This window comes from Barnesiella sp. An22, from assembly GCF_963931395.1.
Taxonomy (GTDB): Bacteria; Bacteroidota; Bacteroidia; order Bacteroidales; family Barnesiellaceae; genus Barnesiella; species Barnesiella merdigallinarum.
This window is the reverse complement of record NZ_OZ007014.1, coordinates 3,069,109-3,126,779: the sequence shown is the minus strand read 5'-3', so window position 1 is coordinate 3,126,779 and position 57,671 is coordinate 3,069,109. Positions and strand designations below refer to the sequence as shown.

Annotated in this window: 51 protein-coding genes (2 of these 51 only partly in view); 27 read left to right on the top strand and 24 right to left on the bottom strand. The window is 53.5% G+C overall.

The window, feature by feature from the left end:
- The 3 genes in view from ABGT88_RS13005 to ABGT88_RS12995 are tightly spaced (at most 15 nt apart) and all read right to left on the bottom strand, a layout consistent with a single transcriptional unit that may run on beyond the window.
- Nucleotides 1-1,962: the 5' portion of a glycoside hydrolase family 3 N-terminal domain-containing protein gene (locus tag ABGT88_RS13005; RefSeq protein WP_346702527.1), read on the bottom strand. The gene continues 1,017 nt to the left of window position 1, outside the view; only the first 1,962 of its 2,979 coding nucleotides appear in the window; the start codon lies at nt 1,960-1,962; its stop codon lies beyond the left edge, outside the window.
- A 6-nt stretch (nt 1,963-1,968) separates the two neighbouring features.
- Entirely contained in the window at nt 1,969-2,739 is a 771-nt protein-coding gene (locus ABGT88_RS13000) for a 5'-nucleotidase (protein WP_346702525.1), read from the bottom strand.
- 15 nt (nt 2,740-2,754) lie between these two features.
- On the bottom strand, nt 2,755-3,633 hold the full coding sequence (locus ABGT88_RS12995; RefSeq protein ID WP_346702523.1) for a bifunctional UDP-sugar hydrolase/5'-nucleotidase: 879 nt from the start codon (nt 3,631-3,633) through the stop codon (nt 2,755-2,757).
- Nucleotides 3,634-3,901: 268 nt separating this feature from the next.
- On the opposite strand from ABGT88_RS12995, the gene rplS reads away from it, so the two are divergent.
- From rplS to ABGT88_RS12965, 6 genes are all read left to right on the top strand, one after another.
- Nucleotides 3,902-4,249, top strand: coding sequence for a 50S ribosomal protein L19 (rplS, locus tag ABGT88_RS12990; RefSeq protein WP_025278994.1), 348 nt, complete (start codon nt 3,902-3,904; stop codon nt 4,247-4,249).
- Between the two features lie 187 nt (nt 4,250-4,436).
- Entirely contained in the window at nt 4,437-6,635 is a 2,199-nt protein-coding gene (locus tag ABGT88_RS12985) for a leucine-rich repeat protein (RefSeq protein WP_346702521.1), read from the top strand.
- 416 nt (nt 6,636-7,051) lie between these two features.
- Entirely contained in the window at nt 7,052-8,566 is a 1,515-nt protein-coding gene (gene gpmI, locus ABGT88_RS12980) for a 2,3-bisphosphoglycerate-independent phosphoglycerate mutase (protein ID WP_087408920.1), read from the top strand.
- 97 nt (nt 8,567-8,663) lie between these two features.
- The gene (locus ABGT88_RS12975; protein ID WP_346702887.1) at nt 8,664-9,245 is read left to right on the top strand and encodes a DUF3109 family protein; all 582 of its coding nucleotides are present in this window, start codon (nt 8,664-8,666) and stop codon (nt 9,243-9,245) included.
- A complete protein-coding gene (locus ABGT88_RS12970) occupies nt 9,235-10,575 on the top strand; it encodes an MATE family efflux transporter (protein ID WP_346702518.1) in 1,341 nt (446 codons plus the stop codon). Before ABGT88_RS12975 ends, ABGT88_RS12970 begins: the two co-directional genes overlap by 11 nt.
- 178 nt (nt 10,576-10,753) lie before the next feature.
- Entirely contained in the window at nt 10,754-11,653 is a 900-nt protein-coding gene (locus ABGT88_RS12965; protein WP_300133496.1) for a DUF5106 domain-containing protein, read from the top strand.
- Between the two features lie 24 nt (nt 11,654-11,677).
- Here ABGT88_RS12965 and ABGT88_RS12960 read toward each other — a convergent pair whose 3' ends face one another.
- Nucleotides 11,678-12,019, bottom strand: coding sequence for a hypothetical protein (locus ABGT88_RS12960; RefSeq protein WP_346702516.1), 342 nt, complete (start codon nt 12,017-12,019; stop codon nt 11,678-11,680).
- 122 nt (nt 12,020-12,141) lie between these two features.
- Here ABGT88_RS12960 and ABGT88_RS12955 point away from each other — a divergent pair, with 122 nt between their 5' ends.
- The 6 genes from ABGT88_RS12955 to ABGT88_RS12930 all read left to right on the top strand — a co-directional run bounded on the left by ABGT88_RS12955 (nt 12,142) and on the right by ABGT88_RS12930 (nt 18,399).
- Nucleotides 12,142-12,744 (top strand): bifunctional nuclease family protein, encoded by a 603-nt coding sequence (locus ABGT88_RS12955; RefSeq protein ID WP_087408915.1) that lies wholly within the window; start codon nt 12,142-12,144, stop codon nt 12,742-12,744.
- An 85-nt stretch (nt 12,745-12,829) separates the two neighbouring features.
- Complete coding sequence (locus ABGT88_RS12950) at nt 12,830-14,086, top strand: nucleoside permease (RefSeq protein WP_298663199.1); 1,257 nt, start codon at nt 12,830-12,832, stop codon at nt 14,084-14,086.
- A gap of 15 nt (nt 14,087-14,101) precedes the next feature.
- Nucleotides 14,102-14,815, top strand: coding sequence for a 16S rRNA (uracil(1498)-N(3))-methyltransferase (locus tag ABGT88_RS12945; protein ID WP_087408913.1), 714 nt, complete (start codon nt 14,102-14,104; stop codon nt 14,813-14,815).
- Nucleotides 14,815-15,636 (top strand): 3-deoxy-8-phosphooctulonate synthase, encoded by an 822-nt coding sequence (kdsA, locus tag ABGT88_RS12940; RefSeq protein WP_300131297.1) that lies wholly within the window; start codon nt 14,815-14,817, stop codon nt 15,634-15,636. Before ABGT88_RS12945 ends, kdsA begins: the two co-directional genes overlap by 1 nt.
- 121 nt (nt 15,637-15,757) lie before the next feature.
- Nucleotides 15,758-16,570, top strand: a complete 813-nt coding sequence (locus ABGT88_RS12935) for an MBL fold metallo-hydrolase (protein WP_346702512.1) — start codon at nt 15,758-15,760, stop codon at nt 16,568-16,570.
- 233 nt (nt 16,571-16,803) lie between these two features.
- Nucleotides 16,804-18,399: a tetratricopeptide repeat protein gene (locus tag ABGT88_RS12930; protein WP_346702510.1), complete on the top strand. Its 1,596-nt coding sequence runs from the start codon at nt 16,804-16,806 to the stop codon at nt 18,397-18,399.
- A 358-nt stretch (nt 18,400-18,757) separates the two neighbouring features.
- On the opposite strand, the gene ABGT88_RS12925 is transcribed toward ABGT88_RS12930, so the two are convergent.
- From ABGT88_RS12925 to ABGT88_RS12900, 6 genes are all read right to left on the bottom strand, one after another.
- Entirely contained in the window at nt 18,758-19,702 is a 945-nt protein-coding gene (locus ABGT88_RS12925; RefSeq protein WP_087408909.1) for a M23 family metallopeptidase, read from the bottom strand.
- A gap of 259 nt (nt 19,703-19,961) precedes the next feature.
- Nucleotides 19,962-22,058, bottom strand: a complete 2,097-nt coding sequence (gene recG, locus ABGT88_RS12920; RefSeq protein WP_346702508.1) for an ATP-dependent DNA helicase RecG — start codon at nt 22,056-22,058, stop codon at nt 19,962-19,964.
- Nucleotides 22,055-22,723 carry a 2-C-methyl-D-erythritol 4-phosphate cytidylyltransferase gene (locus ABGT88_RS12915; RefSeq protein WP_346702885.1) on the bottom strand — a complete coding sequence of 223 codons (669 nt, stop codon included), beginning with the start codon at nt 22,721-22,723 and terminating at the stop codon, nt 22,055-22,057. Before ABGT88_RS12915 ends, recG begins: the two co-directional genes overlap by 4 nt.
- A 117-nt stretch (nt 22,724-22,840) precedes the next feature.
- Entirely contained in the window at nt 22,841-26,812 is a 3,972-nt protein-coding gene (locus tag ABGT88_RS12910) for a carboxypeptidase regulatory-like domain-containing protein (protein WP_346702506.1), read from the bottom strand.
- Between the two features lie 678 nt (nt 26,813-27,490).
- Nucleotides 27,491-28,240, bottom strand: a complete 750-nt coding sequence (locus tag ABGT88_RS12905) for a UDP-2,3-diacylglucosamine diphosphatase (protein WP_346702504.1) — start codon at nt 28,238-28,240, stop codon at nt 27,491-27,493.
- Nucleotides 28,241-28,252: 12 nt separating this feature from the next.
- Nucleotides 28,253-28,573, bottom strand: a complete 321-nt coding sequence (locus tag ABGT88_RS12900; RefSeq protein WP_087408904.1) for a metal-sulfur cluster assembly factor — start codon at nt 28,571-28,573, stop codon at nt 28,253-28,255.
- Nucleotides 28,574-28,785: 212 nt separating this feature from the next.
- Here ABGT88_RS12900 and ABGT88_RS12895 point away from each other — a divergent pair, with 212 nt between their 5' ends.
- From ABGT88_RS12895 to ABGT88_RS12885, 3 genes are all read left to right on the top strand, one after another.
- Nucleotides 28,786-29,397: a porin family protein gene (locus ABGT88_RS12895; RefSeq protein ID WP_346702501.1), complete on the top strand. Its 612-nt coding sequence runs from the start codon at nt 28,786-28,788 to the stop codon at nt 29,395-29,397.
- Nucleotides 29,398-29,632: 235 nt separating this feature from the next.
- The gene (gene priA / locus ABGT88_RS12890; protein WP_346702499.1) at nt 29,633-32,098 is read left to right on the top strand and encodes a primosomal protein N'; all 2,466 of its coding nucleotides are present in this window, start codon (nt 29,633-29,635) and stop codon (nt 32,096-32,098) included.
- Nucleotides 32,099-32,133: 35 nt separating this feature from the next.
- Nucleotides 32,134-33,222 (top strand): SGNH/GDSL hydrolase family protein, encoded by a 1,089-nt coding sequence (locus ABGT88_RS12885; protein WP_346702497.1) that lies wholly within the window; start codon nt 32,134-32,136, stop codon nt 33,220-33,222.
- An 81-nt stretch (nt 33,223-33,303) separates the two neighbouring features.
- Here ABGT88_RS12885 and ABGT88_RS12880 read toward each other — a convergent pair whose 3' ends face one another.
- The 7 genes from ABGT88_RS12880 to pyrB all read right to left on the bottom strand — a co-directional run bounded on the left by ABGT88_RS12880 (nt 33,304) and on the right by pyrB (nt 38,866).
- Nucleotides 33,304-34,017: an SGNH/GDSL hydrolase family protein gene (locus ABGT88_RS12880; protein ID WP_346702495.1), complete on the bottom strand. Its 714-nt coding sequence runs from the start codon at nt 34,015-34,017 to the stop codon at nt 33,304-33,306.
- A 77-nt stretch (nt 34,018-34,094) separates the two neighbouring features.
- Entirely contained in the window at nt 34,095-34,805 is a 711-nt protein-coding gene (locus ABGT88_RS12875; protein ID WP_346702493.1) for an SGNH/GDSL hydrolase family protein, read from the bottom strand.
- Between the two features lie 72 nt (nt 34,806-34,877).
- Nucleotides 34,878-36,158 carry a serine hydroxymethyltransferase gene (glyA, locus tag ABGT88_RS12870; RefSeq protein ID WP_087408898.1) on the bottom strand — a complete coding sequence of 427 codons (1,281 nt, stop codon included), beginning with the start codon at nt 36,156-36,158 and terminating at the stop codon, nt 34,878-34,880.
- 23 nt (nt 36,159-36,181) lie between these two features.
- Nucleotides 36,182-36,871 carry a porin family protein gene (locus ABGT88_RS12865; RefSeq protein WP_087408897.1) on the bottom strand — a complete coding sequence of 230 codons (690 nt, stop codon included), beginning with the start codon at nt 36,869-36,871 and terminating at the stop codon, nt 36,182-36,184.
- Nucleotides 36,872-36,885: 14 nt separating this feature from the next.
- Complete coding sequence (locus ABGT88_RS12860; RefSeq protein WP_087408896.1) at nt 36,886-37,455, bottom strand: flavin reductase family protein; 570 nt, start codon at nt 37,453-37,455, stop codon at nt 36,886-36,888.
- Between the two features lie 13 nt (nt 37,456-37,468).
- The gene (gene pyrI / locus ABGT88_RS12855; RefSeq protein ID WP_087408895.1) at nt 37,469-37,930 is read right to left on the bottom strand and encodes an aspartate carbamoyltransferase regulatory subunit; all 462 of its coding nucleotides are present in this window, start codon (nt 37,928-37,930) and stop codon (nt 37,469-37,471) included.
- A gap of 21 nt (nt 37,931-37,951) precedes the next feature.
- Nucleotides 37,952-38,866, bottom strand: coding sequence for an aspartate carbamoyltransferase (gene pyrB, locus ABGT88_RS12850; protein ID WP_346702490.1), 915 nt, complete (start codon nt 38,864-38,866; stop codon nt 37,952-37,954).
- A gap of 418 nt (nt 38,867-39,284) precedes the next feature.
- Here pyrB and ABGT88_RS12845 point away from each other — a divergent pair, with 418 nt between their 5' ends.
- Nucleotides 39,285-41,594: a transglycosylase domain-containing protein gene (locus ABGT88_RS12845; RefSeq protein WP_346702488.1), complete on the top strand. Its 2,310-nt coding sequence runs from the start codon at nt 39,285-39,287 to the stop codon at nt 41,592-41,594.
- Between the two features lie 73 nt (nt 41,595-41,667).
- Here ABGT88_RS12845 and ABGT88_RS12840 read toward each other — a convergent pair whose 3' ends face one another.
- A complete protein-coding gene (locus tag ABGT88_RS12840) occupies nt 41,668-42,399 on the bottom strand; it encodes a CpsB/CapC family capsule biosynthesis tyrosine phosphatase (protein WP_346702486.1) in 732 nt (243 codons plus the stop codon).
- 135 nt (nt 42,400-42,534) lie between these two features.
- Here ABGT88_RS12840 and ABGT88_RS12835 point away from each other — a divergent pair, with 135 nt between their 5' ends.
- From ABGT88_RS12835 to ABGT88_RS12820, 4 genes are all read left to right on the top strand, one after another.
- Complete coding sequence (locus ABGT88_RS12835; RefSeq protein WP_087408891.1) at nt 42,535-44,391, top strand: biotin/lipoyl-containing protein; 1,857 nt, start codon at nt 42,535-42,537, stop codon at nt 44,389-44,391.
- Nucleotides 44,392-44,565: 174 nt separating this feature from the next.
- On the top strand, nt 44,566-44,817 hold the full coding sequence (locus ABGT88_RS12830) for a type B 50S ribosomal protein L31 (protein WP_087408890.1): 252 nt from the start codon (nt 44,566-44,568) through the stop codon (nt 44,815-44,817).
- 206 nt (nt 44,818-45,023) lie between these two features.
- Nucleotides 45,024-45,404 carry a diacylglycerol kinase family protein gene (locus ABGT88_RS12825; RefSeq protein ID WP_298663190.1) on the top strand — a complete coding sequence of 127 codons (381 nt, stop codon included), beginning with the start codon at nt 45,024-45,026 and terminating at the stop codon, nt 45,402-45,404.
- Nucleotides 45,404-45,961, top strand: a complete 558-nt coding sequence (locus ABGT88_RS12820; protein WP_087408888.1) for a phosphatase PAP2 family protein — start codon at nt 45,404-45,406, stop codon at nt 45,959-45,961. The genes ABGT88_RS12825 and ABGT88_RS12820 overlap by 1 nt, the downstream gene beginning before the upstream one ends.
- A 147-nt stretch (nt 45,962-46,108) precedes the next feature.
- Here the strand turns inward: ABGT88_RS12820 and nqrF are convergent, their stop codons facing one another.
- Genes nqrF through ABGT88_RS12790 form a run of 6 tightly spaced genes read right to left on the bottom strand, consistent with a single transcriptional unit; the run spans nt 46,109 to nt 52,000 of the window.
- Nucleotides 46,109-47,377, bottom strand: coding sequence for an NADH:ubiquinone reductase (Na(+)-transporting) subunit F (gene nqrF / locus ABGT88_RS12815; protein WP_258327515.1), 1,269 nt, complete (start codon nt 47,375-47,377; stop codon nt 46,109-46,111).
- Between the two features lie 34 nt (nt 47,378-47,411).
- Nucleotides 47,412-48,026, bottom strand: coding sequence for an NADH:ubiquinone reductase (Na(+)-transporting) subunit E (nqrE, locus tag ABGT88_RS12810; protein ID WP_087408886.1), 615 nt, complete (start codon nt 48,024-48,026; stop codon nt 47,412-47,414).
- 25 nt (nt 48,027-48,051) lie between these two features.
- A complete protein-coding gene (locus tag ABGT88_RS12805) occupies nt 48,052-48,672 on the bottom strand; it encodes an NADH:ubiquinone reductase (Na(+)-transporting) subunit D (protein ID WP_025279031.1) in 621 nt (206 codons plus the stop codon).
- A 3-nt stretch (nt 48,673-48,675) separates the two neighbouring features.
- The gene (nqrC, locus tag ABGT88_RS12800; RefSeq protein ID WP_346702481.1) at nt 48,676-49,386 is read right to left on the bottom strand and encodes an NADH:ubiquinone reductase (Na(+)-transporting) subunit C; all 711 of its coding nucleotides are present in this window, start codon (nt 49,384-49,386) and stop codon (nt 48,676-48,678) included.
- A gap of 10 nt (nt 49,387-49,396) precedes the next feature.
- Nucleotides 49,397-50,617, bottom strand: coding sequence for an NADH:ubiquinone reductase (Na(+)-transporting) subunit B (locus tag ABGT88_RS12795; RefSeq protein WP_087408884.1), 1,221 nt, complete (start codon nt 50,615-50,617; stop codon nt 49,397-49,399).
- Between the two features lie 33 nt (nt 50,618-50,650).
- On the bottom strand, nt 50,651-52,000 hold the full coding sequence (locus ABGT88_RS12790; RefSeq protein ID WP_346702883.1) for a Na(+)-translocating NADH-quinone reductase subunit A: 1,350 nt from the start codon (nt 51,998-52,000) through the stop codon (nt 50,651-50,653).
- A 607-nt stretch (nt 52,001-52,607) separates the two neighbouring features.
- Here ABGT88_RS12790 and ABGT88_RS12785 point away from each other — a divergent pair.
- The 7 genes from ABGT88_RS12785 to ABGT88_RS12755 all read left to right on the top strand — a co-directional run.
- Entirely contained in the window at nt 52,608-53,417 is an 810-nt protein-coding gene (locus ABGT88_RS12785; protein WP_087408882.1) for a MotA/TolQ/ExbB proton channel family protein, read from the top strand.
- A gap of 27 nt (nt 53,418-53,444) precedes the next feature.
- The gene (locus ABGT88_RS12780; RefSeq protein ID WP_289539838.1) at nt 53,445-54,062 is read left to right on the top strand and encodes a biopolymer transporter ExbD; all 618 of its coding nucleotides are present in this window, start codon (nt 53,445-53,447) and stop codon (nt 54,060-54,062) included.
- A 21-nt stretch (nt 54,063-54,083) separates the two neighbouring features.
- Nucleotides 54,084-54,770 (top strand): biopolymer transporter ExbD, encoded by a 687-nt coding sequence (locus ABGT88_RS12775; RefSeq protein WP_346702478.1) that lies wholly within the window; start codon nt 54,084-54,086, stop codon nt 54,768-54,770.
- A gap of 25 nt (nt 54,771-54,795) precedes the next feature.
- Nucleotides 54,796-55,614, top strand: coding sequence for an energy transducer TonB (locus ABGT88_RS12770; protein ID WP_087408879.1), 819 nt, complete (start codon nt 54,796-54,798; stop codon nt 55,612-55,614).
- Between the two features lie 97 nt (nt 55,615-55,711).
- Entirely contained in the window at nt 55,712-55,951 is a 240-nt protein-coding gene (locus ABGT88_RS12765; protein ID WP_346702476.1) for a hypothetical protein, read from the top strand.
- Between the two features lie 12 nt (nt 55,952-55,963).
- Nucleotides 55,964-56,932: a PstS family phosphate ABC transporter substrate-binding protein gene (locus ABGT88_RS12760; protein WP_087408877.1), complete on the top strand. Its 969-nt coding sequence runs from the start codon at nt 55,964-55,966 to the stop codon at nt 56,930-56,932.
- A gap of 34 nt (nt 56,933-56,966) precedes the next feature.
- Nucleotides 56,967-57,671: the 5' portion of a tetratricopeptide repeat protein gene (locus tag ABGT88_RS12755; RefSeq protein ID WP_300131258.1), read on the top strand. 966 nt of this gene lie beyond the right edge of the window; 705 of the gene's 1,671 nt are visible here — the first part of the coding sequence; it begins with the start codon at nt 56,967-56,969; the stop codon falls past the right edge of the window.

The following is a 57,671-nucleotide window of genomic DNA, read 5'->3' as shown; positions in this document are numbered from 1 at the left end:
CACGATGTCGCCGTCGTCACAGGCTTTCATCACGGCAGGCAGGGTGCCGGTGGCTTTCGATACCGAGGCCAGGTCGTAGAGGTCGTCGGTGGCGACGGGGTGGGCGTGAGTCTCGTAGTCGAAATAGCCGTAGGCCTTGTTCCAGACCACCTCGCCTTGACGGGCTACGACCAGTTGGCAGCCGGGGAAGGCCTCGTGAGCGATGCCCTCGGCAATAATCGAATCGACCTTCGACAGCACCCGGCTGTCCATGCCTACCGACTCGGGCAGGGTGTAGCCCAGGCGGCACTTCTCGGTGCGCAGGCCATCGCCTTCGTCGAACGAGCCCTCGAGCTTGACGGGCAGTTTGCCCCGGATAGCACAGCCGCCGAAGAGGGCCTGTGCGGCATACTCCTGAGCCAGCGGCGTATCTTCATAGGCCAGCAGCAGGGCCCGGTTGTGGGCCAGCTCGTGGCTCAACCGGTTCATCTGGTAGGGCGAGAGGAAGCAGACGGCAATGGCTTTGCCGGTCTGGCAGAGGCGACCGATGCGGGCCCGGTATTGCGTCTTGTCGCTGTGGATGGCCACAATCACCCGGTCGTAGTGGCGCAGGGTGTCGAGCAGGACGGTCAGGTCGGTAGAGTCGTCGAACTGTCCCGGCTGTGGTGCATACAGTTTCGTGGTGGTTTGGAATACCGATTTTGTATCGCTACCCACCGATACGACCGCAATTCTCGATTTGTCCAGATGTGTGATGGGGAGGGTGTGGTGCCGGTTGTGCAGCAGGGTGAGCGCTTCGGCATTGAGCCGGCGGTTCAGCGCCTCGTATCGGGGAGCGTTCAAGTCGGCCATCAGCCCCTCCAGGTCGACCGACTTTTGCCGGGCCAGCCCCAACGCATATTTGTATCGCAGTACCTTTTTGCATTTCTCGTCGATGAGGCTTTGCGAGATTTTCCCCTGGTCGATGGCTTCGCGTATGGCCTTGAGCTGAGCCTCGGGCCGTAGCGGATTGAGCACGATGTCGTTGCCGGCCTGGATGGCCAGCAAGGCGGTGTTGCCGAAGGTCGATGCCCCTTTCATCTTGAGGGCATCGGTGAAGACAAGCCCCTCGAATTGCAGCGAATCGCCCAGCAGGTCGTGGGTGATGGCCCGCGAGAGCGAGGCCGGTCGACCCGAATCGTCGAGTGCGGGAATATTCAGATGACCCACCATCAGCCCCGACAGTCCGCTGTCGATATACCGCTTGAAGGGGGCAATCTCGACCTGCATCAGCCGCTCGCGGCTGTGCGGTACGAGGGGCAGGGTCTTGTGCGAATCTTCCGAGGTGTCGCCGTGACCCGGGAAGTGTTTGGCTACGGCCATCACCCCCTCGGCCTCGAGTCCGCGGGCATAGGCGATGGCTTTGGTCGAGACGTTGTCGAGCCCTTGCCCGAACGACCGTTTGCCGATGACCGGGTTGCGGGGGTTGCTGTTGACGTCGAGCACCGGGGCAAAGTTGACCTGAATGCCCATGCGGCGGCACTGGCGGCCCACGGCGCGTCCATATTCATAGAGCAGGGAGTCGTTCTGGATAGCCCCCAGCATCATGTTCACCGGGAATCGGGGCGTGTCGGAGAGGCGCATGGCCAACCCCCACTCACCGTCGAGAGTGATGAGCAGCGGCACCCGGGCCAGCGATTGGCAGTAGTTGGTGAGTGTGGCCTGGTCGGTGGCGGTGCCGGCATCGAAGAGGAGGCCGCCAATTTTCAACTCCTGCACGAGCCGTTTCAACGACTGGCGGTTTTGCGGCGTATCGCTGTTGCGCACGGTGATGACGAACAGTTGGGCGATGCGCTCGTCGGGGGTGAGGGTGTTGAATACCGAGTCGGTCCATTGCTCCATTTTTTGCGGGTCGGCCTTTTGCAACAGATGAGGTTCGACCGCTTGGACAGGCAGGAGCCAGAGAACCAGGAGTATCGCCGTGCAGACAACAGAGTGTTTCATATCGCGTTATTGAGGTTTAGCCGGGGTGATGCGCACTTCGTCCAGCGCCGAAATGGCGCGTTTGGCCTGAGTCGCTTTTTCGATGTAGTTGATGACCACGTCGCGCAGGAAGGCGGCGCTGTTTTTCCGCTCGGTAGCCTTCAGACACGGGGTCATGTGGTCGCCGCCGTTGGCCACGTAGTCGATGGTGGCTATCGAGTAGATGCGGTTGTCGTCGAGGGGGGCGCCGTCGATGGTGAGGTTGGCGGCTTTGTCGTCGGCTATGGTCATGCGCACCTCGTGGCTTACGGCCTCGCCGCCTCGCGAGGCGATGATGTCGAAGAGGTCGCGCAGGTCGCTCCCCTTCAGTTTAATGAGGCACAGCGTGTTGTCGAAGGGGAATATCGAGTAGATTTCGCCGAGGGTGATTTCGCCCTGCATCAATGGGTTGCGGATACCGCCGATGTTGGTGATGGCCAGGTCGACCGGTTGCCCGAATACCGACGGAGCCTCGCTCTTGATGATGTCGGCCGAGAGGTTGGTCAGCAGCGAGCCGGGCCGTTTGGGCTCCATGTATTGGCTCGAGGTGCCTATGACGATGCGCATCACGCTGTCGACGCTCGTTTTGTATTTGCTCACGATAGCCTCCATTTGGGGCTCGGGAGTCTGGTTCCAGTGGGCATCGACGGGAATCAGTCGGGAGGTGATGTCAAATTCGGGTCGCGAAGCCGTGCAGGCCGAGAGAAGCCACAAGGCGGCCGCGAGTATGCAGCAGGTATGTTTGTAAGTCGTTTTCATGAGTGTGCAGCTTGATTATTTGTTTTTGGGATCAATGGTAATGCAGCCCAGGTAGGCTCCGCTCATGCCGGTTTGGGCAATGACCACGTCGCGCCCTTGGCTGTTCTTCACACGGTAGCGCAGTGTGGAGTCGGGGGTGGCGTCGATTTTCTCGGGGTTAATCTCGGTATGCGAGTGGCCGCCGATGATGATGTCGATGTCGGTGCTGGCCGCAGCCACCTGCGGGTCGGTCGTGTCGCTCTTCTCTTGAGCCGTATATCCCAGGTGCGAGAGCACCACCACGAGGTCGGCCCCCTTCTCACGGAGCAATCGGGCCGTGCGGTTGGCCGCTTCGATGGGGTCGTGGAATACCACCCCTTGGCACGACTCGGCCGGGATGAGGTTCTCGGGGTTGACGTTCAGCGCCAGGAATCCCACCTTGTAGCCGCCTATTTCACGGATGACCCACGGCTTCACCAGACCGGCCAGCGGGGTAGCCGACAGGTCGTAGTTGGTCGAGATGAAATCGGCCGTCGAGCCCTTGATCAGTTGGGCCAGTTTCTCCATGCCGGCGTCGAACTCATGGTTGCCCAGCGTGCGCACGTCGTAGCCCATGGCATTCATCGCCTCAAACTCGGCATCGCCTTTGAACAAATTGAAGTAGGGAGTACCCTGAATGGCGTCGCCCGCATCGACCAGCAGCACGTTGGGCTCGGCGTTGCGGATGCTGTCGATGACCGCCATGCGACGCACCACGCCGCCCAAGTCGCCATACGTCTTGTGTGAAGGGGCAAAAGGTTCTATTTGGCTGTGGGTATCGTTGGTGTGTAGAATGACGATACGCCCTTGCTGAGCCTCTGCACAGAAGGCCACCGAGAGGCAAACAGCCGCGATTCCAATGATTTTCTTTACCATAAATTGCGTGTATATTCTTGAATAATTTGTTGTTTCGATTGGACGAAATTACAAATTTAGAGAGGATATATCAAACGGGGAGTATGAAATTTATCGGTCTCGATTGTTTTTATCTTCAGCAGAAGCCTGTTGTCGAGTAAAAAAAGCGGGTATCTCTTGGCTATGTGCCGAAAAAGTTGTTACTTTGCACCGCTTTTCGTAATCTCTGGCAGGAAAAGTGGCCTGTTATATTACGTTTCAGTATGAACATTTTAAATAGCTATTAAAAATGGATTTAGTTAAGATTGCAGAAGAAGCATTCGCATGCGGTAAAGAGCACCCCGATTTTCGCAGTGGTGACACGATTACCGTATCGTACCGTATCAAAGAGGGAAATAAGGAGCGTATCCAGCAATTCCGCGGCGACGTTATCCGCATCTCGGGTCACGGTAACAAAAAGCGTTTCACGGTTCGTAAGATGTCGGGCAACGTGGGTGTAGAGAGAATCTTCCCCATCGAATCGCCGTTCATCGAAGAGATCGTAATCAACCGTCGTGGTAAAGTGCGTCGCGCCAAATTGTATTATCTGCGTGCACTCACCGGTAAAAAAGCCCGTATCAAAGAGAAGAGAGTTTAATCTCTTTTTGGAGGCATATAAAAACCGCATCGAGCAATCGGTGCGGTTTTTATGTTTTAAAGTTACGAGGTGGGGAGGATGGCATAATGATAATATTACGAAATCCCCATAAATAGGGGCTTGTAGAGTTGTTAATTAAAGAAAAACAATTATCTTTGTATATAAATCATTAACTGGAGGAATAGCTATGAAAAAAGTAGTAGGGTTGCTTGTAGCCGTAGCGCTGGCTTTGTTGCCGTCGTATGCTCAGTATCGGGCGACGTTTGGTTCGAACGGTGTCTTGTATGGCCTCAATACAGACGATGAGGTGTGGGTTATCTCGCAATATCTGGATGGACGGGAAACGGTGCATCATACGTATAGCGGTGATGTGGTTGTGGCCGACAGTGTAGTGAATCCGTATGAGTTTTATGGAAAGAAGAGACCCGTAATCGGGGTGAAGGTTTCGAAATATGATTTTAGCGGAGTGACCAGTCTCACGTTGCCCAATACCGTACGGACGGTAGAGGGGATAGAGGGTTGTGCCATCGAAACCATAGATTTGCCGGCTTCGTTGACCGAGGTCCCCAATTTGAGCGGATGCCCCAATCTGAAAGAGTTGATACTTCCTCCTACCATCAGGAAGGTGGGTGTATGTTTGAACAACTGCCCCAGCTTGGCCCATGTGCATTTAGGGGCCGGCGTATATCAGGTCGATAGGCATGCGTTCGACGGTTCCGATGCGTTGGAGTCTGTAACGGTCGATGAGGCGAATGCAGCTTTGGCTATTGTGGACAATGTATTGTATAACAAGAGCATGACCCATCTTGATTTCTGCTTTCCGTGGAATAAGGAAAAGGTAATCGATATTCCCCAAACGGTAACTTTTATCGACTCGGAGGCCTTCAGAGGATGTGAAGGTATAGAGGAAGTTACGGTACCTGAGGGGATTGAAACTTTATGGATGGGGGTGTTTAGAGATTGTGTCAATTTGCGCAAGGTTTCGTTGCCGGAGTCTTTAAAGGAAATATCTCATTATGTTTTCTTGGGATGCCGTAGTTTGGAAGAGGTGAATATACCCTCGTCGGTCGAGTCGATAGGTATCGATGCGTTTGAGAACTGTACGAGTTTGACCCGACTGGAGCTTCCCGATCGGTTGAGCGAAATTATGATAAGGGCCTTTTTGGGATGTGAGAATCTGGACTTGGATATTCCGCAGTCGGTGCAGTCGATAGGGTGGGCGGCTTTTGCCAATTGCAAGAAATTGTCGAAGGTGGTATTGCCCGAATCGATAGAGGAGATAGGCGATTCGACATTCTATAATTGTTCGGGCTTGTCGGAGCTAACCGTTAAAGGCAAGATTTCGAGTGTGGGAGAGTTTGCTTTTGCCTACTGCTCGAGCATGAAAGAGTTGAATCTCGACAATTTCGTGGGCGATATCGAGCGATATGCGTTTGCCGGTTGGGGGCTGGATTCGCTGGAAATCCCCGAATCGATTTCTCGGTACCAATCTTCGGCTCTGTCGTTATACGACTCGTTGAAGGTAGCCAGGATTGCGGATACGAATAAAACGCTTGATGCCGACAACGGGCCGCTGTTTTGGGGGTGTGACCATCTTCGAAGCCTGTATGTGGGACGACCTACCTCGAGCGGACTCTTTCTCGAGCTGCCGGCATTGACCGATCTTACGTTTGGCAGTTTTGTTTATGATGCCTCAGATATGATTTGGTCGGAGTGTGGCAATATTAAAACCGTTACGTGTATGAGCACTACGCCTCCGGAAGCCGGGATGTCTACCTTTTCGGCGGTTACCCTGTTGCGTGGTGTGCTGAGGGTTCCGGCATCGGCCGAAGAGGTTTATCGCAACACGTTGCCGTGGAGCGCATTCGAGGTTATAGAAACATTCCCCGATGTGGTGCCTGCGGAGTTGACGTTCAATGGGGCGGACAGCGTGGCGATGACCCCGTCATCGTATCTTTCGCTGTCGGTTACCGTCTATCCCGAGCAGGCTAATTTTGACCGATTGACGTGGAAGAGCAGCAACGAAGAGGTAGCTACGGTAAATAAGGATGGTGTGGTCCATTCGAATAAAGAGGGCGAAACCGATATTACCGTATCGACGAGCGACGGGTTGTCGGCTACCTGCCATGTGTCGGTGCGCTATGTCAGTGGTGTAGAAGAGGTGGCAGCCGAGCCCGTACTTCTCTATCCCAACCCGGTGAACGATCTGCTGCATATCGAGGGCGCTACCCCGGAGGCAACCGTGGCTTTGTACGATATGACCGGCCGTCTGGTTCTCTCGACCCAGGCTTGCGAGGGTGTGACCGTGCTCGATATGGCCGGCTTCAAACCGGGTGTATATCTGTGCCGCATCCAGAACAAGAGTTACAAGATTGTGAAACGGTAGCGACTCGGGTCAATTCGTTTCAATCCGATATGGGGGCTCTGCCGATGGTGTGCAGGGCCCCTGCTTTTTGTGCGATTGGCTCGAGGCTGAGTCTGTTCAAGGGTGTGGGTTTGAGGTCGGGAGCGCAATGCCGTTTCGGGTGAAGGGCAGAAAACAGGCTCTGTCCCTTAACGAATTGAAATAAATTTTGCGATGCCCGCGGTTTGCACTATCTTTGCACCGTCTATGCAAGGGGCCGGGTTGGCAGCATGGCCGGTGAGGCTGTGGCGGTGTAAACCGGTGAGGTGCAGGACAATTTGACAGCCCCGGGTCGACAGCCTCGGGCCGAGCGGCGGGTGTGAGCCTGCCGGAGCTGTTTCGGCACTGTTTTTGCCGATGAGAGAATAGAAGATAAATAACTCTAAATAATAGAAGAGATGAGCAAAAAAGCACTTTTGATGATTCTCGATGGTTGGGGCATCGGCAATCATTCACACGCAGATGTAATCTACAATACCCCCACTCCTTATTGGGACTATCTGTTGAAAACCTATCCTCACTCGCAACTGCAGGCCAGTGGCGAAAATGTGGGTTTGCCCGACGGTCAGATGGGTAACTCGGAGGTAGGTCACCTCAATATCGGCGCCGGCCGCATCGTTTACCAAGACCTGGTAAAGATTAACAAGGCTTGTGCCGACAACTCTATCCTGCAGAACAAAGAGATTATCTCGGCCTTCTCGTATGCTCGCGACAACGGCAAGAACATGCACTTCATGGGCTTGACTTCGAACGGTGGCGTACACAGTTCGCTCGACCACTTGTTCAAACTGTGCGACATCGCCAAAGAGTATGGCTTGGAGAATACCTTCATCCACTGCTTCATGGACGGTCGTGATACCGACCCCCACAGCGGCAAGGGCTTCATCCAGGAACTGGAGGCTCACTGCGCCACGTCGGCCGGTAAGGTGGCTTCGATCGTGGGCCGCTACTACGCCATGGACCGTGACAAACGCTGGGAGCGTATCAAAGAGGCTTATGACCTGTTGGTAAACGGTATCGGCCGCAAGTCGGACAACATGGTACAGGCCATGCAGGAGTCGTACGACGCCGACGTGACCGACGAATTTATCAAACCTATCGTCAACTCGACCTGCGACGGTCGCATCAAAGAGGGCGATGTGGTTATCTTCTTCAACTATCGTAACGACCGTGCCAAAGAGCTCACCATCGTGCTCACGCAGCAAGACATGCCCGAGGCCGGCATGCACACCATTCCCGGTTTGCAATACTACTGCATGACTCCCTACGATGCTTCGTTCAAGGGCGTGCACATCCTCTTCGACAAGGAAAACGTGCACAACACGCTGGGCGAATATCTGTCGAAACAGCACAAGAGCCAGCTGCACATTGCCGAGACCGAGAAGTATGCCCACGTAACCTTCTTCTTCAACGGTGGTCGCGAGGCTCCGTTCGAGGGTGAGGACCGTATTCTGGTTCCGTCGCCCAAGGTAGCTACCTACGACCTGAAGCCCGAGATGAGCGCCTACGAAGTGAAGGATAAGCTGGTAGCCGCCATCAACGAAAACAAATACGACTTTATCGTTGTGAACTACGCCAACGGCGATATGGTAGGCCACACGGGCATCTACTCGGCTATCGAGAAAGCCGTGGTTGCTATCGACGCTTGCGTGCGCGATACGGTCGAGGCTGCCAAGGCCAACGGCTACGAGGTAATCATCATTGCCGACCATGGTAATGCCGACAATGCCGAGAACCCCGATGGTACGCCCAACACGGCACACTCGCTCAATCCCGTGCCGTTTGTCTATGTGACCGAGAACAAAGAGGCTCGTGTCGAGAACGGTATTCTGGCCGATGTGGCTCCCTCGATTTGCCACATCATGGGCTTGCCACAGCCGGCCGAGATGACGGGTCACGACCTGTTGAAATAATAGAAATCAATGTTTGGAATATGCCGGAGTGCCAGTTGTGCACCCCGGCTTTTCTGCCTTATACTAACCGATGAAAACAACCGTAACCGAGGAGATTATGCTACAAGTAGGCCAAGCTCTGGTGAGCCTCGACGTCATAGAACGATTTTTTATTTGTAACCTCGAGAAGTGTCTGGGTGCCTGTTGCGTCGAAGGCGATGCCGGTGCCCCCATCACCGAGGAGGAGCGTTGTAAACTCAAGGAGATTCTCGATGTCGTGTGGGACGATTTGCTGCCCGAGGCCCGGCGGGTCATCGAGCTGCAGGGGGTAGCCTATGTCGATGAGGAGGGCGACCTGGTCACCTCGATTGTCAACGGCAAGGATTGTGTCTTTACCTGTTACGACAAGAACGGCATGTGCCAGTGTGCCATCGAGAAGGCCTATCGGGCCGGGAAAATCGATTTCTACAAACCCATCTCGTGCCACCTCTATCCCATACGGTTGAAGGAGTACCCCGACTTCTCGGCCGTGAATTACCACCGCTGGAAAATCTGCAAGGCCGGCGAGGTGCTGGGCCGCAGCGAGAAGGTGCGGGTATATGAATTTCTGAAAGAGCCGCTGATTCGTCGGTTTGGCGAGGCGTGGTATAATGAACTGTGTGAGGCTGCCGAAGCCTATTTGCAGCAGTATGGCGAGTAATCCGGTAAAATACAGCTATAAACAGATATGGCACATTGCCTATCCTATCCTCATCAGCCTGGTGATGGAGCAGCTTATTGGCATGACCGATACCGCTTTCATGGGGCGGGTAGGCGAGGTGGAGCTGGGTGCGTCGGCCATTGCCGGGGTCTACTACATGACCTTCTTCATGATAGCCTTCGGCTTTAGCCTGGGGGCCCAGATTATCATGGGGCGGCGCAACGGCGAGGGCAACTACTCCCGCATAGGTCCCATTTTTTACAAGGGGACCCTCTTCCTGCTGGGGGTAGCGCTGGTGCTGTTTGTCTGTTCCTATTTCGTTTCGCCCATTCTGCTGGCCCGGTTCATCAAGTCGCCACACGTCTACGAGGCGGCCATGAGCTATATCCACTGGAGGGTCTACGGCTTCTTCTTTGCCTTTGTGGCCGTGATGTTCCGAGCCTTCTTTGTGGGGACTACACAGACCAAGACCTTGACCCTCAACTCGGTGGTGATGGTGCTGTCGAATGTGGTCTTCAACTATATCCTCGTGTTCGGCAAGCTGGGATTCCCGGCTATGGGCATTGCGGGTGCCGCCATCGGGTCGTCGCTGGCCGAGCTGGTTTCGCTCATCTTCTTTATCGTCTATACCCGCATGCGGGTCGATGTCCGCAAGTATGGCTTGGATGGTTTCAGTCTGCGTCGAGGCGACTCGTTGCGTCACATCCTGAATACCTCGGTATGGACCATGATTCAGAATTTCGTGTCGATGTCGACCTGGTTTCTCTTCTTCATTGCGGTCGAGCATCTGGGCGAACGGTCGTTGGCGATTACCAACATCATCCGCAACGTGTCGGCGCTGCCCTTTATGATAGTCATCACCTTTGCCTCGACCTGCAGCACGCTCATCAGCAACCTGATAGGGGCGGGCGATGCCCGGTATGTGCGGGGTACGATGGGGCAGTGCATACGCATGGCCTATCTCTTTGAGTTGCCGCTCATCCTGTTTTTCGTCTTTTTCCCCACCCTTATCCTGCGTATCTATACCGATATGCCCGACCTTATATCGGCCTCGGTTCCCTCTCTTTTCGTACTCTGCTCGGCCTATCTGTTTATTGTTCCGGGCAATGTCTGTTTTCAGGCCGTCTCGGGCACGGGCAATACCCGCATGGCCTTTCTGCTGGAACTGGTCACGCTGCTCATCTATATCGTCTATGTGGTGGTGATGATTTTTTACCTGCGGGTCGATGTAGCCGTATGCTGGACCACCGAGCACGTGTATGCCATCGGCATTCTGCTGTTTTCGGCCGCCTACATGAAGTGGGGTAAGTGGATTGATAAAAAGATATGAGAATAAGGCTGTTCCCTCTCCAAGACAATCCTTTTGTGCGCAGTCGCCTTTTTTTTCTTACGGAAATAAAAATGATAGAATGGTTGGAGGTTTAGATAATTTTAGTATCTTTGTTGCATAGATGTAATGTAAGGGGATGTGGTTGATGGAGTTTAAAATTGATAATTGAGATTTTTTTATGGTAAGAAAAGTGCTGATAGTGTGTGCGTTTGTTTGCACCTTCTTTTTGTCGAAGGCGCAGGATTCGGCTGTGGCACCTTACCAGTTGCCCGATATTCCCGACAGTCTCACTACTCCCGATGTAAGGAGTGAATATCTGATAGAACATTATTGGGATAATTTTGCAGTAGAGGATAGGGCCTATTTAGAGGCACCGTTGGTGGTCGAGCAGGCATTTGTCGATTTTACTTCAATCATGCGCATCACTTCGCGAGAAAGTACGATGAAAGCGATTGCAATTTTGCTGAAGCGGGCTTCGAGCGATGGTGACATCTTGTTGATGTATGCCGACATAGCTGACAAGTATCTGTACAGCGGTGGGGGAACCTTTGTGAGTGACGAGGCCTATTTGCCTTTTGCCGAGGCTGTGGCCGAGTCGAAGAAGGTCGACGAGTTGCGAAAGTTGCGTTATATCTATCAATACGATGTGCTGACGAAAAATCAGGTAGGTATGACGGTTACCGACTTTGAGTACAAGTTGCCCGGTAAAGATAAGAAGTACCGCATCAAAAAGTTGAAGTCGCCTTATATTCTGCTATACATCAACGACCCCGAGTGTGAAGATTGCTCGTTGGCTACTTTGCGGCTGAGTGTGTCGCAGGCCTTGCTGCAAGAGATACGCGAGGGGCGGCTTACGATATTGTCGCTTTATCCCGATGGCGAGACCGAAGAGTGGCTGGCCGGTGTGGCCGACTATCCCAAAGAGTGGGTGGTCGCTTCGATGGAGAATGGCGAACGCTGTTTCGATTTGCGAGTTATGCCGGCACTCTATTTGCTGGATAAAGATAAAAAAATAATTTTGCGCAATACTTCGCTCGAAGAGGTGGAACAGACCCTGAAAGCGACGAAAGAGAAATAAAGAAATAGACTTTGTGGTTTTGATTCATTTTATTGTAGGACGATGTGAATCGTCATATTTTGAGATCCCCTCTGTGCGTGAGCATAGTTTTTGACCCAATAACACCTGAAAAGGAAGAATCGGCCACAAAGTCTTTTTTTTATTTTTCTGTTCGAGGGTGCATATTTCTTGCCTCGTAAAATCCAATGGTACGATATTTTCTTTATCTTTGAATGAGATAGGAGTCGGTTCGAGGTAAAAAGTATCTGAAACCAGTTTCAATATTTTATTCTCCCCCTCACCTTTCACTATCTTTTCAGAAGATAGGAGTCGGTTCGGCAGAGCCAAATATTGAAAACTACGTTTCCTGTTTGTCTCTGCTCTCACCTTTCGCTATCTTTTCAGAAGATAGGGGTCGGTTCGGCAAAGTCAAATATTGAAAACTACGTTTCCTGTTTGTCTCTGCTCTCACCTTTCACTATCTTTGTTTCTTATAAAACCAGTGAGCTGTGGAAAATCGTATCAAGTTAAAGGTATTGGGATTGACATATAGTCAAGTGAAGAAGGGAGCATACGCTCTGGTCCTTGCCGAGGAGGAGGGACCCCGTCGCATTCCCGTAGTAATAGGTGTATCCGAGGCCCAGTCGATAGCCATTTCACTCGAGGGCATCATTCCGCCTCGACCCATCACCCACGATCTGTTTGTAAGTTTTGCCCATGGTTTCGGCATACGGTTGAAAGAAGTTTGCATTTATAAATTGGAGAACGGAGTCTTCTACTCCGAGATGGTTTTCGACGATGGTACCCGCGAGATGCGGGTCGACGCTCGTACGTCCGACGCTATAGCCATTGCCTTGCGTACACGCTCCGATATTTTTGTCATGCCCGAGATTATCGAGGAGGCCGGTTTCGTTTATGAAGAGGAGGAGGCCGATGAGCATTCTCCCGAGCGTAGTCGCGAAAAGGAGGTCGTAAAAAAAGAGGAGCGGGACTTGTCGGCCTGTTCGCGTAAGGAGTTGAAGGAACGGCTCGAAAAGGCTATTGCCTCGGAGGCTTACGAAGAGGCAGCCCGTATACAGGAGGAACTGAATAAAAGAGACAATCGCTTGTAAAAACAGCGATATTTTGGTAGCTTTGCCTGCTAATCTAAGCCATGCAAGGGTATAGGATAAGGATCGTAATACAAAACACAATTATATGAAAAGTATCAAACTGCGACTCATAGTAATGAACTTTCTCCAATTTTTTATTTGGGGATCTTGGCTCTGTACATTGGGGCTCTATATGACTACGCCTACCGAAGAGGGGGGGCTTGCTTTCGACGGTGCTCTTGTAGGCAGCGTGTTTGCCTTGTCGGGTATCGCTTCGCTCATCATGCCGGCTCTTATCGGTATCGTCTCCGACAAGTGGATCAATGCCGAGCGCTTGATGGGCGGCTTGCACTTTGTGGGAGCCATCGCCCTTTTCAGTGCGGCATTCATTTCGGACTATGACTTTTTCAAGATAGCGATGCTGGTCAACATGCTTGCCTATATGCCTACGCTGTCGCTCTCCTATACGGTGGCCTACAACGCCATCGACAAGGCCGGACTGGACCGTGTCAAAGACTATCCGCCGGTGCGGGTGTGGGGTACGGTCGGCTTTATCGTAGCCATGTGGATCGACAACTTCACCGGCTTCAGCGCCAACAACGGACAGTTGCTCATGGCCGGGGTTGCTTCGGTGGTGATGGGTTTCTACTGCTTTACTCTGCCCGCCTGTCCGCCGGCCAAGGCGATGAAGAACAACGGCCTCCTGTCGATGCTGGGGTTGGATGCTCTGGTGCTTTTCAAGAACTACCGCACGGCTGTGTTCCTGCTCTTCTCGTTCCTGCTGGGTGCCGCCTTGCAGGTGACCAACATGTACGGTGTGCCTTTCCTCGATAGCTTCAAAGCCACTTCGCCCGACTCTTGGGCCGTGAAATATTCGGTTATCCTTTCGTCGCTTTCGCAGGTATCCGAGACGCTGTTTATCTTGGCCATTCCCTTCTTCATGAGCCGATACGGTATCAAGCGGGTGATGATTATCAGCTTCACCGCCTGGATGCTTCGGTTCGGGTTCTTCGCCATTGGCGGTCCCGAAGGCTTCTCGGTACTCTTCCTTATCTTGTCGATGATTGTCTACGGTATGGCTTTCGACTTCTTCAATGTGTCGGGCTCGCTCTTTATTGCCGATGAGGCTCCCGCTTCGATCAAGGCCAGTGCACAGGGTATCTTTATGATGATGACCAACGGCTTGGGTTCTATCGTGGGCGGTTACGGTGCCGGATGGGTAATCAAGGCCCACACCACGGCTGGTGTGACCGACTGGACGGCCTGCTGGACCATCTTTGCCGCTTATGCTTTTGTAATCGGTGTGCTGTTTGCGCTCACCTTCCACTACAAACATCAACGCACGGCTCAGGCCAACGCTTAATCGACAGTTGATGCCATGCAGATATTCTATGCTCCCGATATAGAGACCGTGCACGAGTTGCCCGAAGGCGAGAGCCAGCATTGTGTGCGGGTGTTGCGCATGAAGGAGGGCGACGAGATTGGCATTATCGACGGGCGGGGTACCCGCTATCGGGCCGAGATTGTGTTGGCTCACCCCAAGCGATGCGGCGTGCGGCTGCTCGAGAGGGAGGCTGCTCCCAACCCTTGGACCGCCCGGGTGCATGTGGCCATTGCCCCCACCAAGAACCTCGACCGCATCGAATGGTTTGCCGAGAAAACCACCGAGATAGGCATCGATGCCATCACGTTGTTGCGTTGCCGTTTCTCGGAGCGGAAGGAGTTGAAGACCGAGCGCCTGAACAAGATTCTGGTTTCGGCCATGAAACAGTCGCTCAAGGCGGTGCTGCCGCAACTCTCCGAGATGACTCCCTTTGCCGAGTTTGTGGCCCGGCCGTTCGACGGCCAGAAGTTCATAGCCCACTGTTACGACGAGGGCGACCGCAAGGAGCTGACCGAGCTCTATCGGCCCGGTGAGAATGCCCTGATACTGATTGGCCCCGAAGGCGATTTCAGCCCCGAGGAGGTGGAGCAGGCCATCGCCTGCGGCTTCCGCCCCGTGATGCTGGGCCCGAGCCGCCTGCGCACCGAAACAGCCGGTCTGGTGGCTTGTCACACGATACAACTGATGAACCAATTAAACCCGAAATAATGAAACTCGAAAAACTGAAACATACCGACAGCGGCAACTTCTTCCTGCTGGCCGGCCCCTGTGTAATCGAGGGCGAGGCCATGGCTATGGAGATTGCCGAAAAGATTGTGCAGATAACCGATGCGTTGCAGATTCCCTATGTATTCAAGGGTTCGTATCGCAAGGCCAACCGCTCGCGTCTCGACTCCTTTACCGGTATCGGCGACGAGAAGGCCCTGAAGATTTTGCGCCGGGTGGGCGAAACCTACCAGATACCGGTGGTGACCGATATACACACGGCCGACGAGGCGCGCATGGCGGCTCAGTATGTCGATGTGTTGCAGATTCCCGCCTTCCTGTGCCGGCAGACCGACCTGCTGGTGGCCGCTGCTCAGACGGGTCGCGTGGTGAATATCAAGAAGGGGCAGTTCCTCTCGCCCGAGGCGATGAAGTTTGCCGCTCAAAAGGTGGTCGATGCCGGTAACGACCGGGTGATGATTACCGAGCGGGGTACCACCTTCGGCTATCAAGACCTGATTGTCGACTATCGCGGTATCCCGGTGATGCAGAAGTTCGGTTTCCCTGTGGTGCTCGACGCCACTCACTCGCTGCAAAAGCCCAATCAGGATTCGGGTGTGACCGGCGGCGTGCCCGAACTCATCGAGACGATAGCCCGTGCCGGGGTGGCCGTAGGGGTCGATGGCCTCTTCATGGAGACACACCCCAATCCCCGCGAGGCCAAGTCGGACGGCGCCAACATGTTGCCGCTCGACCGGCTCGAAGGACTGCTCACCCGGTTGGTGCGCATCAGACAGACCATTAATGCGTTTGACAAAAAATAGAGAAAAATAAAATCCGATTTCGGGAGGGGAGCGACGGTAACCGTCGACCTCTCCCTTTTTTCAAATATGCCGTATGAAACCGTCGTATACGGACGGTATCGTCGGTCCTGAAAATAGTGTTATGAGTCACAATACCCTTACCATGCTGGGCACGGGCAATGCCATCGTTACCCGTTGCTACAATACTTGTTTTGTGTTGAGTACCGAAACCTCGCGATGTCTGGTCGATGCCGGGGGAGGAAACGGGGTGCTTTCGCAGCTCGAGAAGGCGGGCATCGACCTGAGTCCCCTGCACGATATGTTTGTCACCCACGCCCACACCGACCACATATTGGGTGCCGTGTGGGTAGTGCGCATGATTATCAACCGCATGAAGAGCGGCCGGTACGAAGGAGCCTTCACCGTGTATGGCCACGACAAGGTGCTGACGGTACTCGACTGGATATGCCGCATGACCCTCTCGGCCAAAGACCGGGCCTATCTGGGTAATGGGGTACTCTTCCACGAGGTGAAGGACAAGGAGCGTTTCGAGGTGGGCGACATGCAGTTTCAGTGTTTCGACATCCTGTCGACCAAGGAGAAACAGTTTGGTTTCCAGGTAGCGCTGCCCGGCGGGCAGCGGCTGGTATGCCTGGGCGACGAGCCCTACAACGAGGCCAACCGGTCGTATGTCGAGGGGGCCGACTGGATGCTGTGCGAGGCCTTCTGCCTCTATCGCGACCGCGACATCTTCAAGCCCTATGAGAAGCACCACAGCACGGCGCTCGAGGCAGGGAGCCTGGCCGAGCAGCTGCGGGTAAAGAACCTGTTGCTCTACCATACCGAAGACCGCAACCTGGCCACCCGCAAGGAGCTCTACCGGGCCGAGGCGTTGCAGCACTTCACCGGGCGGGTTTTCGTGCCCGACGATTTGGAGACGGTCGAGCTGTCGTAGCCACCGTACACAACCGCGTGTAAATGGCTATGCGACCGTTTGTTCATTCGGAGAAATGTTTGTATTTTTGCCCTGAAAAAGAGTTGCCGACAATGGGGTTGGCCGTTCGTCCCCGAAGGGTGAAACGAGGCCGGTGCCTGTCGAATATAGGCGGGCCGATTCTCCCGATGTGGAATTTGCCGGCAGGGCAGCTCGGAATAGTATAAATGCAAAAACAGAAAAGGGGGTTCACGATGGGTGTACGACGTAACTGTATATGGGGAGTTGTTTTATTGGGTCTGTCGGTCGTTTCGGCTCCGGCTTCGGCTGCCGACGACGATCTGGTGAAAGCCATGATGGAGGTTTATGCCGAAGAGCTGGCCGCCAATCCTCAAGACTACCGGACCTATTACAGCCGCTCCATGGCCTATTTCGGACAGGGCGAAATGGAGAAGGCTTTGTCGGATATAAACAATGCCATCAAATATTTTCCCCGCCGGGAGAAAGACGACTTGGCCCAGGCCTATCTGCTGCGGGCCAAGATTCTGACGGTGAAGGGGGAGAACAAGCCGGCCCTGACCGACCTGAACAGTGCCTTGCGTCTGGTTCCCAACCATCGGCTGGCCTTGAAAGACCGGGGCGACCTGCTTTGCAAGATGGGCCAATACGACTTGGCCAAAATCGATTACAGCCAGTTGTTGCGGATGGATACCCGCAGCCAGAGTGCCTACATGGGGCTGGCCCGGGTCGAAGCACACGTCGGGCAACCGGTGCGGGCCAAAGACCTTCTGGCTCAGGCGGTGAATCTTTCGCCCAAAGATCCCATGGTCTACCTGGAGCGTAGCGAAATCTACAAAGAGATGGGGCTGTTGCCCGAGGCGGTCGACGATCTGGTCTACGCTGTATCGCTCGACGACGGACGTTCGGGTGCCGTGCAGCAGTTGGTGGCTTACAGCAACGAGGCTTACAGCGAGGTGATTGCCGGACTGAACCGGAACATCGAGCGATTCCCCCGTCAGGGCATGCTCTATTATGTGCGAGGTTCTATCTATAAAGACCATTACGACTTCAACTTGTCGCTGCGCGACTGGAATACGATTCTCTCCGAGAACTTCTTCAACTTCCACAGCATCTACTACAACCGGGCCTATTGCTTGTCGCGTCTGGGACGCTTCGACGATGCCCGCAACGATATTAAGCGGGCCCTCGAGAAAGATGGCCAGAATGCCGAATACTATCGGCTGCAGGCCGAAATCGAACGCGGTGCCGGCGATTTGGTGGCTGCCGACCAGGCTATCCGGCAGGCTGCCGTATACGATCCGTCGAATGTGCAGGTGTGTATCGAGCGGGGTATGATTGCTTACGACGAGGGGAATTACATCGATGCTATCGGTTACTACAACGAGGCTATCGCCGTAGCTCCTACGATGCCCTATCTCTATCTGCTGCGGGCCTACGTGCAGGAGTATGGATTTGAAAACCGGGCCGAAGCCGAGGCCGACTATCGCAAGGTGCTGAGCCTCGACGACCAGTCGACCTACTATGGCGACAACCTCAAGGGTATTGCCTTTGCCCGCCTGCATCAACCCCAGGAGATGGCTCGCTGGGAGAGTCGGCTGCTGCAGTCGGGTACGGTGCGTAATATCGACTATTTCTATTTGGCCTGCATGTATGCCATGACCGATGCCGACAAGGCAATCGGCTATCTCGAGAAGGCCTTGCAAAGCGGTTTCGGCGATTACAACCGGATAGCCATAGACCGCTATTCGTCGGTTTCGCTGTTGCCTGTCCGGCATCTGACCCCGTATAGCGAACTGCTGCAACGCTATCACACTCTGTTTGGAAAATAGGTATAGCCTCTTTTCCCTTCCCCAATCACATCCTGAGGCTGTTTGTCCCTGAGGCTGTTTGCTCCATGGCCGGGACCTTCTGTCTTCTGTGTCGCCGGGTTCCGAATCGAGCCGTTCGGTCACACTCCTGTGTGCCGAGGTAGGTAGCCCCCTTCTTCTCCCGGGGAAGGGGCGACTCGTTCTCTGCCGGGGGGATGCCGTCTGCTTTTTGTCGGCAGGCAGCTCTTTGGGATGGGCTGTACAGAGTGGAGAGGAATAAAAAAAAGCACCAACGCACGTTGATGCTTTTTATAGAATGAAGCAGTTTGTTTTAATGGAAATGATTCAATTTTTTGTTGTTGTTCTAATTTTGGGGTTATTATCTTATTCTCAGAACCTTCCCTTCACGCAGGATAGCGTTTCGTTTGATTCCGTTCAGTTTGCATAATTGGTTGATGGAGACACCGTATTTGCTGGCTATTCTCGACAGCGAGTCGCCTTTGCGTACGCGGTACGACACATATTTGGCACCGTTGTTGGTCCCTTTGTTTCTGCTGTTTTTGTATTTCCCGTATCCCAGACTGCTGGCCAACTCTTTGGGGTTGAAGGTGTAGGTATCGGTGTGGGGTACCTGGTTTACAAAGTCGAATATCTTGTTGGGGTTGATGTCCATACCCAGGTAGCGAGTCTCGAAGTGGAGGTGCGGACCGGTAGAGCGGCCGGTGTTTCCACCCAGGGCGATGGGGTCGCCCACTTTGACGATTTGGTCGGGCTCCACCAGGAATTTGGAGAGGTGACCGTAGATGGTCTCGAGACCGTTGTTGTGTCGGATGATGACGTAGTAGCCATAGCCGCGGCGCTCGTAGCGGGTGAGCCGTACCTTGCCCGAGAAGGCGGCACGCACCGTATCGCCGATATGGAGCGAGAGGTCTACGCCCCGGTGCATGCGACGGCGACGCCAGCCGTAGTTCGAGGTGATGTGGCTGATGATGGGCATGCAATATTCCGATACGTCGATGGTTTCGGTTTCGGGCAGTTTTTCGATAGGAACTTTATAGGGGTTTACCCACGTCTGATCCCAGTTGTCGCCATATACATCCGACCCGGGGAACTCCTCTTCCTCCTCTTCGAGCATCTCGAGCAAGGCAATCGAGTCGACCAGATTGATGGACTTGTGAATGTTCTGCTGACCGGCGATGAGGTCTTGATGCAGTTTGGAGTGTTGTTGAGTAGAGAGATTCCTATTGTGTTGGGCATTGAGTGTGCCTAACGAGAATGCAAGCAGCAGTGGGAGGATACAATGTTTTATTTTTCCGAAATACATTTTAATTTGTTTCTGGCCCGAGCCAAGTCCTAAAAAAATAGAGAGTCAAAAAAGACTTCCAGTAATCTAAACTATGATATGGGTGTGCTTTTTTCAAACGCACTCTTCAAAGATAATGATTTTTGGGGAGAAGTGTTCTGGGTGGTTAACAAAATTTAGTCTCCCTCTATGGGGTGATGGTAGATTTTACGTATTATCTATTTGATTTATAATAAATTATGAATAATATGTTTTACAACATAAAACCCCTTATTTTACATTAGCTAATCAATCCCCAGTTTTTTTGTCTTTCGAAGATCCGGCTCAACTCTTTTCGTACGATATAATTTTCAGGATGTTCCAGTCGTTCGTCGCTGTCGAGCAGCGCGTTGGCTTCGTCGCGAGCCGCCTGCAAGATTTGGCCGTCTTTGGCCAGGTTGGCAATTTGCAGGTTGAAGGCGATGCCGCTCTGTTGGGTTCCCTCCATATCGCCGGGCCCGCGCATCTGCATGTCGGCTTCGGCAATGCGGAATCCGTCGTTGGTCTCGGTCATCAGTTCGAGCCGTTTGCGGGTATCCTGGTTTATTTTGTACGAGGTCATCAGTATGCAGTACGACTGCTCGGCTCCGCGGCCTACACGGCCTCGTAACTGGTGCAGCTGGGCCAGTCCGAACCGCTCGGCATTCTCGATAATCATGACCGAGGCGTTGGGTACATTCACCCCCACTTCGATGACGGTTGTGGCTACCATGATTTGCGCCTCGCCCGAGACGAACCGCTGCATCTGCTCCTCCTTCTCGGCTGCCTTCATCTTGCCGTGAACCATGCACACCCGGTACTCGGGGAACACCTCGCGTATGTGGTCGTAGCCCTCCTCGAGGTTTTTCAGGTCGCTCTTCTCGCTCTCCTGGATGAGGGGGTAGACGATATAGGCCTGCCGACCTATCTGCAACTGCTTGCGCAGGGCGGCATAGAGTTGGCCTCGCTTGCTGTCGTATTGGAGCAGGGTCTGTATGGGTTTGCGGCCGGGGGGCAGCTGGTCGATGACCGATACGTCGAGGTCGCCGTAGACCGTCATGGCCAGGGTGCGGGGGATAGGGGTGGCCGTCATCACCAGAATGTGGGGCGGCGTGGTGTTCTTGTGCCAGAGGCGGGAGCGCTGTTCTACGCCGAACCGGTGCTGCTCGTCGATGACGACAAAGCCCAGGTTGGCGAAGTGGACCGTATCTTCGAGCAGGGCATGGGTGCCGATGAGCAGGTTGACCTCGCCGGTGAGCAGCCCCTCGAGAATGGGGGCCCTCCGCTTCTTGGTGACCGACCCGGTGAGCAGCTCGATGCGCACCCCCAGAGGCTCGACCATCGTTTTCAGCCCCTCGTAGTGCTGGGTGGCCAGTATCTCGGTGGGGGCCATCAGGCAAGCCTGGTAGCCGTTGTCGACGGCGATAAGCATGCTCATGAGGGCCACCAGGGTTTTGCCGCTGCCCACGTCGCCTTGCAGCAGCCGGTTCATCTGCCGGCCGCTGCCCATGTCGGCCCGTATCTCTTTGATGACCCGCTTTTGGGCTTGGGTGAGCTCAAAGGGAAGTATGTGGTGGTAGAAGTTGTTGAAGCAGTCGCCGATGTGGTCGAACCGGAATCCGCCCAGTTTCTGGTTGCGCAGCCGGGTGTATCGCAGGATGTGGAGCTGCAGATAGAAGAGCTCTTCGAATTTGAGCCGCATCTCGGCCCGGCGCAGGTGGCCGACCGATATGGGGAAATGGATGTTGCGCAGGGCATCGGTAATCCCCATCAGTTGCATGTGGGCGATGACGGGGGCGGGCAAGGTTTCGGGCAGTGGGGCCTGTATGCTGGTTAGCAGGGTGTAGACCATCTTTTGTAGCGCCTTGGAGTTGAGAAAGGCGTTCTTCATTTTCTCGGTCGTGTTGTAGTAGCCTTGCAGACCGGTGGTGTTGTCGATGCGGTCGTCGATGGGGTCGAGCTCGGGGTGGGCAATGTTGAATTTCCCGTTGAAGAGGGTAGGCCGTCCGAACAGGGTATACTCCGTGCCCGGCTTGTATCGCTCGGTGATGTAGCGGATGCCCTTGAACCATACCAGCTCGATTACCCCTGTGCCATCGGAAAACAGGGCGGTGAGACGTCGACGGGCACCCTCGCCGTGGGTATTGTACGAGACGATGCGTCCCCGCAGTTGGATGTAGGGCATGGAGCCGTCAATCTCGCTTATCTTGTAGGTTTTGCTGCGGTCGATGTATTTGTAGGGGTAGTAGTGGAGCAGATCGAGATAGGTATGTATCTCCAGCTCCTTGTTGAGGAGGTCGGCCCGTTTGGGCCCGACTCCGGGCAGGTATTTTATATCGAGTTTGGCGAGGTCGGTCATCGGGCGAGCAGAATTTCGGCCAAAGCCAGGTCTATGGGTAGGGTTATCTTCAGATTCTCGCGGTTGCCCTCGACCAGGCGGGGAGCGTATCCAGCCGCCTCGTAGACCGAGGCATCGTCGGTGAAGGTCTCGCGATAGGGTTGGTCATAGGCCTCTTTGATTTCGTGGCAGCGGAAGGTCTGCGGGGTTTGTACGGCCACGAAGCGGCTGCGGTCCACCGCCTGGCTCGAACCGTCGGGGCCCAGTTGCCGCAGCGAGTCGGTGAGCGGTAGGGTAGGTATGGCACCGCCATACTCTTGTGCCGTAGCGAAGCAACGCTCGATAACGGTGTGGGCGACCAGCGGGCGCACTCCGTCGTGAATGGCCACGAGCCCCTCGTCGGGGAGCAGGGCCAACCCGTTGCGCACCGAGTGGAAGCGGGTTTCTCCACCCGAGGCGATGCGGTGGGGAATGTCGATATGGAACTCTTGACATAGCGCCTTCCAATATGCCTGCTGCGAGGCGGGGAGTACGACCACCAACTCTATCGTGGGGTCGAAGCGGTAGAAGTTGTCGAGCGTATGGGCCAATATGGGTTTCCCGGCCAGACGCAAAAACTGTTTGGGCAGCTCGCTGCCCATGCGAGTACCTTTGCCGCCGGCTACTATGATGGCATATCGTTTCATCGATGACACTGCTGGATGGTTCATGTTTACAAATATAGGGCTTTATTTTGGCTTGACGAAATAAAAAACGGAGGGAGCCGTAACTCCCTCCGTTTATGGTTTGAGTGATAAGTCGTATCAGAGTCTTACCTTGGCACGTTTCACGCTGCCGGCCGTTTGAACCTCGACGATGTAAACGCCCTTGAGGTTGTCGGCGTTGATTACGGCCGATTCGGTGGCCGGACTTTCGGTGATGCAGAGGCTACCGCTCATCGAGTATACCTTAACCAGCTCGATGGGGCTGCCGGCTTCGATGCGGATATTGCCCGAGCGGTCGGTAAATATCTTCGTGGCAGCTTCGGCGGTGTGGTCGATACTGGTGATGATGGTCAGCTCGAAGTTCTGTTCGATCTCTTCGCCCTCTTCAACCAAAACGATTACTCCGTCTACGGCGGTGTACTGGTCTTTCGTCACACTCATTTCATACTCTTTGCCCGGTTGCAGTACGGCTATGCTGTAAGCACCGCTGGCATCGGTAGTGGCCGAGTAGATAACCTCGCCCGATTGCATCGTAACCGTAGCGCCTTCGATGGGTTCGTCATTGTCGGCGCGGGTAACTATACCGTGAACGATGGGAGCCTCGGTAGCCAGACCCAGTTCTACCGTCATGATGTTTGCTTTGTAGCCGGGTGTGTACGAGCCGTTGGTCCAGGCATCCATGTAGTCGGCCGACGTGTTGCCGTCGAACGAGTAGTATTTCATCGATCTGATGTTACCGGCCGACAGGAAGAATTGGGCTTTGTCTCGCGAGGCGTATGCCGTGGAGTCGATTGAAACGATGAGGCTCATGTTGCCACCGTTGTAGGTGATGGGCGTTTCGGGGTGCATTTCGAAATAGAGAGGAGCCTCCTGGCTGCCGCCTACTTCGAATCGCAGGTCGACTCCGATGTGCGAAAGGCCTTCGATGTCGGCTGCCGACATCTTGTCGGTGGTCAGTTCGGTCTTGTCGGTGTTGCCGATCCATACGTTTACTCTATAGCCTTGTACGGTTGCATCGGTAGCAATGTAGGGCAGATTGACGGTTTCAATCACATCGCCTTCGGTCAGACCATTGAGCAAATCGGGGGTATAGAGCGTTTCGAAGAGCAAGTGCTTGTAGTAGGTTGCCGATGTAGGGGTAGACAAGTCGCCTATCATGATGGACGATATCAGCGATTCTTCGGCTACGTTTACCGTGATGGTATCGGTCGAAGTCACCGTGCCGTTGTAGTTCAGCAAGGCATAGATTTGGGCTTCGCCTACGGTATGAGGAGTCCACGAGCATTTATAGCTCTTGGTGTCGCCCAGTACCATGGCTTCTACTTCGTAGCTGCCGATGGTTTCGTCGCCGTTCATCAGGTCGATCGAGTAGCTGTCGGCTGTTTCACCTTCGGTACCCAGGCAGGCCAGGTCGATGGTAAACTCTTGCGCGTAGTTGACCATACCCTTGGCTGCACCCGAGAAGCCCTTGATGTCGATACGATGTTCCTGATAAACCACTTGCGGGCCATATACCATATCGAGGTAAGTCCTCTTGCTGGCAAATGCCAGGTAGTAGTCGCCTTCTGTAAAGTCATCGGGCATGTAGACGGCCATTTTCTCCCAGTTGTTCCAATACGAAGCGTAGATGGCAATCGATTTCAGGAGCGACCAGTTCTTTCCGTCGGCCGAGTAGAGCAGTTCTGTGCCATAGCCCGAAGAGCTTGCGGCTTTAATCGAGAATGCGATGGAGTCGCCGGCTGCCAGGTGGAGCAGCGGGGTCACGAGTGTATCGGGTTCGGTGCTCGTAACGGCTGCACAAGCCTTCCCTTCGTAGGGCGAGCTGGTGCTCTTGCTCCATTGACCTTGTTTTACATCCCACAGGATGGGCGGGAATACATCGCCTTCGAACGACTCGAGCAAAGTGGTTGCGGCCAGCATGGTACCCGATACGGCAAATTTCGTGTTGCCTATACCGTCGTGCTCTACGGCAATGCTGTCGGCGTAGTGTCCCGGGGCTGCATCGAAGGTGATCTGAATCGTATCGGAGCCGCTGCTGGGAATGACGATAGGCAATTCGGCCTGTACCGTGAATGCCGAGTTCTCAGGGGCCGTGAAGCTCGAGATGGTGAGGGCGCCGTTGTTGCTGCTGTTCTTGATGACGTAGTCGAGAGTCATGGCTTTGTTGGTCATGCCAAAGACCAGTTCAGGCAAAGAGGCTGAGCCCTTGTTGGGTCTGATGGTCAGGTTGTTTCCTGTTTGCATTACAACGAAGTGCGTGTTCTCTACACCGTTGGCGATTACATTGAACATGAGTTTGCTGATCTCGTCGTCGCATTCGATGAGCATGTAGCCGCTGATGGTCTTCTCTTCGTTGGTAGCAATGGCCGGGCCGGGTATTACGTTGTCCTCGTAGAGTGTATACTCGTCACCGTTCTGGATATAGGTCTTGTACGAAACACCTTCGACGGGAGCGTTGTTCTCATCGACCAGTTGGGTGGTGAAGTTGTAGCTTCCGGCCTCGATAGCCTGGGTACCGATATTCTTGAACGTAAACTGTATGGTATTGTCGGTAGCCTTTTCTTCACCGGCATACAGCGACATCCAACTGCTCGGACGGTTGAGCGAGTTTTTCTGCAGTTGTATACCTTTGGTAATCTCTTGGTGTGCGAATGCCATGAAGTTGTCGAGATAAGAGTTGCTTATCAGGAAAGCGATACGCGAACCTTCGGGCACATCTTCGAGGATAATAGGTGTCCAATTGGTCGTGCTGGCTCCCAGTTCGATAGCGCTCTTGTTGCCGGTAGCATCGACGATATAGGCTTCGAAGATGGACGATGCCGAGTAAACTTTCTTGAAGTCGAAAGTGACTTTACCCGAAACGACGGGCGAGTAGATGGTGTCGAGCGATGAGGTGTCGCCCCAGTAGTCTACGGCGGCAGTCAGTACGTTCGACCCGTCTTCACCGACTCCGGTCTTGATCGAGTAGGTGGTCTCGTTTCCGTCGGCGGCAATAACCCATTCGGCGGGCAGGTTGGTCGAGTTGTCAAAGGTTTCGTAGTACGAAGTGGCCGGGTAGGTTTCGGCAGCCAAGGGGATGGTATCGTTACCGCCGTTGGTCATGATGTAAAGGTTGTCGGTAAACTGGCCGATTTCGTCGTTGGAGAAGTTGACGGTGAAGGTCTTTTGCTCGTTGAACGGAATAGTGCCAGTCTCGGGCGAAACCGAGAAGGGAGAGTTTTCGTTGTCCATCGAGAAGGATACTTCCAGTTCGTTGGTACCTACGTTGGAGAGGGTAAATTCTTGCGAAGCTGTTTCGCCGGCTTTTACAAAGCCCAGATTTATCGACTCGGTCGTATTGCCCAGTCGCGGGGTGTTGGGCAACAGTTCGATTTTGAGGTTGTCGATAGCGTTGGGATTTCCGTATTCCTGAATGGCTTCGATGATAACGAAGAAATCTTTCCCGGCATATTCGGCGGGGATGTTTACCTCTACGGGGTACATTGTCTCCAAACTTATTTCGCTACCTGCATATCTCTTGGCATGGAGTATGGGATCGACCAGCGTGGGGACGGTGTTGTCGCTGTTAATGACTATGTTTCCGTCGCTGTCGTAGTTGTAAATATCAGCTACCTCGTTGACATATACTTTGAATCCTTCGTTCTCTTTACTGGAGCCACTGGCACGACGCATGTAGAACGAGATTTTGGCGCTGCGGTCGGCTGCAAAAGTCAGTTTGGGGCTTATCAGCAGGGCGGTACTTGTAGCTCGGGCGTCGTTGGCTTGCAGCGATTTTCCGTCGCACACATAGGCGCTGGTCGTACAGATACTCCAAGAGGTCGCGGTACTGCCCGTGGCATATCCGTTTTTCAAAGTCCAGGATCCCAGGCCCATATTAGGCTCATTGGCATCAAGCTCGTTGAAGTCTTCGAAGATGGGAGCATCGTCGGTAATGACAAATGTCCACTGTGCGTTTTCTGCATCGTCCTCAAACCCACAAGAGTAGGGGTAGGTCTGTGCATGAGTGATTGGTATAAATCCTAATAAACTCATTACCAAACCAATGCAGGTGAGTAGGTAAGATTTTTTCATAATTAAAACTTATTAGTGAAGATTTATATAAAAAGTGATGTCTTATTTTGTATTTTGCAAATATAGAAAAATAATTGAAAAAATGATATGTAAAAGCTGATTTTTTAGTCGAAATGTAGCTTTTTATCTATTTTGTGCAATAAATATCTATTTCAGGTTTTTTTAGATTCTCCTTCGGCAGGGAAGCGGTAGCACGGAAGGCGGGTCGTTGAGAACGGCAGATTACGACAGGGGCAGACCGTAGCCCGACGGTCTCTATACAGGCAGCGGGTCGATGACTCCTGTATAATATATTATTGTAGATCGAGCGGTTTCTGCCGTCGTGCTATCGCAGGGTGGGCGGCGCGATAGGTTTGGGTGTAGACTAAATGGTTGGTTGACAGAATGGTATGAAAAATAAAAAAAGAGCTTTTTCTCAAAAGCTCTTCCTTTATAGGTTTTCAATAGGTATTAATTTTTTTAAGGTAAAAAAGATTGTTTTAGGTTATTGACACAAAGGACAACTTTTTTTTGCAGATACGCAAACAAAAAAATATGTTTTATAATATGGTTTTTTAATCACTTTTGAGATTTTTGGGGTTGTAAATTGTTGTTAAATAATTGATTGGGATTAAATTCTTTACTTCTCTTTGAATGTGTAAAAAATATTAAAATAGATATTTTGACATCATTTTTGCCTCATTCTTCGATGTAATCATACAAATTTAAACCCGTTTCATCGAATACTGCATAGGATGGATTTTTAATCCAGTCGCCCAAGATGACGATGCGGCTTTGCTGGGGCAGAGCCAAGTCGAGCAGGATGTGCCGGTGGCCGAAGATGAAGCAGTCGATGGGGTGCTCTTTGCGGTACTCTTTGGCAAAGCACACCAAGTGTTCGTTCTTCTCGCCCCGATACTCGGCATAGTCGTCGCCGGCCTTGCGGCTGTGGGCCGACCAACGCAGGGCAAAAGCTACGGTCCACCGTGGGTGTATGGCGGCGTAGAGGCGTTGGCAGAACCGATTGCGGAAGATGCTGCGCAGCAGCCGGAACGAACGGTCGCGATGCCCCACGTTGTCGCCGTGCGAGAGGAAAAAACGCTTTCCGCCAATCTCGGTGATGAGGGTACCGTCGTGTATGGTGATGCCCAACTCGTGGGGCAGGTAGTCGAAAATCCAGATGTCGTGGTTGCCGATGAACCAGTGTATGTCGACACCACTGTCGCTCAGCTCGGCCAGCTTGCCGAAGAAGCGGGTGAAGCCGCGAGGCACTACGTAGCGGTACTCGTACCAGTAGTCGAGTATGTCGCCCAGCAGGTAGAGGGTACCGGCATCGGCCTTGATGCTGTCGAGCCATCGCACGATGCGACGTTCGTATTCCACGGGATTCTCGATGTATCGGGCTCCCAGGTGAAAATCAGAAGCAAAATAGGTTTTAGTCCCGGGCATAGGCAATACGGTTTACAGAAGTCCGAGCTCGAGTTTGGCCTCTTCGCTCATCATGTCCTTGTCCCATTCGGGTTCGAATACGAGTTGAATGTCGACGCTCTTTACATTTTCGATACTCTCGAGTTTCATGCGCACATCCTCGATGATGAAGTCGGCCGCCGGGCAGTTGGGGGCGGTGAGTGTCATCGCTATCTTCACGGCGCCGTCGTTTACCTCGATGTCATAGACGAGCCCCAGGTCGTATATGTTGACCGGAATCTCGGGATCGTAGACGGTTTTCAGCATCTTTACGATCTCTTCTTCGATGGTCGGTTTGTTGTCTGTGATATCCATAAGTCGAAGTCTTGTTTTTTTCGATTGTCGAAGATACGCTATTTTTTCCGATACCCGATGCGTGGCTGTAATTTTTTGTATTTCTTGTCGATTTCTGCTTCAATTTTGTGATTTTAATATATTTTATTTTATCTTTGTGCAAATAGCAGTCTGGAAATGGGTTATACTGTCGTAGTCCCCGAGACTGAATTAGAAACCAATAAAAAGAGATTATGAAAAAGACAATTTTCTGTGTAGCCCTGGTTGCTGCGCTGTTTTTGGCAATTCCGGCCAATGCCCAATTCAAGATTGGTCCCAAGGTGGGTGTGAACATCTCTACGCTTTCGCTGGGTGGAGATTTGTCGAAGAACTTCAAGTCGAGCAATGTCTCGAGCTTTACGGGCGGTGTCATGGCCGAGTTTATGGTGCCCATCATCGGGGTGGGTATCGATGCCAGTGTGATGTATACCCGCAAGGGCTCTGACCTGAAAGAGATTACTACGGAATCTACTGCAAAGCAACACACCGATTATGTAGAGATTCCTGTCAACTTGAAATACAAATTCTCGTTGCCGGTCGTAGGGTCGTTCATGTCGCCCTTTGTCTATGCCGGTCCCAGCTTTGCCTTCCGGGTAGGCGACAACTTTGCCGACCAGTACAAGAACAAGAGCTTCGAGACGGCCATCAACGTAGGTATCGGCCTCGAGTTCTTCAGCCACTTGCAGATTGCCGGCCAGTATGGCTGGGGATTGGGCAAGGCTATGGAGTTTGAGAACGACGTACTCAACTCGACCTTGAATGGTAAGAGCCGTGCCTGGACCGTGACGGCTGCCTACCTCTTCTAAACGAAACGATATTTGATGCTGTATAAGCGGGGCTGGGAGCGAGACTCCCGGTCCCGCTCTTTTTTTGCCGTTTTCCCGCTTGTCTCGACACTCATTTTATGCTATCTTTGCTCATGGGAAGAGAGGCGTCGCGGCAGGAGGCTCGGGCACGTTTGGGCCTTGTGCATACGCCTTTCGCTACCTGCATACAGATTATACTGTTCGGGGGCAGCCCGAAAAAGAACCGCTTTAGATTATGAACACATTTGCCGACGTCGTCTTACCGCTACCGTTGTATAAATATTTTACCTATCGGGTACCTGCCGATTGGCAGACCTCGCTGCAACCGGGCAGTCGGGTGGTGGTGCCTTTTGGCCGCAAGAAGTACTACACGGCTATTGTGGCACGGCTGCACGATGTCATGCCCCAGGGTTACGAGGTGAAAGAGATTCTTTCGATTCTCGACGACCGTCCGGTATTGCGACGGCCGCAGTTGCGGTTCTGGGAGTGGATTGCCGACTATTACCTCTGCTCGGTGGGCGATGTCTACAAGGCGGCTCTGCCCTCGGGGTTGAAGCTCGAGAGCGAGACGGTCGTGACGCTGAATGCCGAGTTCGAAGAGCCCGACGACGACCGGCTGAAGGAGCGCGAGTGGATGCTGCTGGCGGCTCTGGGAAAGAGGTCGCGCATGACCGTGCAGGAGCTCGAGAAGGAGAGCGGCATGCACAACATATTGCCCGTGTTGCGGCGTCTGTTGGAGCGCGAAGCGGTGTTCGTTTCGGAGCAAATCAAGGCACACTACCGTCCCAAGACCGAGACCTACATACGCCTCGCCTTTGCCCCGGGCGACGAGGTGGCTCTGCGCAGTGCCTTCGAGCGGGTGAAGCAGGCCAAGAAGCAGGAGGTAATGCTCCTCTCGTTTCTCGATTTGTCGCTCTTCATGCAGAAGGGCAAACTGCGCGAGGTTTCGCGCAAGGCGTTGCTCGACCGTTCGGGTGTCTCGTCGGCCGTGCTGGGGGCAATGGTCGAGAAGGGAATTTTCGAAGTATATAAAAAAGAGATAAGCCGTTTCGATACGGCCACATTCACCGAGGGCGAGATAGCCCCGCTGAGCGAGTTGCAGCAGATGGCCTGCAACCAGATAGTCGAGTCGTTCAGGGAGCACGACGTCACGTTGCTGCACGGGGTCACCTCGAGCGGGAAGACCGAGATTTATGCCCACCTCATTCAACGGGTGCTGGCCGAGGGGCGGCAGGTGCTCTATCTGGTGCCCGAGATAGCTCTCACTACCCAGTTGACCAACCGGCTGCGCAAGATGTTCGGCGACAAGCTGGTGATCTATCACTCCAAGTTCTCGGACAACGAGCGGGTGGAGATATGGAATACTCTGCTCGACAGTCGCGAGCCCCGGCTTGTGCTGGGGGTGCGCTCGTCTATTTTTCTTCCCTTTGCCGACCTGGGGCTGGTGATTGTCGATGAGGAGCACGAGACCTCGTACAAGCAGTACGACCCGGCTCCCCGCTACCATGCCCGCAACGCCGCCATCGTGCTGGCTTCGATGCACGGTGCCAAAACCCTGCTGGGTACGGCTACTCCGGCCATCGAGACCTATTTCAATGCCCGGCAGGGCAAGTATGGGCTGGTGGAGCTGAAGAAGCGCTTCAACGATGTGGAGCTGCCCGAGATTATCCCGGTCGACGTCAAGGAGATGCGCAAGAAAAACCGCATGCAGGGGAACTTCACGCCCGAGCTGCTCAACCGCATGCAGCACGCCTTGCAGGCCGGCGAGCAGGTCATTCTGTTTCAGAACCGCCGGGGGTTTGCCCCCATGGTCGAGTGCAAGCAGTGTGCCTGGGTGCCCAAGTGCGAACATTGCGACGTGAGCCTCACCTATCACAAACGGTACAACCAGCTTACCTGCCACTATTGCGGCTATACCTACGAGATACCCAAGGTGTGCCCCGCCTGCGGACAGCCTACCATCGGGGTGATGGGTTTCGGTACCGAGCGCATCGAAGAGGATGTGGCCCGGCTTTTTCCCGAGGTACCGGTGTCGCGCATGGACCTGGACACCACCCGTTCGCGCAACGCCTACGAGCAGATTATCGACGACTTCTCGAAAGGGAAGAACAAGATTCTCATCGGCACGCAGATGATTACCAAGGGGCTGGACTTCGACCGGGTGAGCGTGGTGGGCATCTTGAGTGCTGACCAGATGATGAATTTCCCCGACTTCCGGGCCCACGAGCGGGCTTTCCAGATGATGGAGCAGGTGTCGGGCCGGGCCGGGCGTAAGAACAAGAAGGGGGTGGTGGTGCTGCAGACCTCCGACCCCTCGTCGCCTCTGATTCAGCAGGTCATTGCCCACGACTACGAGGGCATGTACAACCGGCAGTTGGCCGAACGCAAGGCTTTCTCCTATCCCCCTTATACCCGGTTGATATACATCTACCTGAAGCATCGCGACGAGACCCTCTTGCAGGAGCTTGCCGTGCGCTATACCACGGCGTTGCGCGAGGTTTTCGGCAGCCGGGTGCTGGGCCCCGACAATCCGCCGGTCGCCCGCATCCAGTCGCTCTATATCCGCAAGGTGGTGTTGAAGATGGAACTGGCGGCCTCGATGTCGCGGGTGAAGGAGATTTTGCGGCAGGTCTATGAAAACATGCTGGTCGACGACCGTTTCAAGTCGCTGCTGCTCTACTACGATGTAGACCCTCTTTGATGGAAATCTATGTGAAACATCAATTATAATCAACCATGAAACGTGGAATTTTATTCATTGCATTGTGCTGTTTGATGCCGGCATTGGTGTGGTCGGCAAACGAGTTAAAGTATGTCGATGCCGGTAGTCTCACTCTGGTGGGCAAGGCGATGCCTACTCCTGCGAATATTTATCATCGGGTCGACATAGAAAAGTATGGCAATATGCCGAAACGGGTGGAAAAGTTGTTTACCTATCCGGCCGGCCTGAGCATCTGTTTCAAGACCAACAGCTCTAAGGTGGTTGCCCGCTGGACAACCCGGAGCAAAGGGGTAATGGGGAATATGACACCGATAGCTCATAGGGGGCTCGATCTCTATATGTATAGCGACGAAGGTTGGATTCCGGCCGGAGTAGGAACCCCCGCAGCCGGGAAGACGCAACACGAGAGTCGGCTGGTAGCCAATCTGAAACCGGGAGAACATCGGTTTCTGCTCTACCTCCCCTTGTTCGATGAACTGACGTCGCTCGAGATAGGTGTCGATTCGGCTTCGGTCATCACAGCCGATTCTTCGCCTTTCCGCCACAGGGTACTCATCTACGGGTCGAGTATTCTGCACGGGGCTTGTGCCAGTCGTGCGGGGTTGGCCTATCCGGCCCGTATGGCGCGCAATACAGGTATTAATTTTAATAATTTCGGATTGAGCGGTAGCGGCAAGATGGAGGCTACCGTAGCCGATATGATAAAAGATGTCGAGGCCGATGCCTTCGTGCTGGACTGTATGCCCAATCCTTCGCCCGAGGAGATTACCGAGCGTACCCAATATTTGGTAAAGACAATACGCAAGCATCACCCGGGTGTACCTGTTATTATGATTGAAACCTATATGCGTGAGGGCGGGTATAGCGACCAACAGGTGTACGACCGTTGCACTCGTCAAGGCAAGGCCTTTGTCGAGCAATATGAACTGTTGAAGAAGCAAGGGGTAGAAGACCTCTATCTTATTCGTGACAATCGTGCCATCGGTACCGATCACGAGGGGTCGTCCGATGGTATTCACCCCAACGATTTGGGCTTCGACCGACTGGTACAGCAGTACCAGCCCCAGATTATGAAGATATTGAAACGATACGGCATCCGGTAGTATCTTGCCGGTTCCGTGATAACGACAAAGGCTCGGGGACAATTCCCCGAGCCTTTGTCGTATGAGTATGGGACGCGCCTGTTATCGACGGGCCAGAGCCTTTTCGATACCCTCGACTACCAGCGGTTCCATGATTTTGTAGCCGTCGATGGTGGGGTGCACGCCGTCTCGTCCGTAGGCGTCGTTCAGTCCCTTCTGGTCGTCGACGAGCGGTGTGTAGAAGTCGACATAGACAATCCGGTTAGCCTCGGCATAGGCTTTTATCTGTCGGTTCAGTTCGATAATCGTGTCGGCTGGTTTCACGTCGGGAGCCCAGCCGTAGCGGTTGGCGGGGAGCACCGAGCAGAGCACCACCTCGATGTCATTGGCCTGGGCCAACTGTACCATCGATTCGATGTTGTCCATAATCATCTCGACACTCGAGGGGCCCGTGTTGCCGGCAATGTCGTTGGTACCGGCCAGAATAACTACCGCCTTGGGCGAGAGGTCGATGACATCCTGACGGAAGCGCAGCAGCATCTGCGGCGAAGTCTGTCCGCTGATTCCCCGGCCCAGGTAGTTGTGGCTGGTGAAGAACTCGGGGTCCATCGAAGCCCAGTTTTGCGTGATGGAGTTACCCATGAATACCACCCAGCTCTTTTGGGCGTCGGAGGGGTCGTTGCGACGGGCCTCGAGGTTGGTCTGGTTGTCGCTGCGGTAGCGGTTGAGGTTGGGCCAGTCCTGGGCGGCGCACTCGGTGGCACAGGTGCCGGCCAGCAGCAGGGCCGACAGGAAAAGTTTAGCACTTGTTTTCATAAGACTTTTGTGAATTAAGTTGCACCACTACTCGGGTAGAAGCGCAACAGGGTAAATAATAAAGAATGTGTAACGGTTTAATGTGCCAAGGCCTGTTGGATAGACTTGACTACCAGAGGTTCGATGAGCTTGTACCCTTCGAGCGAGGGGTGAGCCGTGTCGATGCGGTAGGCCTCGTTCAGCCCTTTCTGGTCGTCGACGAGTACCGAGTAGTAGTCGGCAAAGGGGATGTGATGGGCATCGGCGTAGGCCTTGATTTGTCGGTTCAGCTCGATAAGCAGGTCGGCCGGCTTCAGCTCGGGTATCCAGTAGAAGTGGTTCGAGGGGAGCACCGAGCAGAGCACCACCTCGATGCCGTTGGCCCGGGCCAACTCAACCATCGACTTGATGTTGTCCATAATCATCTCGATGCTCGAGGGGCCGGTGTTGCCGGCAATATCGTTGGCGCCGCCCAGAATGACGACCGCTTTCGGTTTGAGATCGATGACATCCTGACGGAAACGCAGCAGCATCTGCGGGGTGGTTTGGCCGTTGATACCTCGCCCCACAAAGTGGTTGTCGGTAAAGAAGTCGGGGTCTTTTTCGGTCCAGCCCTGGGTACCCGAGTCGCCCATGAAGACCACCCACGCCGTCTGGGCATCGTTGGGGTCGTTCTGTCGGGCCTCCATGAGGGTATGGTTGGCTTCGCGGTAGCAGTTGAGGTTGGGCCAGTCCTGGGCTGCACACTCCGGGGCGAAGGCTCCGGCCAGCAACAGGGCCGATACAAGAAGTTTAGCACTTGTTTTCATGGTGATGTAAATGAAAAGTACACTCCCGCAAGTGGGGAGTGTACCGAATGTGAATGAATAAAAGTCAATCGATTAGTAGGCGAAGATGGGATAGTCCTTCATCATGCCGTTTACCTTCTCGCGAACGGCTTTGATGACCGTTTCGCTTTCGGGGTTGGAGAGCACGGTGTCGATGAGTTCGACAATCTCGAGCATCATATCCTCTTTGGCACCGCGGGTAGTGATGGCCGGTGTACCTACACGGATACCCGAGGTCTGGAACGGCGAGCGGCTGTCAAACGGAACCATGTTCTTGTTGACCGTGATGTCGGCCTGAACCAGAGCCTTCTCGGCCACCTTGCCCGTCAGTTCGGGGAACTTGGTGCGCAGGTCGATGAGCATGCAGTGGTTGTCGGTACCGTTCGAGATAATCTTGTATCCCTTGTCCATGAAGGCTTGAGCCATGACGGCGGCATTCTTCTTCACCTGAGTCTGATAGTCGACATACTCGGGTTGCAGGGCCTCGCCGAAGGCTACGGCTTTGGCGGCAATCACGTGTTCGAGCGGGCCGCCCTGTACGCCGGGGAATACAGCCGAGTCGAGCAGAGCCGACATCTTCTTGATTTCGCCTTTGGGCGTCTTTTTGCCCCAGGGGTTGTCGAAGTCTTTGCCCATAAGGATGATACCGCCGCGGGGACCGCGCAGGGTCTTGTGAGTGGTCGAGGTGACGATGTGGGCATACTTGAGCGGATTCTCGAGCAGACCGGCGGCGATGAGGCCGGCGGGGTGAGCCATATCGACCATGAAGATGGCGCCGATTTCGTCGGCAATCTTACGCATGCGGGCGTAGTCCCATTCGCGCGAGTAGGCCGATGCACCGCCGATAATCAGTTTCGGACGCTCGCGCAGAGCCACCTCTTCCATCATATCGTAGTCGACATAACCGGTATCTTCTTTCACGCTGTATTCGAGCGGGTGGAACATCAGGCCCGAGAAGTTCACGGGGCTTCCGTGCGACAGGTGACCGCCGTGCGAGAGGTTCAGCCCCAGGAACTTGTCGCCCGGGTTGAGCACGGCCATGAATACGGCCATGTTGGCTTGGGCTCCCGAGTGCGGTTGCACGTTGGCCCACTCGGCGTTGAACAGCTTTTTGAGCCGGTCGATAGCCACTTGCTCGCTCTGGTCTACCACCTCGCAACCGCCGTAATAACGCTTGCCGGGATACCCTTCGGCGTATTTGTTGGTCAGGCACGAGCCCATGGCTTGCATCACTTGTTCGCTGACGAAGTTTTCAGAGGCAATCAATTCGATACCTTTACGTTGTCGTTGATTCTCTTTTTCGATAATGTCGAAAATGATGTTGTCTCTTTTCATGTTGGTTTTGTGTTAGTGTATTTTTACCATAAATATCCTATTGAAATGCTCAACTCGTTGACGGCCCGCGAGAGCTTTACCTGCCCCACCTGCGAGTCGTCGAGGTCGATTTTGAACGATTGGTCTTTCGAGTTTCCTATGCAGTAGGCATACCGAAAGTCGATGTACAGGTGGCCGATGGTGGTACTCAGTCCGCCCACGGCGTAGAACGAGAAGCTGTTGGGCTTGTCGTCGTAGACCAGATTGCGCGATGTCGTGCCGTTGACATCGATCTGGCTGGTTTCGTTGCAGATGTACGAGACGCGCGGTCCGGCAAAGAGGTTCATCAGGAAGGGCCCGTGCTTGGTGATGTTGTAGCCGTACAGCACGGGAACATCGATGGCATAGGCCGAGGTGTTGATTTTGCTCAATCCGTAGTCGGGGTTGTACAGCCGGGTGTGCGACTGGTGCATGCCCACCTCGAGTTGGATATAGTTGCGTTTGAAGTTGTACCGCCCGATAAAGGAGCCTGTGAGTCCCAGACTCGATTCGGAGTCCGATTCGTCTATCTGGGTGCCGTCGAGGCTCATGTGACGTATGTCGACCAGGGGAGCGTTCACTCCCAGCCGTACGCCCCAGTTGAACCGTTTGCTCACGTTCAGCTCCTTCACCTGCGCTTGTGCGGCAAAGGTGAGCGAGAGTGCGATACAGATAGCAGTGGCCAGTCTCTTCATGCGCGTGTATTTGTCTATTTGTTTTTCTTTTGTACCGACCAGCCGAACTTGCCTATCTCGCGACCCATCTCGTAGTAGTGCCCGTGCGAGTAGACCAGCAGGTTGGCCTTCTGCATGTCGAAGGCGCCGGTCGAGGGGTCGATGTAGCGGTCGTCGGCCAGCAGGTTGACGACGTCGGCGATGAACATGTCGTGCGAGCCCAGGCGTACGATTTCGCGGGCCTTGCATTCGATACAGAGGGGCGACTCGTCTACGTAGGGGGCCTGCACGATTTGTGCCTGGCGGGGGGTAAGCCCGGTCTTCTCGAACTTGTTGTAGTCTTTTCCCGAGGTGACGCCGCACCAGTCGGTCGCATGGGCCATCTCGACAGTAGTGAGGTTGATGACAAACTCCATGTTCTTGCGCAGAATCTCGTAGGAGTAGCGCTCGGGACGTATCGACACATAGCACATGGGCGGGTTGGTACATATCGTGCCCACCCAGCTGACGGTAAGCAGGTTGTACTCTTCGGGCGTGCTGCCGCAGCTCACCAGTGCGGCGGGCAGCGGGTAGATGGTGGTCCCGGGTTTCCAGGTCTGTTTCATGGGCCGGCGTGAGTTAGCAGATTTCTATTTCGTCTTTCGATACCGAGCGTTCGCAGTAGTGGCACTTTACCTGAATGTTCACCTTGTCGACCACGTGGAAGATAGTCTCCATGGGTTCGTTGTTGGTGATGCACTTGGGGTTGCTGCAGCGGATGATGCCGTGCACCACGTCGGGGAGCGATACTTTGCGCTTCTCGGTCACCTGGTAGTCATGTATGATGTTGATTTGCGCTTCGGGGGCTACCAGGGCTATCTTGTTCAGGTCCTCTTCCTTGAAGAAACGGTCGGCCACCTTGATGATGCCCTTCTTGCCTATCTTCTTGCTGGCGAGGTTGTTGCCTATGGTTATGCTGTTGGGACAGTTCTCGAGGCCCAGGATAGAGACCACTTTGAAAAGTTGGTTCGAGGGAATGTGGTCGATCACCGTTCCGTTTTCGAGGGCAGCTACTTTTAATTCTTTCTTTTCGACGTTCATGATTTTCGAAATGGTGGGGGGTTAAACTTCAATTCCTAATACTTTGCAGATGATGGCTTGCCGGGCATACAGACCGTTCTGGGCCTGTTGGAAATAGTAAGCCTTGGGGTTGCTGTCGACGTCGTATGAGATTTCGTTGACACGGGGCAGCGGGTGCAGAACCCGCAGGTTGTCTTTGCTGTGCTCGAGCATGCTGTTGTGCAAGGTGTATACGTTCTTTACCTTCTCGTACTCCATGAGGTCGGTAAACCGTTCGCGCTGTACGCGGGTCATGTAGAGGATGTCGGCCTGGTTGATGACCTCTTCGGAAAATTCGGAGTGCTCGAAGTAGGGGATGTGGTGCTGCTCGCAGAATATCTTGTACTCGATGGGCATCTTCAACTCGTCGGGGGCGACGAAGTGGAAGGTGGGGTTGAAGTGCGACATGGCCATGAGCAGCGAGTGTACCGTGCGCCCGTATTTCAAATCGCCTACCATCGTGATGTTCAGGTTCGAGAGGGTACCTTGTGTCTTGTAGATCGAGTAGAGGTCGAGCATCGTCTGCGAGGGGTGCTGGTTGGCACCGTCGCCGGCGTTGATGACGGGCACCGATGCGATTTCGGAGGCGTAGCGGGCTGCTCCTTCGAGGTGGTGCCGCATGATGATCAGGTCGACATAGTTGCTCACCATCATGATGGTGTCTTTCAGCGTCTCGCCCTTCGACGAGCTGGTGGTGCTGGCGTCGGAGAAGCCGATGATTCTTCCGCCCAGTCGGTTGACGGCGGTCTCGAAACTGAGCCGGGTGCGGGTCGAGGGCTCGAAGAAGAGCGTGGCCACGACTTTGCCTTCCAGAATCTTTTGGTTGGGATTAGCCTCGAATCGACTTGCGGTTTGGAGCAGGTCCAGAATTTCTTCTTTTGAAAAATCGGTAATAGATACTAAACTCTCAGGTTTCATCGTCGGTATGATTTGTTTATAGGTTACACTATGGTTGTCCATAAAAAAAGCCAACACGACAATGAATGTCACGCTGGCTTGCTGTTCGTTCTATGTTGGAGAGAATATAATCCCCGGCGTTTGTAAAAATGCCTTTGTTGTAATGGATTATATGTCTGTTCCCGCCAATTCATTTCGATAAGCAAAGATAGTAAAAAAAGGGCGAAAGCCAAACTGTTTAGCCATAAAAAATATTCTTTATAAATCTGCAATATGCCGTTGAATGAAATATATTTGCTACCTTTGCTTTAACAATTGGCTTTAAAGGGATTTGCGGGTGCGAATCCCGGGCCGCAAAACCGTAGATAGTATAGGAAAGACAATGAAAGTGGATAGGATTAAAAGCGCTTTTAGCGACACCTCTCGTGTAATTAAATATATGTGGATTACCTTCGGTGCCCTGGTGCTCCTTGCCGTGGCCGCTTTTGCCATGATTGCCTGGGGGTGGATCGGCTACATGCCGCCCATCGAGGATATGGAGAACCCCAAGGATAAGTTCGCTTCGGAAATCTACTCGTCCGACATGCAGGTGATAGGCCGTTTCTACCAGAGCAAGAGCAACCGGGTGTATGTGCACTACGACGAAATCTCGCCCTACCTGGTCGAGGCCCTTATTGCCACCGAGGACATCCGCTTCAAGGAGCACTCGGGTATCGACGTGAAGGCGCTCTTCCGGGCCTTCATCAAGCGTGGCCTCTTTTTCCAGAAGAGTGCCGGCGGTGGCAGCACCATCACCCAGCAGTTGGCCAAGCTGCTCTATTCGCCCAGTGCCGACAACATCGTGGAGCGTCTCTTCCAGAAACCGCAGGAGTGGGTCATAGCCGTACAGCTCGAACGCTTCTATACCAAGGAGGAGATTGTGAACATGTATCTCAACCACTTCGACTTCCTCAACAATGCGGTGGGTATCCAGTCGGCTGCTTACATTTACTTCCACACCACCCCCGACAAGCTGAAAATCGAGGAGGCAGCCACGCTGGTGGGCATGTGTAAAAACCCTTCGTACTACAATCCGCGCCGCTATAACGAGCGCACGCGCGGGCGCCGCAACACGGTGTTGGACCAGATGTACAAAGCCAAATACATTACCAAGGCCGAGCGTGACTCGCTGCAGGCTTTGCCGCTGGAGTTGCACTACACGCGGGTCGACCACAAGGAGGGATTGGCGCCCTACTTCAGAGAGCAGTTGCGCTTGATGATGACGGCCAAGAAACCCGACCGGGCCGACTACCGCGGCTGGGAGGCTCAGAAATTTGTCGACGACTCCATAGCCTGGGCCACCAACCCGCTCTATGGCTGGTGCGAGAAGAACCGCAAGGCCGATGGCTCGAAATACAATATCTATACCGACGGTCTCAAAATCTACACGACCATCGACTCGCGCATGCAGCGCTATGCCGAGGAGGCTGTCGAGGAGCATCTGGGCCACTACCTGCAACCCCGCTTTTTTGCCGAGAAGAAGGGACGCAGCTACGCACCCTTCTCGCGCAGCATCACGAAGGAGGAGCGCGAGGGCATTCTCGAGCGGGCCATGAAACAGTCCGACCGCTACCGGGCCATGAAGCAGGCCGGGGCGAGCGACGAGCGCATCCGGCAGGCCTTCGTTACGCCGGTCGAGATGCAGGTCTTCTCGTACGACGGCATGATCGATACGATTATGTCGCCCATGGATTCGATACGGTATCAGAAGTCGTTCCTCCGCACGGGCTTCATGTCGATGGATCCCCATACAGGCCATGTGAAAGCCTATGTGGGTGGACCCGATTTCGAGCATTTCCAATACAACATGGTGTCGGTAGGCCGCCGGCAAATCGGGTCGACGGTGAAACCGTTCCTCTATACGCTGGCCATGGAAGAGGGCTTCACCCCCTGCGACATGTTCCTGAACGAACAGCCCACGCTCATCACCGAAGACGGCAAGGCGTGGTCGCCCCGCAACTCGTCGAAGGCGAGGGTGGGCGAGATGGTGACCCTCCGCTGGGGGTTGGCCAACTCGAACAACTGGATTTCGGCCCGGTTGATGGACAAGCTGTCGCCCTCGTCGCTGGCCCGGCTGATGCACTCGTTCGGTATCAAGAATAAAATCGACGAGGTGGTATCGCTCTGCCTGGGTCCGGTCGACGTTTCGGTCGAGGAGATGGTGACCGCCTATACCGCTTTTTCGAACAAAGGAGTGCGGGTAGACCCCCTCTATGTCACCCGCATAGAAGATAATCTGGGCAATGTGATTGCCGAGTTCAACCCCACGATGACCGAAGTCTTCAGCGAACAGGCCTACTACCGCATTCTGCCCATGTTGCGCGACGTCATCGACCACGGTACCGGCGGCCGCGTGCGTTACCGCTACGGCATCACGGCACCGATGGGTGGCAAGACGGGTACGACCAACAACAACTCCGACGGTTGGTTCATGGGCTTTACCCCCGACCTGGTTTCGGGCGTGTGGGTAGGTGGCGAGGACCGCTCGATTCACTTCGACGGCATGGCCGACGGTCAGGGTGCCAGCATGGCCCTGCCTATCTACGGCCTCTACATGCAGAAGGTCTATGCCGACCCCACGCTGGGCTATTCACAGCAGAGCAACTTTGAGGTTCCGGCCGAGTATGCCGACCCCTGCAGTGGCGGTTCCTACGTCGAGGAGCCCGCCCAGGAGGCTCCGATGGAGAGTATCGAGGGAATATTCGATTAAAGATAACTACAATAGATGCAACAAGAGAGGCGAGTGCGTGACTTGCCTCTCTTGTCGTATAGGGGGAGTATGTTTACAAGGTGTTGTTACGGGGGGTAATGTTGCGCATGTTGCGCACAAACTCCTTGCTGGCGAGGTAGCGGCCTATGTGCTGGGCGTGGTTGCTGTTGTGCATGTCGCTGCCCAGGTAATCGACCATCTGTTTCGAGACCAGCCACTCGGCCACCTCTTTCGTCCGCTTGTTGTAGTAGCCGGCCAGCGAGAGCAGGTTGACCTGAAATTCGCATCCCTGGTCGTGCAGCTCCTGATAGATTTTCTTGTCGTCGTAGTAATAGGCATACCGCTCGGGGTGGGCCAGTATGGGCGAGAAGCCCTTGAGCTGCAGGTCGAAGACCAGCTCCTTGATGTTCCAGAAAGGTTGCAGAAACGAGTTCTCGATGAGCAGGTGGTTGCCCGGCATGGGCATCACCTCGTTGCGTTGCAGTATGGCCAGGAAATTGTCGTCCATGCGATACTCGGCCGAGTAGCACAACTGTATGCCCAGCTCGCCAAACTCGGGTTCGCGGCACAGCCGGTCGTAGGCATCGCCCACGGTTTGCGGGGTATTCTCGAAGGTAGCTTCGGTCACGTGAGGGGTAGCGATTACCTTTTCGATGCCCCATTCGCTCATCTGGCGCAGCAGGGGCAGCGAGTGCTCGGTGTCGGGCGAACCGTCGTCGATACCCGGCAGTATATGGCAGTGAACCTCTGTTGTATAGGGGAATAGAGGCTTTTCGGCAGACTTTTTATGGAAGAAATTGAACATACGCGAATGCCTTGAAAATTCGTTCGAGATACAAAAGTACGCTTTTTCTTTTGATTATAAGTTAAAGAATATTATATTTGTATGCTTGAAATCATGTAATGTGGAAAAAAGTAACACCTATTAAATCAGATTGCTATGTCAAGAAAATTGAAAATTCGAGATCTTACCCTTCGTGATGGGCAACAATCCTTGTTCGCAACTCGTCTTACCCAGGAGCAGATAAACCGGGTATTGCCTTATTATAAGGATGCCGGCTTCTTTGCCATGGAGGTATGGGGTGGTGCAGTACCCGACTCGGTGATGCGCTATCTGAACGAGAGCCCTTGGACCCGCCTCAAAACCATTAGCGATGCTATTGGCGGCGCTTCGTATTTAACTGCTCTCTCTCGGGGACGCAATTTGTTTGGATATGCCCCTTATCCCGATTCGGTACTCGACGGTTTTTATCGCGAGGCCGTAGCCAACGGGTTGGGAATTATGCGTATATTCGATGCTCTCAACGACCTGAACAACGTGAAGTCGTCGGTCGAAAAGATAAATGCCGTGGGCGCTATCTCCGATGGTGCCGTATGCTACACGGTAGACCCGCACTATACCATCACCTTTATGGACCGGGTGAAAGCCCTCTTCGGCAAGAAGTTGCCCAAACCCATCTTTACCGACGACTATTTCGTAGAGAAGGCTGTCGGCTTCGAGAAACTGGGTGCCAAGATGGTAACCTTGAAAGATATGGCCGGTCTGGTAAATCCGTCGCGTATCGCCTCGCTGATGCCTAAGTTGAAAAAGGCACTGAAGGTACCCGTCGACTTCCACACCCACTGTACGCCGGGTTACGGTCTGGCTTCGTCGCTCATGGCCGTGATACACGGGGTAGACATTCTCGATACCAACATCTGGTATTTCGGTGGCGGTTCGGCTGCTCCGGCCATCGAGTTGCTCTACATCTTCTGCCAGAAACTGGGCGTGGAGATGGAGGTAAACATGAGCGCCGTGAGCAAGATTCGTGCCGAGTTGCTGGGCATTCGCCGCGAGCTCGCCGCCTACGATCTGAAGAAAGACTCCTTCCCCATTGCCTTCGACCCGCTCATCGACAAGCTGCCCGACAACATCGACAAACTTTTCGATACGGCTATCGATGCGGCCAAACGCAACGACGAGCCCGCATTGCTCGACGCTTGCCACGCCATCGAAAACTACTTCGGTTTCCCCAAACCCAACGAACTGGTGAAAGAGGCCGAGGTTCCCGGCGGTATGTACTCCAACATGGTGGCTCAGCTCAAACAGCTCAAGGCCGAGCACGTACTCGACGACGCCATGAAGCTGATTCCGAAGGTACGTTCCGATGCCGGTCTGGTGCCTCTGGTTACGCCTACCAGCCAAATCGTAGGTAGCCAGGCTGTAAGCTGCGCCCTCGACCGCCTGAAAGGCAACCCCGAATACACGACGGTTTCGAACCAGTTCAAGGCCTTGGTAAAAGGCGAGTACGGTAAGACGCCGGTACCCGTCGATCCCAAGTTCCGCGAGAAGATTACCGGCAGCCCCATCGAGACGCCCTACGATACCAATTCGTACAAGGCTCCCGAGAATCCCGTGCTGCCCGAGTTCGGTGGCGTGAAGCTGGCCGAGAACGAACAGGAATACCTGTTGCTCGAGCTCTTCCCCAACGTGGCTACCACCTTCTTGAAAGGCGTGCGTGCCGCCGAATACGAGGCCAAGAAACCGGCTGTCGAAGAGAAGAAGGAAGAGGTTCAGGAGGCTGCTCCCGTTGAGCCCATCACCGGCCCCACCATCGACGCTCCCATGGGTGGCAAGGTAGTCGAAATCAAAGTGAAAGTAGGCGACCAGGTGAAGAAGGACGACGTGGTGCTCGTATACGAGGCCATGAAGATGGAGAACGATATTCTTTCGACCCTCAACGGTAAGGTAAAACGCATTCTCGTAAAAGAGAACGACGTGGTAGGTACCAACGACCCGCTCATCGAATTTGAATAATCGACGAATAAATCAGGTCCCGGCCGGTGCCAAAAGCGCCGGCCGGACTTTTTTTGTGAAAAAGTGAAGTAAATATTTTTCTAAGTCGAAACTTATCCCTACATTTGCAAGCCATTACGAAAAAATCACGCTACCAACGTGAACATTTGATAATATTAAAAAGACGATATAACAATGAAAAAAGGAATCCATCCTGATAACTACCGTCCCGTAGTTTTCAAAGACATGTCGAACGACGAAATTTTTATCACCCGTTCAACGGTTGCAGCCAAAGAAACAATCGAAATTGATGGCGTTACCTATCCTCTGGTAAAGCTGGAAATCACCAGTTCGTCGCACCCCTTCTTCACCGGTAAACAGAAACTCGTGGATACCGCAGGTCGTGTGGACAAGTTCATGAGCCGTTACGGCAATCGCAAGAAATAATTGACAGTTCAATTATAGGATTAAACAGTACCCCGGTCGTCAGGCCGGGGTATTTTGTTTTCAGGCGGAACCTTTCGAGGGTGCCGCCTTCCTTGTTCCGAGTGGGAGAGGGAAGAGTACGGTCATATGGATGAATACTTCAGACGCCCGGTATATTGCGATTCGCGGGCAAAAGACGTATCTTTGTCCCTCAAAGAGAAAAGCCCATGGAAAAGAAAAAATTCAGTCTTGCCGCTCGAGCCCGCAGCTTCAAGTATGCCGGGCGCGGCATCGTCCGGTTGATAAGCCGCGAGCACAATGCCTGGATACACTGTTTTGTAGCCGTGTGTGTGGTGGTGGTCGGTGCGTTGGTGGGGCTGTCGGCTCTCGAGTGGGCGGCCGTGGTGCTCTGCATCGGTGTCGTGCTGGCGGCCGAGGGCATCAACTCGGCCATCGAAGCTCTGTGCGACCGGGTGTCGCCCGATTACGACGAGGCCATCAAGCATGCCAAGGACCTGGCAGCCGGGGCCGTGCTCATCGTGGCCATCATGTCGGTCGTGGTGGGGCTGTTGATATTTGTTCCCAAATTTATAACCCTGTGGTCGTGATGAAACGTATTATTCTCTCTGTGGTCTTGGCATTGCTGGTGGTTGGCCAGTCGGTGCGGGCCGAAGGGTTGAGCCGGAGCCGCCAGGCGGTGAAGGTCTCGAGCGATGTATTGCTGGTGGCCATGCCGGTAGCCACGGCTTCGGCCATGCTGGCCATGAAAGACTGGACCGGTTTCAAGCAGGCTGCCTTTACCGGGCTGACTACCCTGGGTGCCACCTATCTGCTCAAGTTTGCCGTCCACAAGGAGCGGCCCGACCACAGCAACAACCTCTCGTTCCCCTCGGGGCACACCTCGGTTACCTTTGCCAATGCGGCCTTCGTGCAGCGTCGCTACGGTTGGGCGTGGGGTGCTCCGGCCTATGCCGTGGCCGCCTATGTGGGTTGGGCCCGTACCTATGCCCGCCGGCACGACTGGTGGGATGTGGCCGCCGGAGCCCTTATCGGTGCCGGCAGTGCCTATATCTATACCCGTCCCTTTGCGCGTGACAAGCAGTTGGTCATCTCGCCCGTCTCCGACGGTACCTCTTTCGGGGTCTACGCCTCGCTCACTTTCTAATCTCTTTTGCCCTCTCGTCTGTTTTCTTTCCCGACGGGTACCGACACCTGCCGGGCTTCCCGATGTGGCCGTACGGGCCAAAAAAAGCCCGCCGCAAAGGCTCGGGAGCTTTACGGCGGGTGATATGGAACGGGTGGCCTTGATGGATTAGCCACCGAAGTTGTCGTACATGAGGTTCTCTTCGGGTACACCCAAATCCCACAGCATCTTCTCGACGGCCTTCGACATGGGGCCGGGGCCGCACATGTAGTATTCGATGTCTTCGGGAGCCTCGTGGTCCTTCAGATAAGTGTTGTAGATGACCTGATGAACGAATCCCGGGGTGTACTTCACGCCGGCGGCATCGGCGGCCGGGTCGGGCCGGTCGAGGGCCAGGTGGAACGAGAAGTTGGGGAACTCCTTCTCCAGCTCGAGGAAGTCGTTCAGGTAGAAGACCTCGTTGAGGGCACGGGCACCGTAGAAGTAAGACATCTTGCGGTCGGTCGTGTGGAGGGTCTTGGTCATGTGCATGATTTGCGAACGCAGGGGAGCCATACCGGCACCACCGCCGATCCACATCATCTCGCGTTTCGAGTTGAAGATGGGATGGAAGTCGCCGTAAGGGCCGCTCATGATTACCTTGTCGCCCGGTTTCAGGGTGTAGATATACGACGAGGCGATACCCGGCATCACATCCTGGAAGCCCACCTGGGGTTTCGGCTTGAAGGGCGGCGTGGCGATACGAACCGTCAGCATGATGCGGTCGCCCTCGGCCGGATAGTTGGCCATGGAGTAGGCCCGGATGGTGGGCTCGGTGTTTTTACACTTGAGGCCGAAGAGTCCGAATTTCTCCCACGAGGGCAAATATTCGTCGCCGATGAGGCTCTTGTCTATATCCTTGTCGTAGTCCATCTCGAAGGTAGGAATCTTGATTTGGGCATACGAACCGGGGATAAAGTTCATGTGCTCGCCGGGAGGCAGAGCCACGATAAACTCTTTGATGAAGGTGGCCACGTTTTTGTTCGAGATAACCTCGCACTCCCACTCTTTCACGCCCAGAACCGATTCGGGAACGACGATTTTCATGTCGTTCTTCACCTTCACCTGGCAGCCCAGCCGCCAGTGGTTCATCTGTTGCTTGCGCGAGAAGTGCACCTGCTCGGTGGGCAGAATTTCGCCGCCGCCCTCGAGTACCTGACAGCGGCACTGTCCGCACGATCCGCCTCCGCCGCAGGCCGAGGGGAGGAATATTTTCTCGTTGGCCAGGGTGCTCAGCAGGCTGCCGCCCGTGTCGACCTCGACCTTCTTGTCGTCGTTGATGGTGATGACCGCCTTGCCCGACGGCACCAGGTATTTCTTGGCGATGAGCAGAATCACTACCAGCAGGAGCGATACGCCCAAGAATAAAACAATGCTCGATATGATTGTCGTTGACATGGAACTTATTGCTAATAACATCGTGACTCTCCTTTCAAAGTTTGATTCCTAAAAAGCTCATGAAGGCGATACCCATCAGGCCGGTGATGATGAACGTGATGCCGATGCCCCGCAGCGGTGCCGGTATGTTGGAGTAGCTGAGCTTCTCGCGAATGGCGGCCAGGCAGACGATGGCGAGCATCCAGCCTATACCCGAGCCGATGCCGTAGACGGTGGCGCTCGTTACCGAGGGGAAGTTGCGCTGCTGCATGAAGAGCGAACCACCCAGGATGGCACAGTTCACGGCGATAAGCGGCAGGAAGATACCCAGCGAGGCGTAGAGCGAGGGCGAGTATTTCTCGACGAACATCTCGACGAGCTGCACCATCGAGGCGATGATGGCGATAAACATAATCAGACTCAAGAAACTCAGGTCGAGTTGCGCATATTCGGGGCCCAGCCATTTGAGGGCGCCGGCTTTCAGCACGTAGGTTTCGAGCAGATAGTTGACCGGCAGGGTGATGGCCAGCACGAAGGTGACAGCGATACCCAGACCGAATGCCGTTTTCACGTTCTTCGATACGGCCAGGTAGGAGCACATACCGAGGAAGTAGGCAAATATCATGTTGTCTATGAAGATAGACCTGACGAACAGATTTAGATTTTCCATATATCAAGTAGCTTATCGCGGTTTCTTATTGTTGCAAATCTTTATTGCGGGAGCGGTGTACCCAAATGATGCAGGCCACGGTGATGAGCGCCATGGGCGGGAGTATCATCAGGCCGTTGTTCTGGTAGCCCCAGTCGTAGAGTTGTTGGGGGATAACCTGGTACCCGAAGAGGGTGCCCGAGCCCAGCAGCTCTCTGAAGAAGGCGACGATGACCAGGATGATGCCGTAGCCTACGCCGTTGCCCACACCGTCGAGGAACGACTCCCAAGGCTTATGGCTCAGCGCGAAGGCCTCGAGGCGTCCCATGAGGATACAGTTGGTAATGATGAGCCCCACGAAGACCGAGAGCTGTTTGCTCACCTGGTACATATAGGCTTTGAGCACCTGGTCTACGATGATAACCAGTGCCGCAACCACTACCAGCTGTACAATGATGCGGATGCTGTTGGGGATGGTATTGCGCAGCAGCGAGATGATGACGTTGGCGAAAGCGACGACGGCAGTCACCGATACGGCCATGACGAGTGCCGGTTCGAGTTTTGCCGTTACGGCCAGGGCCGAACAGATACCCAATATCTGCACGATCACCGGGTTGTTCTTGGAGAGCGGCCCTAAAAGTATCTCTTTATTCTTTTTTGACAACATGGCTTATATATTCTTTGAATTGAGCGATTCTAAAAATTGGGCATAGGGTTCCACGCAACTTTGCAGCATGCTCTGTACCCCTTTGCTCGTGATGGTTCCACCCGATACGGCATCGACGTAGTCGGCCCCGTTTTGCGGTTTCCGTCCGGCCTTCTCCACGGCGATGGGCATGAAGGCACCGTCGATGAAGAAGTGTTTGCCCTGGAACTGTTTCTGGAACTGCGGTTTCTCGATTTCGGCTCCTAGGCCCGGGGTCTCGCTCTGGTGAGCGAAGTAGGCACCGTAGACCGTATTGCCGTCGTTCTCGATCGAAATGTATCCCCAGATGGGGCCCCACAGACCGGCACCCGACAGGGGGATGATGTATTTGGGCGAGTCCGAGTCGTCGGTGCAGATAAAGATGGGCAGCGTGCGCTGGCTTTCGGGCAGCTTCAGCTGGTCGGCGATATTCATCGAGAACGATTCGCCCTTGACCAGTTGGCCGTTGGCATCGACTACAAACGAGTCGTCGATGTATTTGCCGTACAGCTCCTGAGCATTCTCGGGAGTCGACACGATATTGACCGAGTTGAGTATCTGGCTCATCTTGTCGATAGCGATATTCTTCTGCTGGGCCGGTTTGAGGCCAATGGCGGCGAAGGCCAGAATGAAGGCTACGACGATGACCATAACCGCGGTATAGATGAGCGTATATGTATTACCTTGTTTGTTCATAGCTGTAATTCTATTTTGTCAAGTTTTTGGCTCGTTTGAGACGGTGGCGGATATTGGCCTCGACCACGAAGTAGTCGATGAGCGGGGCGAATGCGTTCATAAGCAGCACGGCCAGCATGGCGCCTTCGGGGTATCCGCTGTTGAATACCCGGATGAGGATGGCCAGCACACCCACCAGGAAACCGAAGATGTATTTACCCGTATTGGTACGTGCGCCCGTTACCGGGTCGGTAGCCATGAATACGGCGGCAAAGGCAAAACCGCCCAGGCAAATCTGCTCGAGGGGCGAGAGTTGTGCAGCCGGATAGATGTCGGGGTTGGCGAACCAGTTGCAGATGAGGCTCATCACGATACCGCCGGCGAATACCGAAAGCATCACGCGCCAGCTGGCAATGCCCGTAGCCAGTAGAATGACGGCACCGATGAGGATGGCCAGCGTCGAAGTCTCGCCGATGGAGCCGGGAATGAACCCGAGGAACATGTCGTGCAGCGAGAGCGTGTTACCCAGAATGTCGGTCAGCTGCAGGGCACCGCCGCCCGTGTGGGTAGCAGCCTGCCCCAGCGGGGTAGCTCCCGAGAAGCCCTCGACAACCTGTCCGGCACCCAGGCCGAAGGTATCGCCCGTGCGTACGAACACCTCGTCGCCCGACATCTTGGAGGGGTAGGCAAAGAAGAGGAACGCACGCGTTACCAGTGCGATGTTGAAGATATTCATACCCGTACCGCCGAATACCTCTTTGGCGAAGATGACGGCAAAGGCCGTAGCCACGGCAATCATCCACAGCGGGGTGTCGACCGGCACAATCATGGGGATGAGCATACCCGATACCAGGAAGCCCTCCTGGATTTCGTGGTGACGCAACTGTGCGGCGGTAAACTCGATGCCCAGACCCACCACATACGATACCACGATTTTGGGCAGCACGGCCAGGAATCCGAAGAGGAAGACCGACCAGAACGACGTCTGTGCCAGCTCGCCTATGGCCAGGTAGTGCTGATAGCCCACATTGTACATACCGAAGAGCAGGGCCGGCAGCAGGGCGACGATAACGACCGTCATCGTCCGTTTCGAGTCTATGCTGTCGTGAATGTGTACTCCCGAACGCGAGGTGGTGTTGGGAACAAACAGGAATGATTCAAACCCTTCGAATACCGATTGGAACATAGACAATTTCCCGCCCGGTTCGAAGTGGGGTTTGATTTTGTCTATATAATTCTTTAAAGCTTTCAAAGTTGTTTTGTATTAAAATGGTTATTGTTTCTCTTAGTACATCTCTTTCATCAGGTGGTCGAGGCCGTTACGCACGATTTTCTGCAACTCGAGTTTCGAGGTGTCGACAAATTCGCACAGGGCAAAATCCTCGGGAGCCACTTCGTAGATACCCAGATTCTCCATCTTGTCGATGTCGAACGCCAGGATGGCCTTGATGAGGTATTCGGGATAGATGTCCATGGGGAATACCCGGTCGTACTCGTCGGACATGATGATGGCCCGCTCGCCGCCTCGTATACGGGCGTCGATGTCGTAGCGACGTTTCTTGCCCAGCAGCCACGAGAGGTACGAGTGGCTCATGCTGTATTTGTGGGGATTGAGCGATGCCCAGCCCATGAACTCGTTGCAGTTGTTGCCTTCGGGGATTACGGTCACCTGGGCCTGTCGGGCACCCAGATAGCCGTCGGCTCCGGCGTTGAACCCGGTGAGTACGTTGCCGCTGATGTAGCGGCGCTCATAGTGGGCCGGCTTGACCATGCCCTGGGTAATCGAGGCAATAGACGCTCCGGCGCAGGTGCGCACATAGTGGGGCTTGTTCACCTCTGCACCGGTGACGGCCACCAGCCGCGAGAAGTCGACATGACCCGTCTCGAGCAGTCGTCCGATGAACAGCAGGTCGAGGGCGTTGATGGTCCACACGATTTCACCCTTGTTGATGGGGGAGATGTGGTTGATCTGCACCCCTACGTTGCCGGCGGGGTGGGGACCGTCGAATACGACCGTTTCGCCGTTCTTGACCTCGATGGGCGACCGTTTGGAAACACCCACATAGACCTTGCCCGGGGTGAGCCGAGCCAACGCCTTCAACCCCGTTTCGAGGTAGCGCATCTCGTCTTTCAGCACAAAGGCATAGTCGGGGGCCAGCGGGGCCGAGTCGAATGCCGTCACGAAGATGTCGCGCGGAGTCGTGTTGGGGTTGGCGATAATGTCGTAGGGACGTTGCTTGATAAATGCAAACGTGCCCGACTTCAGCAGCAGCGCCTTCAGGTCGCTTGCCTGCATCGTGTCGGGCGATACTTTACCGAACTCGACGGCTTGTTGTGTGGCGTCGGGCTTGATGGTGATCTTCATCACCTTGCGCCGTTCGCCGCGCTCTACGGCAACTACCTCGCCGCTTACGGGCGAAGTGACCACTACATCGGTGAGCGTCTTGTCGTGCATGACTGGCGAACCGGCCAGAACCTTGTCGCCCGGTTTGACGTCGACCTTGGGAGTCAATCCCGTAAAATCGTCGGGGATAATGGCGTATAGCTGACTGTTTGTCGAGTTGGATATTTCAAGGGCTGGAGCACCTTCCAACTGAATGTCGAGCCCTTTTTTGATTTTGACTACATGATTCATCATGGATGTAGAAAATGAAATTTTTGGCAAAATTACAATTCTTTTCGGTTTCTGATAGAAACTTATCTCTATTTTTTTAAAGCGGTGTCGCCTGCTGCCCCTTTCCAGGGTGCATGTGGGGGTAGGCCGGTTGTTGCGGAAGGTCGGGTAATTTCCCTTTAAAATAAGGTGTTCGACCGGCTTCGCCCGATCGAGTGGCAAGTCCGAGATTCAGGAATATCGGCAGTCGGTTCGCCCTTTCGAATACACCCGTAAACGAGGTGGAGAAGATGCAAAAAAACTCATTGTAAAGCGGTTGTGATTCCCTGTCTACATCGGAAATAGAGAACAAAGTGTCACAGAAAAAAAAAGAGAATTATTTTTTTCTCTCGAAATATTGTGCTACATTTGACGCACAAATGCAAAAAAGGTAACAATTGGACTCGAAAAGAAGGGATGAGCCCTCGGAAAGAGCCCTTTGCATATAATAAATGTAGGAGTGTATACGTTTTATGAAATAGGCAGTGTGCGAGCGAGGATAATTTCGCGGGATACAGTGCCGAACGGGTGAAATAAAGGATTGAACTGAACTAAATAACTAATACAAACACTTAGATTTTATTTAATTATGGAAGCTAAAAAAGCTAAAAAGAACAAGGTGCGCGGTATAAAAAACGCATTCATTGTAATCATCATCTGTTTTATCATCGCATTGGTGGTATTTACTCAAGTACTTGGTGCTCCTACAAACTTTGAAGGTGGCGATCCCGAGGGTGGACATCCTCTGAATCTGCTGGGTACAATCTATAAAGGAGGTTTCATCGTACCTATTCTGCAAACTTTGCTGTTGACGGTAATCGTTCTCTCGGTTGAACGTTTCATCGCCATGTTGAGCGTTAAAGGTAAAGGTAGTGTCGACAAATTCGTAGCTGCTGTAAAAGCTGCTTTGGAAAAAGGCGACATCGCCGGTGCTCAAGCTCTCTGCGAGAAACAACGTGGTACGGTTGCCAGCGTAGTTGCTTCGGCTCTTATCCGTTACGGCGAAGTTGAACACGACGACACGCTGTCGAAAGAACAGAAAATCGAGGCTATCCAAAAACAACTCGAAGAGGCTGCCGCTCTCGAAATGCCTGCCATGCAACAGAACTTGCCTATCGTTGCTACCATGACGACGCTGGGTACGCTGGTCGGACTTCTCGGTACTGTGTTGGGTATGATCAAATCGTTCCAGGCTCTGGCCACTGCCGGTGCTCCTGACTCGGTTGCCCTGTCGACCGGTATTTCCGAGGCCCTTGTAAACACGGCATTCGGTATCGCAACTGGTGCACTCGCTGTAATTTCGTATAACTATTTCTCTAACAGAATCGATAATATTACCTACGCTATCGACGAGGTAGGTTTCTGCATTGTTAATACATTCGCTGCTACTCACAAGTAATCGGCATAAAATCGAAAGGACCATTATATGGCTAAAGTAAAAGTAAAAAAGAAGAGTACGCTCATCGATATGACCGCGATGAGTGACGTTACCGTGCTTCTGCTTACTTTCTTCATGCTGACATCGACCTTCGTTCAGAAAGAGCCTGTGCAAGTGAGTACCCCCTCTTCGGTATCCGAAATCAAAATTCCTGAAATCAATGTGCTTCAGGTGTTGATTGAGCCGTCCGGGAAAATCTTTATCAGTCTCGACAAACAAGAGGATAGGGTGAATGTATTGAACGCAATGAGTAGTATGTACGGAGTCTCGTTTACTCCCGAGCAAATAAATAAGTTCAGATTGGCAAACTCGTTTGGTGTACCTATCAAACAGATGCCGGGTTTCCTCGACCTGAAATCCGATATTCAGGATCAGACCCTCAAAAACTACGGTATCCCCTGCGACAGTACCAACAATGAGTTTAAAGAGTGGGTACGTGCTGCCCGCAAGAACAATCCCGATTTGAAGATTGCCATCAAGGCCGACCAGTCGACCCCCTATGACAAAATCAAAAACGTGATGAGTTCGTTGCAGGACATCAAGGAAAACCGCTACAATCTGCTTACTTCGTTGAAGAGTTTACCCGCAGAAGAAGAAAATAACTAAAGTCATGAAAGGAATTGAATTATGGCAGAAGTAGAAGTAAAAGACTCGGGTAAAGGCGGGAAGAAGAAAGGACAACAGAAGAAAATGAAAATCCATGTGGACTTTACTCCCATGGTTGATATGAACATGCTTTTGATCACCTTCTTCATGTTCTGTACGACGTTGAGCAAACCCCAGACAATGGAGATCAGTATGCCTACCAACGACAAAGTGACAGAAGAAGAGCAAAATAAGGTGCGCGAATCGGAGGCTATAACCATCCTGTTGGGCGACAACGACCGGGTATTCTACTACCTGGGTCAGCCCAAATATGAAGATTATACCTCGCTGGTCGAGTCGTCTTATGGTGCAGACGGTCTTAGAGCTCTCCTCCTTGAACGCAACAAAACAGTTGTCAACAAGGTGAAAGATTTGAAGGAACGGAAAAAGAGAAAAGAGATCGACGAGGTAGTTTTCGATTCGCTGGTTACCGAAGCCAAGAAAACCAAAGGTTCGCCTGTGGTGATGATCAAGGCCAAGTTGGCCGACGAGAACGGCAAAAACGGTGCCTCGTACCGTAACCTTATCGATGCCCTCGACGAGATGATTATCTGCGATATTGGCCGTTATGCCATCGTCGATATCACCGAAGGCGACCTGTTCCTGATAGAGAATTACGAGAAGAAAGGTGCTCTTTCCGATCAGATAGACACCGCATTGAAGAACTAATAGTACACATTAAAGGAGAAGAAAAATGTCAAAGAATGTAGATTTAACTTCGAAAGAATGGTGCGACTTAGTTTTTGTCGGGAAAAACAAAGCATTCGGCGCATACCTGTTGCGGGTAAATTCGCCTAAGCGTTACACATGGGCCACCGTAGGTGTTATCTGTGTTGTAGCTTTTGCCTTTGCGCTCCCGTATATTGTGGATTCTTTCAAGATTGGTGAAGCTGAAGAAGAGATTTCTACCGTAGTAGAAATGTCGCAACTGCCCGAGGCCGAGGTAGAGAAACAAGAGGTTCAACCCTTGGTAGAAACGCCCCCCCCCCCTCCCTTGAAGAGTTCTATCAAATTTACCGCACCTGTAATCAAGAAAGACGAAGAGGTTTCTGACGAAGAAGAGTTGAAGTCGCAAGACGAGTTGACTCAGTCGAAAGTAAACATCTCTATCGCCGACGTAAAAGGTAATGACGAAGAACACGGTCAGGATATTGCCGACTTCCGCGAAGTGATTGCCGAACCTGTCGTAGAGGAAGAGAAACCCTACGAAGCTGTAGAGCAGATGCCTACCTTCCCCGGTGGCGAAGCCGAGCTGATGAAGTTTATCCGTGATAACCTCAAATACCCGGTTATCGCTCAGGAAAACGGTATTCAGGGTCGTGTAATTCTGCGATTCGTCGTATCGAAGACCGGTACCATCGACAACGTAACCGTATTGCGTAGTTTGGACCCCACTTGCGACAAGGAGGCTATCCGCGTTGTGAAGAGCATGCCCAAGTGGATTCCCGGTAAGCAAAACGGTAACAACGTGCCGGTATACTTCACATTGCCCGTTGTATTTAAACTTTTGTAATCTCTCGATTGTTTAACCAAGAGATTCATGAATATCATACTCGCAGCCTATTATCACACGATTTTAGGTTGCGGGTATTTTATAAAAAACAAAGTCTATGAAACAGAGATACGGCCGCTATGACGAAGAAGAGAACGCCGAGGCAAAACGGCGTCCGCTGGGTATGAATGTCGTTTTGGGCATGATTATGATAGCCATCTATCTGAGTATGGCTTATTTGTTGCTTTTCACCACCTTCTTTTCCAACTTGTATGACATTGTGCGCTATATTATGGGGGTCGTGTTTGCTGTATATGGAGTTTTCAGGGGATACCGATTGTTCGTAGGAATGAAATAAAAAAATGGGATTATGAATAAGTTGCTGTCATTTTCGTTTGTCGTGCTTCTTGCAGCCCTCGTTTCGTCGTGCTCGTCGTGCCAAAACAGTGAAGACGAGAAGGGCGAGCGCAAAGTGAAGGAGACCATCACCTCGGGGGTAATCGACATTAGTTGTGACGAAAGTTTCGAGCCCATCATGGAGCAAGAGATTACCGTATTTGAGGCCGCTTATCCCAAGGCTTCGATTATTCCCTATTATGTGAGCGAAGCCGAGGCGTTGAACATGTTGCTGCAAGACAGTGTGCGGTTGGCTGTAGCCACCCGCAAGCTCACTCCGCAGGAAGAGGCGTCGTTCAAGTCGCGTCAGTTGCGGGTACGTACCGTACAGATTGCTCTCGACGGCATCGCTTTTATTGTGAACAAGAACAACAAGCACGACGTCATCTCGGTCGATGAGTTGCGCAAGATTGTGACCGGCGAGGCTACGGCCTGGAATCAGATCTATCCCGGTTCGTCGCTGGGCAAAATCAATTTCGTGTTCGACAATCAGGGCTCCAGTTCCATGCGCTATGCCATAGACTCCTTGTGTCAGGGCAAACCTCTGTACCAAGGGCTGTATGCCCAGAAATCCAATCAGGCCGTTATCGACTATGTGGCACAAACCCCCAATGCGATAGGTGTGATAGGTGCCAGTTGGATAGGCAATGAGGCCGATTCGACCAACACCTCGTTTACCGATGTGGTCAAAGTGATGGCCGTTCGCAAGGCTCCGGGATACGATCCCTACAAACCTTATCAATACTACATAGCTACGGGCGACTATCCGCTCACCCGTCCGATCTACATGATTACGACAGATCCGCGCAACGGACTGCCCACCGGTTTTACCAAGTTTGTCTCTTCGCAACGTGGTCAGTTAATAATTTTTAAGACAGGTATTGTACCTTGGCAAGCCAATATCGCGTTAAAAAGAGATGTAAGCATTACCGAAAATTTTTAACTAAGCAGAAAATTATCAACTTAAATATATATCAATGAAATCAAGTCTTAAATTCTTATTTTCACTGTTCCTTGCTGCCGGCTCGTTGACCGCTTTTGCTGCCAGCTATACCGATGGAATAGAGTATTTCAAAGCGGGTCAGCCCGATCGGGCAAAAATCCTGTTGGAGCGTACGCTCGACGATGCAGGAACCAATAAGGCAGAATCGTATTATTACCTGGGCGAAATCGCTTTCGGTAACAAAGACTACACCACGGCTGCCGAATATTACAAGAAAGGTCTCACCGAAGATCCCCTCTATGCCTACAATATCGTAGGCCAAGGTAAACTCGCTTTGACCGGTTCGGACAAGGAAGCTGCCGAAAAAGAGGCCGAGAAATATTTCAAGGAGGCTCTCAAAGGCAAGAACAAGAAAGATGCCGGTATCAATCTGGCAATTGCCAAAGCCTACTACGAAACCGGTACCCCCGGCTACGAAGAGTATATGAAGAAATCGTACAAAGCCGATAAGAAATACCCCGACTATTTCATGTTCGAGGGCGATGTGCTGGTAGACCAACAGAAGTATGGCGACGCTTGCGGACGCTATGAAAACGCCATCTATTTCGATCCCAACTGTATCGAGGCTTATGTAAAGTATTCGCACATCTACTTCGACATCAACCCCACGCTGGCTATCCAGAAACTCGAGGAGTTGCAGGAGATCGCTCCCAACTCGGCTATTGCACAGCGCGAAATG

Bases quoted from the DNA above. Each gene is read 5' to 3' on its own strand.
- ABGT88_RS13000 (WP_346702525.1), bottom strand. From the start codon at position 2,739: ATGAAAACGACTTACAAACATACCTGCTGCATACTCGCGGCCGCCTTG.
- ABGT88_RS12995 (WP_346702523.1), bottom strand. From the start codon at position 3,633: ATGGTAAAGAAAATCATTGGAATCGCGGCTGTTTGCCTCTCGGTGGCC.
- rplS (WP_025278994.1), top strand. From the start codon at position 3,902: ATGGATTTAGTTAAGATTGCAGAAGAAGCATTCGCATGCGGTAAAGAG.
- ABGT88_RS12985 (WP_346702521.1), top strand. From the start codon at position 4,437: ATGAAAAAAGTAGTAGGGTTGCTTGTAGCCGTAGCGCTGGCTTTGTTG.
- gpmI (WP_087408920.1), top strand. From the start codon at position 7,052: ATGAGCAAAAAAGCACTTTTGATGATTCTCGATGGTTGGGGCATCGGC.
- ABGT88_RS12975 (WP_346702887.1), top strand. From the start codon at position 8,664: ATGCTACAAGTAGGCCAAGCTCTGGTGAGCCTCGACGTCATAGAACGA.
- ABGT88_RS12970 (WP_346702518.1), top strand. From the start codon at position 9,235: ATGGCGAGTAATCCGGTAAAATACAGCTATAAACAGATATGGCACATT.
- ABGT88_RS12965 (WP_300133496.1), top strand. From the start codon at position 10,754: ATGGTAAGAAAAGTGCTGATAGTGTGTGCGTTTGTTTGCACCTTCTTT.
- ABGT88_RS12950 (WP_298663199.1), top strand. From the start codon at position 12,830: ATGAAAAGTATCAAACTGCGACTCATAGTAATGAACTTTCTCCAATTT.
- ABGT88_RS12945 (WP_087408913.1), top strand. From the start codon at position 14,102: ATGCAGATATTCTATGCTCCCGATATAGAGACCGTGCACGAGTTGCCC.
- kdsA (WP_300131297.1), top strand. From the start codon at position 14,815: ATGAAACTCGAAAAACTGAAACATACCGACAGCGGCAACTTCTTCCTG.
- ABGT88_RS12935 (WP_346702512.1), top strand. From the start codon at position 15,758: ATGAGTCACAATACCCTTACCATGCTGGGCACGGGCAATGCCATCGTT.
- ABGT88_RS12930 (WP_346702510.1), top strand. From the start codon at position 16,804: ATGGGTGTACGACGTAACTGTATATGGGGAGTTGTTTTATTGGGTCTG.
- ABGT88_RS12925 (WP_087408909.1), bottom strand. From the start codon at position 19,702: ATGTATTTCGGAAAAATAAAACATTGTATCCTCCCACTGCTGCTTGCA.
- recG (WP_346702508.1), bottom strand. From the start codon at position 22,058: ATGACCGACCTCGCCAAACTCGATATAAAATACCTGCCCGGAGTCGGG.
- ABGT88_RS12915 (WP_346702885.1), bottom strand. From the start codon at position 22,723: ATGAAACGATATGCCATCATAGTAGCCGGCGGCAAAGGTACTCGCATG.
- ABGT88_RS12910 (WP_346702506.1), bottom strand. From the start codon at position 26,812: ATGAAAAAATCTTACCTACTCACCTGCATTGGTTTGGTAATGAGTTTA.
- ABGT88_RS12905 (WP_346702504.1), bottom strand. From the start codon at position 28,240: ATGCCCGGGACTAAAACCTATTTTGCTTCTGATTTTCACCTGGGAGCC.
- ABGT88_RS12900 (WP_087408904.1), bottom strand. From the start codon at position 28,573: ATGGATATCACAGACAACAAACCGACCATCGAAGAAGAGATCGTAAAG.
- ABGT88_RS12895 (WP_346702501.1), top strand. From the start codon at position 28,786: ATGAAAAAGACAATTTTCTGTGTAGCCCTGGTTGCTGCGCTGTTTTTG.
- priA (WP_346702499.1), top strand. From the start codon at position 29,633: ATGAACACATTTGCCGACGTCGTCTTACCGCTACCGTTGTATAAATAT.
- ABGT88_RS12885 (WP_346702497.1), top strand. From the start codon at position 32,134: ATGAAACGTGGAATTTTATTCATTGCATTGTGCTGTTTGATGCCGGCA.
- ABGT88_RS12880 (WP_346702495.1), bottom strand. From the start codon at position 34,017: ATGAAAACAAGTGCTAAACTTTTCCTGTCGGCCCTGCTGCTGGCCGGC.
- ABGT88_RS12875 (WP_346702493.1), bottom strand. From the start codon at position 34,805: ATGAAAACAAGTGCTAAACTTCTTGTATCGGCCCTGTTGCTGGCCGGA.
- glyA (WP_087408898.1), bottom strand. From the start codon at position 36,158: ATGAAAAGAGACAACATCATTTTCGACATTATCGAAAAAGAGAATCAA.
- ABGT88_RS12865 (WP_087408897.1), bottom strand. From the start codon at position 36,871: ATGAAGAGACTGGCCACTGCTATCTGTATCGCACTCTCGCTCACCTTT.
- ABGT88_RS12860 (WP_087408896.1), bottom strand. From the start codon at position 37,455: ATGAAACAGACCTGGAAACCCGGGACCACCATCTACCCGCTGCCCGCC.
- pyrI (WP_087408895.1), bottom strand. From the start codon at position 37,930: ATGAACGTCGAAAAGAAAGAATTAAAAGTAGCTGCCCTCGAAAACGGA.
- pyrB (WP_346702490.1), bottom strand. From the start codon at position 38,866: ATGAAACCTGAGAGTTTAGTATCTATTACCGATTTTTCAAAAGAAGAA.
- ABGT88_RS12845 (WP_346702488.1), top strand. From the start codon at position 39,285: ATGTGGATTACCTTCGGTGCCCTGGTGCTCCTTGCCGTGGCCGCTTTT.
- ABGT88_RS12840 (WP_346702486.1), bottom strand. From the start codon at position 42,399: ATGTTCAATTTCTTCCATAAAAAGTCTGCCGAAAAGCCTCTATTCCCC.
- ABGT88_RS12835 (WP_087408891.1), top strand. From the start codon at position 42,535: ATGTCAAGAAAATTGAAAATTCGAGATCTTACCCTTCGTGATGGGCAA.
- ABGT88_RS12830 (WP_087408890.1), top strand. From the start codon at position 44,566: ATGAAAAAAGGAATCCATCCTGATAACTACCGTCCCGTAGTTTTCAAA.
- ABGT88_RS12825 (WP_298663190.1), top strand. From the start codon at position 45,024: ATGGAAAAGAAAAAATTCAGTCTTGCCGCTCGAGCCCGCAGCTTCAAG.
- ABGT88_RS12820 (WP_087408888.1), top strand. From the start codon at position 45,404: ATGAAACGTATTATTCTCTCTGTGGTCTTGGCATTGCTGGTGGTTGGC.
- nqrF (WP_258327515.1), bottom strand. From the start codon at position 47,377: ATGTCAACGACAATCATATCGAGCATTGTTTTATTCTTGGGCGTATCG.
- nqrE (WP_087408886.1), bottom strand. From the start codon at position 48,026: ATGGAAAATCTAAATCTGTTCGTCAGGTCTATCTTCATAGACAACATG.
- ABGT88_RS12805 (WP_025279031.1), bottom strand. From the start codon at position 48,672: ATGTTGTCAAAAAAGAATAAAGAGATACTTTTAGGGCCGCTCTCCAAG.
- nqrC (WP_346702481.1), bottom strand. From the start codon at position 49,386: ATGAACAAACAAGGTAATACATATACGCTCATCTATACCGCGGTTATG.
- ABGT88_RS12790 (WP_346702883.1), bottom strand. From the start codon at position 52,000: ATGAATCATGTAGTCAAAATCAAAAAAGGGCTCGACATTCAGTTGGAA.
- ABGT88_RS12785 (WP_087408882.1), top strand. From the start codon at position 52,608: ATGGAAGCTAAAAAAGCTAAAAAGAACAAGGTGCGCGGTATAAAAAAC.
- ABGT88_RS12780 (WP_289539838.1), top strand. From the start codon at position 53,445: ATGGCTAAAGTAAAAGTAAAAAAGAAGAGTACGCTCATCGATATGACC.
- ABGT88_RS12775 (WP_346702478.1), top strand. From the start codon at position 54,084: ATGGCAGAAGTAGAAGTAAAAGACTCGGGTAAAGGCGGGAAGAAGAAA.
- ABGT88_RS12770 (WP_087408879.1), top strand. From the start codon at position 54,796: ATGTCAAAGAATGTAGATTTAACTTCGAAAGAATGGTGCGACTTAGTT.
- ABGT88_RS12765 (WP_346702476.1), top strand. From the start codon at position 55,712: ATGAAACAGAGATACGGCCGCTATGACGAAGAAGAGAACGCCGAGGCA.
- ABGT88_RS12760 (WP_087408877.1), top strand. From the start codon at position 55,964: ATGAATAAGTTGCTGTCATTTTCGTTTGTCGTGCTTCTTGCAGCCCTC.